A 56513-nucleotide genomic window follows, 5' to 3' on the forward strand; every position below is an offset into this window, starting at 1 on the left:
GGGCCCGCCACAACCAGCGGGCCGAGGTCGAGATCCTCGAGGCGCTGGAGGCGTTCCCGTCGACGCTGCCCGCCAAGCGGGAGTCGGCGTACGCGGGCTGGGTGTCCATCTCGGTGGGATGCAACAACACCTGCACGTTCTGCATCGTGCCCGCGCTGCGCGGCAAGGAGGTCGACCGGCGCCCCGGCGACATCCTGGCCGAGGTGCAGGCCCTGGTGAACGAGGGCGTCGTCGAGGTCACCCTGCTCGGGCAGAACGTCAACGCGTACGGCGTCTCCTTCGCGGATCCGGACCAGCCCCGCGACCGCGGCGCGTTCGCCGCGCTGCTGCGAGCATGCGGACAGATCGACGGGCTCGAGCGGGTGCGCTTCACGTCGCCGCACCCGGCCGAATTCACCGACGACGTCATCGAGGCGATGGCCGAGACCCCCAACGTGTGTCCCCAGCTGCACATGCCGCTGCAATCCGGCTCGGACCGCGTGCTGAAGGCGATGCGCCGCTCCTACCGGAAGTCGCGGTTCCTGGGGATCATCGACAAGGTGCGCACCGCGATGCCGCACGCGGCGATCACCACCGACATCATCGTGGGCTTCCCGGGCGAGACCGAGGAAGACTTCCAGGACACACTCGACGTCGTCCGGCAGGCGCGCTTCACCAGCGCCTACACGTTCCAGTACTCCAAGCGTCCCGGCACCCCGGCAGCGGAGATGGACGAGCAACTGCCCAAGGCCGTCGTGCAGGAACGGTACGAACGTCTCATCGCGTTGCAGGAACAGATCACGCTCGAGGAGAACCAGAAGCTCGTCGGCGCCGAGGTGGAACTGCTCGTCGCCGCCGGGGAGGGCCGCAAGAACGCGGAGACCGCCCGGATGAGCGGGCGCGCCCGCGACGGCAGGCTCGTCCACTTCCGGCCCGAGGGCAATCTCGACGGGACCGTCCGGCCCGGCGACGTCGTCACCGTCGTCGTCAGTGCCGCCGCCCCGCACCACCTCGTCGCCGACACCCCGGTCCTGACCCACCGCCGCACCCGCGCGGGAGACTCCTTCGAGAAGGGCGTGACCCCGAAGACCCCGCCGATCGGCGTGGGACTCGGACTGCCGCAGATCGGTGCGCCCGCACCACTACCCGTCCAGATGGGATGCAACGCATGACCTCCCCGTTCGACGACAAGCGGCACGACGGAAACCGGTCCGGTGACAACGGTTCGGGTGCCGAGAGCGAGCCGATCGAGAGTTACCTGAAGGATTTCGACGCCGCCGAGAAGAAGGTGGCCGGCGAGATCGATCCCGGCGCGCGTGCGCTCGTCGTCGCGGTCGCGGTGGTCGTGCTGCTCGGCTCGCTGACGTTGCCGCACTCCGGCATCGCCAACGGCTGGGAGGTGCTGGTGTACGGGGACGACGCCCGCGCGGAGACGATCGCGCTGCCGTCACGGCTGTTCGTGTGGTTCGAGGTGGTGTTCGGGGTCGTCGTGTCGATGCTGGCGCTCGTCACCCGCCGCTGGGCCCTCGCCTGGGTGGCCCTCGCCGGGACCGCCGTGTCGATCGTGTTCGGCATGCTCGCCATCTGGTCGCGGCAGACACCGGCGCCCGGGGTCGAGGCGGCCGGACCGGGGATCGGCCTGATCATCGGCTGGCTCACCGTCATCGTGCTCACGTTCCACTGGTTGAAGGTGGTCTGGAGCCGGACCGCCCTGCAACTGGCCGCGGAAGAGGAACGCCGCGCCGCTGCCGCCGAAGCGGAGCGACGCGGCGACTGGAACGTCGGCTGATCGGACCTACTGGCCGCTGACGGCGCCCTCGGCCGCCTCGGCCCATTCGCGCCACTGCTGGGCCTGAGCGAGGGCGCTCTCGGCGTCCTTCGTCTTGCCCGCCGCGGTGGCCTTGGCGGCCTGCTCCTCGAACTGCGTGACCCGCTCACGGAACTGCGCGGCCCGGGCGAGGGCCTCCGGATCGGTGCGGCGCCATTCCTCGTCGGCGGCGTCGCGGACACGCTTCTCGATGGCCCGCAGCTTGCCCTCGAGGTCGTGCATCCGCTCACGCGGCACCTTCCCGATGGCGTCCCACTTCTCCTGCAGGTCGCGGAGTGCGGCCCTCGCCGCGTCGATGTCCTTGGCCGGATCGATGTGGCCGGCGTTCTTCAGCAACTCTTCCTTGGCGACCGCGTTCTCCTCGAACTCGGCGTCGCGTTCGGAGGACGCGGCGTTGCGGGCGGCGAAGAACACGTCCTGAGCGCCCTTGAAGCGCTTCCACAGGTTGTCGTCGGCTTCCCGCGGTGCGCGGCCGGCGGCCTTCCACTCGGCGAGCAGGTCACGGAAAGCTCCGGCCGTGGGGCCCCAGTCGGTGGAGTCGGACAGCGCCTCGGCCCGGGTGACGAGCTCTTCCTTCTTGGTCTTGGCGGCGGCGCGCTCGCGATCGAGTTCGGCGAAATGGGCGCCGCGGCGACGGTTGAACGCCTCCCGCGCCTTCGAGTACCGCTTCCACAGGGCGTCGTCGACCTTCCGGTCGATCCCGCGGATCGTCTTCCACTCGTCCAGGATCTCGCGCAACCGGTCACCGGCGGCCTTCCACTGCGTGGATTCGGCACCGATCTGTTCCGCCTCGGCGGCCAGTGCTTCCTTGCGTTCGGTGTGAGCCTGCCGCGACAGTTCCTTCTCGTGCTTGGCTTGGGCCGCAGCCTCGTCGGATCCGGCGATGATGACGTCGAGCCGCGCCGCGAGTGAATCGATGTCACCGATCACCGCCGCGGTCGGGAGGGATTCGGCGAGCGCGAGCGCTGCCGCCTTGGTCTTCTTCGCGTCGCCCGCGCCGGAGCTGAGCCGGGCCTCGAGGAGTGCCACTTCCGTTGCCAGATCGTCGAAGCGCCGACCGAAGTGCGCCAGACCTTCCGCCGCGTCTCCGGCCTGCCACGACCCGATCTGCCGTTCGCCGTCCGCGGTCTTCACCCAGGCGGTGCCGTCGTCGTCCACGCGGCCGAACTTGCTCGGGTCGCTGTGGGCGGGGGCGGCAACGGCGGGGGCGGAGAGGGCGTGTGTCGGTGTCGGATGGGGCTTGGGTGCACCCGGTTTCGCGGCGGCACCGGGCTTCGGGACGCTGGACTTCGGTGTGTTCTGCTGCTGAGCGGCAGGCTCCACGGCGGGCTTCGCGTCGCTGCTGTCGGTCATCGTTTCCTCATCTCTGCCGCGCGTCACGGCTGCCTGAACGCAATACTGGCTCCATACGACCCGGGACGGGTGCTGGCTCCATTCAACCCGGTACGGGCCCTGTGGACTATTGAATCAGGTCGGACGGTCCGCGTTGATACCGATTGACGGCAGCACCCGAATCGGATGTCGGGTCCGCTCGGACGGTCGACTAGCGTGACTGTGTGTTCACCGCCGCAATCCTCGTGCCGTCCCCACCGCTACTGGTACCCGAACTGACCGGGGCGGCCGCTGCGGAGACGGCGCCGTTGCGGGACGCGGTCCAGACAGCGGCGAAGGCGTTGTCCGCGCTCGCCATCGAGTGGGTGGCGGTCGGAGCGGCACCCGCCGCGGTGGAGGTGCGGCCCGACGCCCAGGGCACTTACCGTGGCTACGGCGTCGACGTGCGGATCGCGCTGCGGCCCGGTCCGGCAGGCGATCCCGACCCCGACCTGCCGCTCGCGGCGCTGACGGCCGGGTGGATCCGGGGGACGTGCGCGCCGGACGCCGTCGTCGACGCGCGGATCCTCGCCGCCGACCTGTCCCCGGAGCAGTGCGCCGCCTACGGCGCGGAACTGCGCACGCTTCTCGACCGGGACCCGGAGCCGCGGGGGCTGGTGATCGTCGCGGACGGGGCGAACACCCTCACGGCGAAGGCGCCGGGCGCGTTCGACCCGCGCGCGGAAGGCGTGCAGGCCAGGATCGACGCGGCGCTCGACACCGGCGACCGCGACGCGCTGCTGGCCCTCGAACCCACGGAGTGCGAGTCCCTCGGCATCTGCGGGCGCGTCCCGTGGCAGGTGCTCGCCGGCGTGTTCGACGCGCCGCCCGCATCCTGCCGGACGCTGTACAGCGCAGCACCCTACGGAGTCGGCTACCACGTGGGGGAGTGGCGTCCGTGACGTCACCCGTGCCGATCGCCGTCGTCGGACCGACCGCCACCGGAAAGTCGGATCTCGCACTGGACCTGGCCGAACGTCTCGGCGGCGAAATCGTCAACATCGACGCGATGCAGCTGTACCGGGGCATGGACATCGGCACCGCCAAACTCGCCCCGGCCGAGCGCCGCGGAATCCCGCACCACCAGCTCGACGTGCTCGACGTGACGGAGACGGCCACCGTCGCGAACTATCAGCAGGCGGCGGTCCGCGATGTGGAGGGGATCGCCGCGCGCGGCGCCGTGCCGGTCATCGTCGGCGGATCGATGATGTACGTGCAGTCGCTGCTCGACGAGTGGAGTTTCCCCGCCACCGATGCGTCGGTGCGGGCGCGCTGGGAAGCCGTCCTCGCCGAGAAGGGCGTCGCGGCCGTCCACGCCGAACTCGGCCGGGTGGACCCCGAGGCCGCGGCGTCGATCCTCCCCACCGACGGCAGACGCCTGGTCCGTGCTCTCGAAGTCGTCGAGATCACCGGGAAGCCGTTCGCGGCGTCGGCCCCTCGCATCGGCGAACCGCGCTGGGGCACACACATCGTCGGTGTCGACCGGGACACCGCCGAACTCGACGACCGGATCCGGCTCCGCACCCGACTCATGTTCGAACGCGGGCTCGTCGACGAGGTGCGCGGGCTCATCGACGTGGGACTGCGCGAGGGCGTCACCGCCCCCCGGGCCATCGGCTACGCGCAGGTCCTCGCGTGGCTCGACGGCGAATACGACCTCGACGAGGCGCAGGAACGCACGTTCATCGGCACCCGGCGCTACGTGCGCAGGCAACGGTCGTGGTTCCGCCGCGACACCCGCATCCACTGGGTCGACGGAAGTGACCCCGACCTCGCGGACACCACGATCCGCACCCTCGGCGAGACCCGAAGAATGGGAGAACGATGAGCCGCGCACCGTCCGGACGCAACCGTCCGGCCCCGTCCCTGCTGGTGACCACCCGCAACGCCCGCTTTCAGCAGTGGCAGTCCTACCTCACCAACCGCGCCAAGCGAACGAAGGCGGGACGCTTCCTGATCCAGGGCGTCCGCCCCCTCAACCTGGCGCTGGAACACGACTGGCCGATCGAATCGCTGCTGCACCGCATCGACGGCCCGCCATTGTCCGACTGGGCGCGGGAACTGCTCGAGACCCGGTCCGTCGAACAGATCGGTGTCAGTGCCGAACTGATGGCCGAACTGGGCGAGAAGACCACCACCACCGCGCCGGAACTGATCGCCATTGCGAAGACACGAACCCCGCGACTGAAGGACCTGCGACTGCAGTCCGTCCCCCTGATCGTCGTGTTCGACCGGCCAGCCTCACCCGGAAATCTGGGCACCCTCGTCCGTTCCGCCAACGCGTTCGGCGCCGACGCGGTCGTCGTCGTCGGCCACGGCGCAGATCCGTTCGACCCCCGTAGTGTCCGCGCCTCCACCGGATCCCTCTTCGCGATGCCCGTCGTCACGGTCTCGTCCGTCGACGAGATCCTCGCCTTCCGCGACGCCCGGCGTGCGTCCGGAACCGACCTGCACATCGTCGGCACCGACGAGACCGGCTCCGTCACCATCGACGCCCACGACTTCGGCGGCGGCACCGTGCTCGTGATCGGCAACGAGACCCGCGGGATGAGCGCCGCGTGGCGCGACGGCTGCGACACGGTGGTCAACATCCCGATCGGGGGTGCCGCGAGTTCCCTCGGCGCCCCCTCCGCCGGCGCCGTCGCCCTCTACGAAATCGCCCGGCAGCGTAAATGAACCGCACCGCGGCAGCGTAGATGAACCGCACCGCGGCAGTGAAGATGAACAGCACCCGCTCGACCGTTGGTTAGAGTGGTGCGCATGGATTTCAGCAAGGGACACGGCACCGAGAACGACTTCGTGGTCCTCCCGGATCCCGATGTCCGCATCGACCTGTCCGCTCCGCGGGTGGCGGCGCTGTGCGATCGCAGGCGTGGGCTCGGCGCCGACGGAATCCTGCGCGTCGCGAAGGCCGGTGCGCTGGCCGGCGCCGGTGTGCTCGCCGAACTCCCCGACGGCACGTCGGAGGACGACTGGTTCATGGACTACCGCAACGCCGACGGATCGATCGCGGAGATGTGCGGCAACGGCGTCCGCGTCTTCGCCCACTACCTCCGGGCGGCAGGGCTCGAGTCCCGCGACGAGTTCGTGGTCGGCAGCCGGGCCGGTGGCAAACCGGTAATCGTGCACTCGGCCGACGGCGCCTTCGGTGAGGTCACCGTCGACATGGGTGTGGTGCGGGATCTGGGAACCAGTGCCGCGACCATCGACGGCAAGGTCTTCAACGGGATTGGCATCGACGTCGGCAACCCGCACCTGGCGTGTGTCGATGCGCACCTCACGGCGGCGTCCCTGTCGGCCCTCGACCTGACGGCCGCACCCGGGTTCGACCCCGGCTTCTTCCCGCACGGCGTCAACGTGGAGATCCTCACCCGCATCGATTCCGGTGCCGTGGACATGCGGGTGCACGAGCGCGGGGTCGGCGAAACCCGGTCGTGCGGCACCGGCACGGTGGCCGCGGCCACCGCCGCGCTGCGCTTCGACGGTGCCGACTCCGGTGAGGTGAACGTCCGTATTCCTGGTGGTCAGGTCACTGTGGCGGTGTCCGGCGGCCGGGCGACGTTGCGCGGACCGTCCGTCCTGGTGGCGTCCGGAACCCTCGACGACGGCTGGTGGAACGGCCTCGCCTGATCGCCCTGCGCGAAATGCACGTGCGCTCCCTCGACATTCCGTGGGATCATGAGGGTGTATGACGAAAACACATCGCACAGAAGAATCGCCGATCTCCGACTCCACTGAGTTCGCCTACGACGACGGGCGCCCTTCGGTCGGCGAGATGCAACTCGAGGACCGCAGCGCGCTGCGCCGAGTTGCCGGGCTCTCCACCGAGCTCACAGACGTCACCGAGGTCGAATACCGACAGCTGCGCCTCGAACGCGTGGTGCTCGTCGGTGTCTGGACGCAGGGTACCGCGGCACAAGCCGAATCCAGCATGGCCGAGCTCGCGGCTCTGGCCGAGACCGCCGGGTCCGAGGTCCTCGAGGGCCTCGTCCAGCGGCGGGACAAACCCGACGCTGCCACCTACATCGGTTCCGGTAAGGCCGAGGAACTCCGTGAGGTCGTCCTCTCGACCGGCGCCGACACCGTCATCTGTGACGGTGAACTGACTCCCGCCCAGCTGACCGCGCTGGAGAAGGTCGTCAAGGTCAAGGTCATCGACCGGACGGCCCTCATCCTCGACATCTTCGCTCAGCATGCGACGTCCAGGGAAGGCAAGGCGCAGGTGGCGCTGGCCCAGATGGAATACATGCTGCCCCGACTGCGTGGCTGGGGTGAATCGATGTCCCGGCAGGCGGGTGGTCGCGCCGGCAGCAACGGCGGCGTGGGTCTGCGTGGTCCCGGTGAGACCAAGATCGAGACGGACCGCCGGCGAATCCGGGAGCGGATGGCGAAGCTGCGCCGCGAGATCAAGGGCATGAAGGCCGCCCGCGACACCAAACGCACCAGGCGACTGCGCAGCGAGACCCCGTCCATCGCGATCGTCGGCTACACCAACGCCGGCAAGTCGAGCCTGCTCAACGCGCTGACCGGGTCCGGGGTGCTGGTGCAGAACGCGCTGTTCGCCACCTTGGATCCCACCACCCGGCGGGCGGCGCTGGACGACGGCCGCGAGTACGTCCTCACCGACACCGTCGGGTTCGTGCGGCACCTGCCGACGCAGCTGATCGAGGCGTTCCGCTCGACGCTGGAGGAAGTCACGGACGCGGATCTGCTGCTGCACGTCGTCGACGGCTCCGATCCGCTGCCCACGGATCAGATCAGGGCCGTCCACGAGGTGATCACCGAGGTTATCCGGGAGAACGACGCCGCAGCGCCGCCGGAGCTCATCGTGGTGAACAAGATCGACGCGGCCGACCCGGTCACGTTGACCCAGTTGCGCGGCCTGCTGCCCGGCGCGTCATTCGTCTCCGCCCGGACCGGGGAAGGCATCGCCGAGTTGCGCGCGCATCTCAGCGACGTCCTGATCCGCCCGGAGATCGAGGTCAGCGTGCTCCTCCCGTACAACCGGGGAGATCTGATGGCGCGGATCCACTCGGACGGACAGATCCTCGACTCGTCCCACGAGGAGGACGGCACGCGCGTCCACGCGCGGGTGCCCGAGGCGCTGGCGTCGGCACTGGTTCAGTACAACGGCAGTGCCTGACCGCTCACGGTGGTCGCTCCGTGTCGCGGTTACAGTCCTCGCTGCGTGCACACCGCTCGCGGCGGCGGGCGCCGGATCGGCCGAGCCGTTCTTCCGCGATCAGACGGCAGTCGACGCGTCGGAGTTCGGTCCGCTCTGCACTCCCGACGATTCGGCCGCCGGAACCCCCGACGAGGCCTCGCTGGAAGAGCTGTCGGGGCTCGTGTCGGCGGGGGGACTGCTCTACGCGGTCGGTGACAGCGGTTCCGATCGCGCGGTCGCGGTGATGGACGGGAACTGCGCCGTGCAGCGGTGGCTTCCGCTGCCGGTCGATCCGTACGACGTCGAGGACATGGCGTCCGGCCCCGACGGCCGGCTGTGGCTCGCTGACACCGGCGACAACGGACGCCGCCGCGACACGGTGGCACTGATCGCGATGGACCGCGACACCGGTGCGGGAGAACTGCATCGGCTGACGTATCCGGACGGCCCGCACGACGCGGAGACCGTTCTCGTCCAGCGCGACGGCACCCCGCTGATCGTCACGAAGGAAGTGGTCGGGGCGGGCGGCGTGTACCGGCCTGCGGGGGGTGCCGTCGTGGGTGACCTCGCGAGCCCCGGCCCGACCCCGCTCGAGAAGGTGGGGACGCTGGACGTCGCGGAGACGAACGGCGCCGACGACGCCACCACCGGGAGCGGCACCACGGCCCCGGCCCTGCACTCGACGATGTTCACCGGCGGCGCCGTGTCCGCCGACGGAACCGTGGCCGCCGTCCGCAGCTACTCCGACGTGTTCCTGTTCTCGGCCCCGGACGGCGACCTGGCCGCCGCGTTCGCCGCGGGGCCCGTGGGGCGCGCACACGTGCCGCAGCAGCCGCAGGGGGAGTCGATCGCGTTCACCGAGAACGGCGACCTGCTGATCGCCTCCGAGGCGCGGGAGGGGCCCGTTCCGCCGATTCAGACGTTGCCCGGGGCGGTGTCGAGGGTGCAGGAGCAGGCCCGCGCGCAGACAGCCGTCGACGAGGCGTCGGCGCAGTCGCCGGGAACGGTGTGGGGGCTCGGCATCGCCGGCGGCGCGGTCGTGCTCGTGGTCGTCGCCGGATTCCTGATCCGCCGCCGTGCCCGATAGGTCTGTTTTGCGGGAAATGTTGCGAGCCTGATTCTTTCGGTGGCCGACGCGTTGTGAATACTGGCGGGGTGCACGCCCACGAGTTGTTGTCGCGTATCGCCCACCTGTCGCTCGAGCACGGTCGCGCCCAGATCGTATCGACCGTCGCCGTGGTGGCGGGCGTCGTCGTGATGCTCGCGGCGTCGCGTTCCGCCCGGGCACCCATCCTCCGCGCCGCCGCGGTCGCGGTGCCCGTGACCGCGGTGATCGGGGCAGCCGTGTGGGCGCGGTACCGGCCGCTTCCCAATCAGATACCGCCGGCGGGCTACGCGCGGATCTGGCTCGCCGTCGGCACCCTCGTACTCGCAGCCACCATCCTGCTCCGCAAACCCGGTGTCCGGCTCGCCGCGGCGGTCGGGACGGCAGGTGCCGTGGTCGCGGCCGCGGCGGTGGGGCAGGTCAATGCGGAGGTCGGCGTCTTCCCGACCGTCGGTTCGCTGGTGGGACACCGCGCGCCGACGGTCGTCGAGCCGGTGTCGTTCGGTGACGTCCCCGGGTTCGAGAGCGCCGTGCAGGCAGGGACCCCGATGGACTCGGTGTGGACGCGTCCGGTGCGCACACCCGGCTCCGGTGTGGTGACGGAAGTGGAGATCCCGGGCACCGAATCCGGATTCCCCGCCCGGCCGGCGGTGCTGTATCTGCCGCCGGCATACCTGACGTCACCCCGCGCCGTGCTCCCCGTCATGGTCATGATCGCGGGACAGCCCGGGCGCCCGCAGGACTGGTTCAGCAGCGGACGACTGGGGTCCACGGTGGATGCGTATGCCGCGCGGCACGACGGCCTCGCGCCGGTCGTCGTGGTGGTCGACGCACTGGGGGCGCAGGACGCGAATCCGCTCTGCCTGGATTCGGCGCTGGGCAACGCCGCCACCTACGTGGCCCGTGACGTCCCCGCGTGGATCGAGAACTCTCTGCAGGTGTCGCATGATCCTGCGCAGTGGGCGATCGGCGGATTCTCCTACGGGGGAACCTGTTCGATCCAGCTGGCTGTGAACTATCCGGCGATCTACCCGACGTTTCTCGACTTCCTCGGTCAGGACGAGCCCTCGCTGGGCGATCACGCGGGGACGGTCGCGGCGACGTTCGCCGGCGACGAGCGTGCGTTCGCGGCGGTCAATCCGGTCGACGTGCTGAGGACGCGGCAGTTCCCGGAATTGACCGGGGTGTTCGTCGCCGGGGCGGCGGACGACGAATACCGCCCGCAGCAGCAGCGGATGTTCGCTGCCGCGCGGGCGGCCGGTCTGAACGTGCGGTACTACGAACTCCCCGGTGGCCACGAGGGCGCCACCTGGGGTGCGGCGCTCGAAGGGGAGATGGACTGGACCGGCCGTCAGCTGGGCCTCACCGGCTGACGGCCGGAAACCGGTCAGGCGTCGAGGTCGGCCGCCACCAGCTGGGCCACCTTCTCGACGGCGTCGGCGTCGTCGCTGGTGACCGTGACGTCGGTGCCCTTGGTGGCGCCGAGCGTCATGATGAGCAGTGCGGAACCGGCGTCCACGGGTTCGCCGTCCGCCACGGCCAGCGTGACGGGCACACCGGCGGCGGCAACCGCTTCGGCGATGACGGCGGCGGGACGGGCGTGCAGGCCGATGGACGAACCGACGGCGACTGTGGTGCTGGGCATGGACTCTCTCCTCTGTCGGTGGGGTTGATGCGGGTCGAGCGGGTCGATCTGTTTCTCTTACGCTGCGACTGTCGCAACGTCGGGGTCGAGTTCGGCGTCGGACGCGCCGGGCTTGATGAATTCTTTGGCGCCGACGACACACAGTGCGGCGACGACGACACCGGCGGCCAGCGCCACCAGGAACCACAGCAGGTTGCCGATGGCGAAGAAGACGAAGATTCCGCCGTGCGGTGCGCTGAGGGTGACGTCGAACGCCATGATCAGGGCGCCGGTGACGGCGCCGCCGGCCATCATCGAGGGAATGACGCGCAGCGGGTCGGCGGCGGCGAACGGAATGGCACCTTCGGAGATGAACGCCGAGCCGAGCAGCCAGGCCGCCTTGCCGTTCTCGCGTTCCGCCTCGCTGAACAGGCTGGGACGCAGGACGGTCGACGCGAGAGCCATCGCCAGCGGCGGGACCATGCCCGCCGCCATCACGGCCGCCATGATCCGCAGCGAGGCGGGATCGTTGACGTTGAGACCGGCCACCGCGAACGCGTACGCTGCCTTGTTCACCGGGCCACCGAGGTCGAAGCACATCATCAGGCCGAGGATGATGCCGAGGAAGATGACGGAGCTGCCGGACAGACCGTTGAGCCAGTTCGTCAGGCCCGACGTGATCGAGGCGAGCGGACGGCCCAGGACCAGGAACATGAGGGCGCCGACAATCAGGGTCGCGAACAGCGGAATGATCACCACCGGCATCAGGCCGCGCAACCACTGGGGAACCGGGATCCGGCTGATCCACAGCGCGACGACACCGGCGATCAGACCACCGACGAGGCCTCCGATGAATCCGGCGCCGACGAAGACTGCCACGGCACCCGCGGTGAAGCCCGGCGCCAGACCGGGCCGGTCGGCGATGGCGAAGGCGATATAGCCGGCCAGAGCGGGCACGAGGAAGCTGAACGCCAGCGAACCCAGTTGGAACAGCACCGCGCCCAGGTACGTCGCCAGGCCACCCTCGGGGAGTTGGCCGAGGGAGTTGCTGAGGACGATGTCCTCCGCGGGACCGGAGATCTCGTACCCGCCGAGCAGGAAGCCGAGGGCGATCAGCAGACCGCCGGCGGCGACGAACGGGATCATGTAACTGACACCGGTGAGCAGCACCTGACGCAGGTGGGTGCCCCAGCCGATCGATCCGGCCGGCTCGTCCGCCGCGCTGCCGGCACTACCCGCGTCCACGATGGCCGCGGACGGGTTCATGCCCGCGCGCAGTGCCTCGGTGATCATGGTGTCGGGCTCGTTGATGGCACGCTTGACGCCCGACGCCACCACCGGCTTGCCTGCGAAGCGTTCCTTGCCCTTCACCCCGACATCGGTGGCGAAGATGACGGCGGATGCGCCAGCGATCACACCGGGTGCCAGCGGTGTGCTTCCGCTCGAACCCTGCGTCTCCACGTGGACGACGACCCCCGCGCGTTCGCCGGCGGCGACGAGGGAGTCGGCCGCCATGTACGTGTGGGCGATGCCGGTCGGGCAGGCCGTGACCGCGACGATGTGCTTCGGTCCCACTTCGGGCTCGGGTTCCTTCTCCGGGGCGACCGGTTCGGGCTTCGGAGCCGGGACCGCGGCGGCCGCCGCGGGGGCTGCCGCAGCCGCGGCGGCGGGGGCCGCGGCAGCCGGTGTGGCGGCGGGTGCGGGTGCCAGGACGTCGTTCACCAGGGTGACGATCTCGGCGGGGGTCTTCGCATCACGCAACGCGCCGACGAAGGCGGGGCGCACCAGTGCCCGCGCGAGTGAGGAGAGCAGCTTCATGTGCTCCGCGCCCGCACCTTCGGGTGCGGCGATGAGGAACACCAGATCTGCGGGTCCGTCGGGGGCGCCGAAGTCGACCTTCGGGGCGAGCCGAGCGAATCCGAGGGACGCCGCCACAACGGCTTCCGAACGGCAGTGGGGGATCGCGATCCCACCGGGAAGTCCTGTCGCCGATTGTGATTCACGCGCCAGAGCGGCGTCGCGGAGAGCGTCCGCCTCGGTGGCGCGACCGGCGTCGGCCAGACGCCGGGAGAGCGCGGAGATCACGTCCTCCTTGGAGGCTCCGAGGTCGGTGTCCAGGGAGATCAGATCTTCGCTGATGATCTGCGGCCCCGAATCGCGGTCGGGTGTCGAGTGAGACATGGTGTTTCCTTCTTGTTCAGGCCGGATCGGGGGCGGGGGAGCTGAGAGCGGTGACAGTGACGGCGTCGATGTCGACGTGTTCGGGGGTCGGCAGGGTGGTGCCGGGGAGGGCTGCCGCCGCGCTGCCGTAGGCGACGGCGGATCGGAGGCAGTCGGCGGGCGTTGCACCGGACATGTGTGCTGCCAGGTAGCCCGCCAGCGACGAGTCGCCGGCGCCGACCGTGCTGCGGGCGACGATCGGTGGTGGCGTGGCCCACCACGCGCCGGCCTCGGTCACGAGAACCGCACCCGCGGCGCCGAGCGTCGCGAGGACGGCTTCGACCCCGCGGTCCACGAGTTGCCTGCCGGCATGGGCGGTGGCCGTCGGGTCCCCGCGCAGCGCGGACTCCTCGAGCAACTGCCCGTCGGCGCCCGTGAGCTGCGCGAGCTCCTCGCTGTTCGGTTTCACGAGGTCGGGAGCGGCCGCGGGGAACCGGTCCGCGAGCGCGAGCAGTGGAGCGTCCGACGTGTCGACGGCGACCCTGCACGGCGCCGAGCGCAAAGCCTCGACGAGCGTGGCGTACCAGTCGGTGGGAATGCCCGGGGGAAGCGACCCGGACAGCACCACCCATTCGGCCCTGGACCCGCGCTCGATGATCTCCGACTGCAGATCGGCGAGGGATTCGGCCGACATCGCGACGCCGGGTTCGTTGACCTTGGTGGTGGTGCCGTCCGGTTCGGTGATGGTGATGTTGGTGCGCGCCGGACCGGACGTTGCCACGGTCACGTGTTCGATCCCGTGCTCGGACAGGGCGGTGAGCAGGGGATCGCCCTCGTTGCCGGGGAGTACGGCGACAGCGGCGACACCGGCCGAGGTGAGCGCGCGGGCGACGTTGACCCCCTTGCCGCCGGGGTCGCTGTGGGTGGCGGCCGCGCGCAGGACGGTTCCTCGTTCGAGGCGCCCCACCAGGTTGACGGTGCGGTCGATGCTCGGATTGGCGGTCAGCGTGACGATCATGCGATCACCACCTCGATTCCCTGGTCGTGGAAGTGGGCTCGGTCTGCGGAACTGATGTCGGCGTCGGTGACGAGGATGTCGACGCTGTGGATGGGGGCGAAGCTCACGAGGTGCTCGCGGCCGACCTTCGACGAGTCGGCGACCACGACGACGTGGTTGGCGCACCGGACCATCGCGCGCTTGACCGCAGCCTCCTCGGTGTCCGGTGTGGACAGGCCGTGGCCGACGCTGAGCGCGTTGGTGCCGATGAACGCGACGTCGACGCGGAGGACGTCGAGGATCCGCAGCGCTTCCTCGCCGACGGCGGCCTGCGTGATGCCGCGCACCCGGCCGCCCAGCATGTGGAGCGTCACCGAATTGAGCCCCGCGAGCCGGGCGGCGATCGGCACGGAGTTGGTGATCACGGTGAGGTCCAGATCGGACGGGAGTTCCGGGATGATGCGCCCCGTCGTGGTTCCCGCGTCGAACAGCACGCTGCCACCGGACGGCGGCAGGTAGGTGGCGGCGCGCTTGGCGATCCGGTCCTTCTGCTCGGCGCGGGTGTGGTCGCGCTCCGTCATGCCGGGCTCGGTGACGGTGAGGGACCCCGCAGGTACCGCGCCGCCGTGCACGCGGCGGATGTGGCCGAGACGCTCGAGTAGAGCGAGGTCACGGCGCACGGTCTCGGTGGTGACGCCGAACGTGTCGGAGAGGTCCGCGACCGACATGCGACCCCGCTGCGAGATCAGCGTGGTGACCGCTTGCTGGCGTTCTTCCGGATACACCGTGACCTCGTTCCTGTTCTCGTCGATGAAGTGTTCGATGATGTGATCCGTTATGGTCTGCATCACACGAAATGTTGTGTCATGTTGTTTTACGCCCGAGTGTGTTGACATGTCAAGAGTTGAGAGTAATCTCCGTCACATAGTCGATTCGCATTTCCGACTGTGCGAAGACAGAACGAACCGGCCAGGAGGACCCGATGACCGAAAACCGTGAAATCGTGCGAGGTACGCCGGTGGTACCGGGCATTGCCTACGCGCCGGTGATCTGGCCGGCTCCGCGGCCGGAGGTCGCATCCGGATCGGCCCGGATCGACGAGGTGTCGCGCGACGCGGAGAAGGTCCGCTTCGAGGAAGCGGCCGCCGTGGTGTCGCAACGACTCCGCGACCGCGCGGCGAGCGTCTCCGGCGCCGCGGCGGAGGTGCTGCAGGCGAACGCGGCGATGGCGGCCGACCGCGGCTGGCTCGGTGCCGCGCAGAAGCTGATCGCCGGTGGAACCCCGGCGGAGGAGGCGGCAGCCGAGGCCACCGAGCAGTTCGCCACCCTGTTCACCAAGATGGGCGGGCTGATGGCCGAACGCGTGACCGACCTGCGCGACATCCGTGACCGCGTGGTGTCCGAACTCCTCGGTCTGTCCGAACCAGGTATCCCCGTGCCCTCGACGCCGTCGATCCTGTGCGCCCAGGACCTCGCGCCCGCCGACACCGCCGGCCTCGATCCCGAGCTGATCGTCGGACTCGTGACCGTCCTCGGTGGCCCCACCAGCCACACCGCGATCATCTCTCGGCAGCTGGGCATTCCGTGTGTGGTCGCGGTGCGTGACCTCGAATCCGTCGTCGCGGGCACCCCCGTCCTCCTCGACGGCTCGGCGGGCGAACTCGTCGTCGAACCGGACCCCGTGGAGGCCCGCGCCGCCGTGGAACACGGCCGCGCCGAACGGATCCGCATCCAGTCGTGGGAGGGGCCCGGCCGCACGAGCGACGGACATTCCGTGTCGATTCTGGCCAATGTTCAGGACGGGGCCGGTGCGCGGTCGGCAGCCACGACCGCCGCCGAGGGCGTCGGACTGTTCCGCACCGAGTTGTGCTTCCTGGACCGCGATTCCGAGCCGGGTGTCGACGAGCAGGCCGAGATCTACGGCGAGGTGCTCGACGCGTTCGCCGGCCGGAAAGTGGTGATCCGGACGCTCGACGCGGGTTCGGACAAGCCGCTGCGCTTCGCCAACCACGCCGAAGAGGCGAACCCGGCGCTCGGGGTCCGTGGAATCCGGATCGCCGAACAGAATCCGGGCATCCTCAGCAGGCAACTCGACGCCGTCGCCGCCGCGGCGAAGCAGACGCAGTCGCAGCCGTGGGTGATGGCACCGATGATCTCGACGCCCGCCGAGGCCGAATCCTTCGCGGCGGAGGTCCGCGCTCGCGGACTCGTGCCCGGCGTGATGGTCGAGGTACCGGCCGCCGCGCTTCTGGCCGACCGTCTTCTGCGCCACGTCGACTTCCTGTCCATCGGCACGAACGACCTCGCGCAGTACACGATGGCCGCCGACCGGATGTCCTCCGACCTGGCATCGCTCACCGACCCCTGGCAACCGGCGGTCCTCGCGCTCGTCGCCCGCACGGCCGAGGCGGGCATCGCGGCGGGCAAACCGGTCGGCGTCTGCGGCGAGGCGGCCGCCGACCCGCTGCTCGCCTGCGTGCTGATCGGACTCGGGGTCACGTCGCTGTCCTGCGCAGGTGCCGCTGTATCCGGTGTGGGTGCGAAGGTGGGATCGGTCTCGCTGGACGACTGCCGTCGTGCCGCCGAGGACGTGCTCGCCACGAGCGATCCCGCGGAGGCGCGCGCCGCGGCGGTCCGGGTACTGGGCGCGTAGCCCCGGGTGTGCTGCGGGATCCGGTCCCGAGGGCGCGAAACTCCCAGATCGTGCCTACTATTGGCGAACTGTGACGAAAAGAGAAACCGACGCCCCCGACGGTCCGGCCGGTGGCTCAGCAGGCCCGTCCACCCCCACGCGGGCGTTCGGGTGGGCGCTGCACGGTGACGGCAGGCGGATCGGTGAGGGCGAGGTGGTCGCTCCCGGCGAGCGCCTCACCTGGCCGCGCACGGTCGGAATTGGGATGCAGCACGTCATCGCGATGTTCGGCGCCACCCTCCTGGTGCCGACCATCACCGGGTTCCCGGTCACGACGACACTGCTGTTCTCGGGTATCGGGACGGCCCTGTTCCTGCTCATCACCCGCGGCCGCATCCCCAGCTATCTCGGATCGTCGTTCGCATTCATCGCGCCGCTGACGGCGTCGCAGAGTTCGGGTCCCGCCGCGCAACTCGGCGGTGTCGCCGCTGCGGGTCTGTTGCTGCTCGTGGTGGGCATCGCGGTGAAGCTGGCCGGATCGCGGGTCATCGACGCCGTCATGCCGCCGGTCGTCACGGGCGCCGTGGTCGCGTTGATCGGGCTCAATCTCGCACCCACCGCGGTGGATTCGTTCGAATCGCAACCGCTGATCGCCGGGGTGACCCTGCTGGCGATCCTGCTCGTGACCGTGCTCGGTCCGGGACTGCTGGGCCGTCTCGGCATCCTCGTCGGGGTCGTCGTCGGCTGGGTGTTCGCAGCCGTGATCGGCGGACTCGCCGAGGAGCGGGTGACGGCGCTGCGGGAGGCGGCCTGGTTCGGCGTGCCCGAATTGCGGGGACCGACGTTCGAGTGGTCCGTGATCGCGCTGACCCTGCCCGTGGTCATCGTCCTGGTCGCCGAGAACGTCGGCCACGTCAAGGCGGTGTCGGCCATGACCGGTCGGTCGCTCGACGACGTCGCCGGCGACGCCCTCGTCGCGGACGGATTGGCCACCACCCTTGCCGGATTCGGCGGCGGCTCCGGGACCACCACGTACGCCGAGAACATCGGAGTCATGGCCGCGACGCGGGTCTACTCCACCGCCGCCTACTGGGTCGCGGCCGCCACCGCCGTGGTTCTCGCGTTCTCACCGAAGTTCGGTGCCCTCGTGTTCACCGTGCCCAACGGTGTCATCGGCGGCGCCACCCTCGTGCTGTACGGCCTGATCGGCGTCCTCGGTGTGCGCATCTGGATGGACGCCGAGGTGGACTTCACCGACCCCGTGAACCTCACCGTGGTCGCTGCGGCGCTCGTCGCCGGCATCGGCGACCTGACGCTGACGATCGGGTCCGTGGAACTCGGTGGCATCGCGTGGGGTTCGGTCGGCATCCTCGTCGCCTACCCGGTGATGCGCTCGCTCGCGCGGTTCCGCAAGCCCTGACACGGTGACCGAATGGGTCACGAATCCCGATCACCTGGGTCATTCACCACGTAGTTCCTCGCCTCTACCGTCGAACGAGACGGACCCAGATAGTTGATACGAGGAGTCGGCGTGGAGCGCACCCTGTTCGAACCGGAGCACGAACTGTTCCGGGAGTCGTACCGCAAGTTTCTCGCACAGCATGCCGAGCCGAACCACGCCAAGTGGGAAGAGCAGAACATCGTCGACCGCAGCCTGTGGGTCGAGGCCGGCAAGCAGGGCTTCCTCGGCATGGCCGTCCCGGAGGAATTCGGCGGCGGCGGTGTGCGCGACTTCCGGTACAACGCGATAATCACCGAGGAGACCACCCGCGGCGGGTACAGCGGGATCGGCTTCACCCTGCACAATGACGTCGTCGCGCCGTACTTGCTCGAACTGAGCAACGAGGAGCAGAAGCAGCGCTGGCTGCCCGGCTTCGCGTCGGGCGAGCTGATCACGGCCATCGCGATGACCGAACCGGGCACCGGCAGCGATCTGCAGGGCATCAAGACGCGCGCCGTGCGCGACGGCGACGACTGGGTCCTCAACGGTTCCAAGACCTTCATCACCAACGGCATCAACGCCGACCTCGTGATCGTCGTCGCGTGCACCGATCCCGACAAGGGGGCGCAGGGATTCAGCCTCCTGGTCGTCGAACGGGACATGCCGGGCTTCGAACGCGGCCGCAACCTCGACAAGATCGGGATGAAGGCGCAGGACACCGCGGAGCTCAGCTTCACCGACGTCCGCGTTCCCGCCGCCAACCTTCTCGGTGAGGAGGGGATGGGCTTCCTCTACCTGATGAAGAACCTTCCCCAGGAGCGGCTGTCGATCGCCGTGGTAGCCGCGGCCGCAATGGAATCGGCACTCGACATGACGATCCAGTACTGCCGCGACCGGAAGGCGTTCGGCAAGTCGATCGGCAGCTTCCAGAACACCCGCTTCGTGCTCGCGGAACTCGCCACCGAGGCAACGGCCGTCCGAGTGCTCGTCGACAAGTTCATCGAACTGCTCAACGACGAGAAGCTGTCGGTGCAGGAAGCGGCGATGGCCAAGTGGTGGACCACCGAGGCGCAGGTCCGGCTGATCGACCGGTGCCTGCAGCTGCACGGCGGCTACGGATACATGAAGGAGTACCCGATTGCCAAGGCGTACATGGATTCCCGTGTCCAGACCATCTACGGCGGTACCACCGAGATCATGAAGGAAATCATCGGTCGCGGCCTCAATCTCTGACGAGGCGCGACCTGCGTATCCGGGGTGGATGCGAGGAGGCCCCACGGCAGTCGCCGTGGGGCCTCCTCGTGTCTCCACGCGGCAGTGACTAGATCTTGCGCATGACCGTGACGACCTTGCCCAGAATGACCGCATCGTTGCCGGGGATCGGATCGAACAGGGGGTTGTGCGGCATCAGCCACACCTCGTTCTCGGTGCGCTTGAACGTCTTGACGGTGGCTTCGCCGTCGATCATCGCTGCCACGATGTCTCCGTTCTCCGCCACATTCTGCTGACGGACCACCACCCAGTCGCCGTCGCAGATCGCGGCATCGATCATCGATTCGCCGACGACCTTGAGCAGGAACAGCGAGCCCTGGCCCACCAGTTCACGGGGGAGCGGGAAGACGTCCTCGACTGCTTCCTCGGCGAGGATCGGGCCACCGGCGGCGATCCGGCCGAGGACCGGGACGAACGTGGGTTCCGGCAGAGGTGCGCCGTCGGCACCGGACTTGACCGCGGCCAGTCCGACGGCGGCGCTCGCGTTCGCCGCGGCTCCCGCCGCCACCTCGTCGAGGCCGCGTACGTCCACCGCGCGCGGACGATTGGGATCCCTGCGGAGGAAGCCCTTGCGCTCCAGCGTGCGCAGCTGATGAGCGACGGAGGACGTGGAGGTGAGCCCCACGGCGTCGCCGATCTCGCGGATGCTCGGCGGATAACCGCGCTCGTTCACGGACGTGCGAATCACCTCGAGGACACGGCGCTGCCGGTCGGTCAACCCGGCGGCGGAGCCACCGCTCACACGTGGAGTCGAACCGTCGGTCGAGCTGTCGTCCTTCATGGCGAGGTGCCTCCGTCTGTATGTGGATGTTCTCGGTATGGGTCGCATGTGACTGCTGTGCCGCGTGACACGAATCTATCCCGCTTTCCTCGGAGTTTCAAACATCTGTTCGACACGTGTCGCGAGAAGTAGAGACATTGTCGGACTGCCGTGGTAGAAATCGAACATGTGTTCTTTCGAACGCGTGATCGAACGCCCGGAGGGGTCGGACGCCGACCGGGTCGGCAGCGGATACGACAACGGATTTGACGACAACGGATACGAGCAGCGGAGGTACCGATGAGCAACGCAGTTCTCCATCGGCAGGCAGTGCTGAACCGGCAGGCACTCGAACGAGGTGTGGTCCGTTCCGGGGCCGCACGGTCGTACCGGACCGAGCCGCGCCGCCGTCGCACCGACGGTGAGCTGCGGCGGCCGTCGTCCGGCGCCGTCGCGTACCGGCCCACTCACACCGGGGTCTCCCGCGCCGATCATTCGCGCGGGTCGAACGATGTCGGCTGGCGGATGGTGCTCGCGAGTGTCGTGATCACCGCGGGTGTGTTGTGCGGGCTCGTCGGGGTGGCTCAGCTGGCCACCACCGACGGTGTGAGCAACTCGGCGGCCACGGAGGTCGTGCAGGTGCAGCAGGGGGAGAGCCTGGCCGCGCTCGCGGCGCGGATCTCCCCGGAATTGCCGGTGGCACAGGTGGTCGAGCAAATCATGGAGCTGAACGCCATGTCCAATTCGGCGCTCCACCCGGGCCAGAGTCTGATCGTCCCGTCGTCCTCTGACCGGTGACGGGGGTGGCTCTGCATGACTGTCCCCTCGGGCGGCCGAGTAGTCTCGGATGCTGTCAGTCCCACCACTTCGTGTGGTCGCGTCGAGATCGTGCATCCGCTGCGTGAATCCGTTTTCGTCGGTTCGCCATCGGGGGAGGCGAACAGTTGCGGCCACGACGGCTACGACGAAGGAATCGCCATGCACTGCCCGTTCTGCCGGCACCCCGATTCACGTGTGGTCGATTCGCGAGAAGCCGACGAAGGACAGGCCATCCGTCGCCGCCGTTCGTGCCCCGAGTGCGGTCGCCGGTTCACCACCGTCGAGACCGCTGTGCTGTCGGTGGTCAAGCGCAGTGGTGTCACCGAACCGTTCAGCCGGGAGAAGGTGGTGCGGGGTGTGCGCCGCGCCTGCCAGGGCCGGCAGGTAGACAACGACGCCCTGAATCTTCTTGCCCAGCAGGTCGAGGACGCGGTCCGGGCGTCGGGTTCCGCGGAGATCCCGAGCAACGAGGTGGGCCTCGCCATTCTCGGTCCGCTTCGTGATCTCGACGAGGTGGCGTACCTGCGTTTCGCGTCCGTGTACCGGTCGTTCAGCTCCGCCGAGGACTTCGCTCGCGAGATCAAAGAGCTACGCGAACACCGCGAATCCCGCGACGACGCCTGAGCCGAGGCGTCAGCGCACCTTCTCCATTGCACTGCGCGTCAGCGCACCTTCTCCATTGCACTGATCACGCGCTTCTCCGAGACGGGGATCGGTGTTCCGAGTGTTTGAGCGAACAGGCTGACCCGCAGTTCCTCGATCATCCAGTGGATGGCGTCGACCTCGGGTGTGTGCTGTCGTTCTTCCGGCAGGCCCGCGAGCATGCGTTCGTATCCGGCGTACACCCGGTCGAGGACGTCCATTCCCTTCTGGTCGCGCGGTGCGCTCCCGGGAAGAGCGTCGAGACGGGCCGCCGCAGCGGCGAGGTAGCGGGGCAGTTCACGGAGGCGAGTGGCACCGATGTCGGCGACGAATCCGGGAAACAGCAGCGACTGCCGCTGTTCGCGCACGTCGTCGGCGGCCTCACCGGTCGCGCGTTCCAGCACCACGGTGAGCCGGTGGTCCGCTTCGAGCACCGGCGACACCAGTCGCAGGAGCACCGCCACGTTCCGGGCCATCTCGGCGCGCGCCGTCGCTACGAGGGCGTCGAACTCCTGCGGGGTGCGCACCGGCGTGCCGTGCGCGGCGATCACCTGGTTCGCGGCCGCGTTGCGGCAGTCGTCGATCAGTGCGTCGAGGCTGCCGTCGGGGTTCTGTCCGAGCGCCAGTCGCTGTGCGTTGCTCAGCCCCGACGTGACCGTCTTCGCCTGGGTGGGAACGGCGGCGAGCAGCAGCCGCCGCGTTCCGGCGCGCATAGCGGATCGTTGCGCCGCCGCGGTGCTGAGCACGCGGACGGCGACACCGTCACCCTCCGGGACCAGGGCGGGGTAGCCGGTGACCTTCTGGCCGCCGAGTTCGCGTGTCACGGTGGCTTCGAGTGAACCGAGGGTGGCGGGGGTCCACGTGAGTGCGGGCGGCCGTTCCGAATTCGAGGCCGCCTTCGCCACCTCCACCTCGACGCGGGGAGCGAGCGACTTGCGCAGCGACACGAGGTCCTTGTCCCGGCCGAGGACGGCACCTTTCTCGTCCACGGCGGCGAACGTCATGCGCAGATGGTCGGGGAGCGCGGTGACGTCGAAGTCCTTGGGATCGATGCGACAGGCGCCGAGTCGCGACAATTCGCGGGCCATCGCCATGGTGAGCGGTTCGGAGCGGGGTTTCACGGCGGCCAGTGCGGCGGCCGCGAAGTCCGGTGCCGGAACCACCTGTCGGCGAAGGGTCTTCGGGAGCGTCTTGATCAGGGCGGTGACCAGTTCGACGCGCATGCCGGGGACCAGCCAGTCGAAGCCGACCGGGCGCAGGCCCGCCAGCAGCGCGATCGGGATGCGGGCGGTGACGCCGTCGTCCTCGGTGCCGGGCTCGAACTGGTAGGTGAGGGGGAACTGCATGTCGCCCTGGCGCCAGGCGTCGGGGTACTCGCCGCCGAGTACTGCGGCGGACTCGGCGTTGACGACCGTTGCCTGGGTGAACGTGAGTAGGTCGGGGTTCTTGCGGCGGGCGACCTTCCACCAGGAGTCGAAATGCCGGGCGGAGACCGCTTCCGGGCCGACGCGCTGGTCGTAGAAGTCGTAGAGGGTGTCGTCGTCCACGAGGATGTCGCGCCTGCGGGCGCGGTGCTCGAGTTCCTCGACGTCTTCGAGGAGGGCGCGGTTGGCGTGGAAGAACTTGTGCTGCGTCTGCCATTCGCCCTGCACCAGAGCGTGGCGGATGAACAGGTCCCGGGACGTCTCGGGATCGATGGTGCTGTAGGTGACCGCACGCCGGGCGACGAGCGGGATCCCGTACAGCGTCACGCGTTCGTAGGCCATGGCGGCGCCGCGCTTCGACGACCAGTGCGGCTCGGAGTAGGTGCGTTTCACGAGGTGCGGCGCCAGCTTCTCCGCCCACTCGGGTTCGATCCTGGCCGACATCCGCGCCCACAGCCGGGACGTCTCGACCAGTTCGGCGGCCATGACCCATCGCGGGGGCTTCTTGAACAGGCTCGAGCCGGGGAAGACCGCGAATCGGCTTCCGCGGGCCCCGAGGAAGTCTCGTTTGTCACCCTCTCGGAGTCCGATGTGCGACAGCAGTCCCGCGAGGAGGGACTGGTGGATCGCAGCCTCGCCGGCCGGGGTATCGGTGGTGTCCCAGCCGAGCCCGCGGGTGATCTGCCGGAGCTGGCCGTGCAGGTCCTGCCATTCGCGGATGCGCAGCCAGTGCAGGAACTCGTTTCGGCACATCTTGCGGAACTGGTTGGACGACAACTCGTTCCGCTGCTCGCGCAGGTACTTCCACAGTTCGAGGAAGGCGAGGAAGTCAGAGTTCTCCACGGTGAACCGGGCGTGCTTCTCGTCCGCTGCCTGCTGGAATTCGGCGGGACGTTCCCGCACGTCCTGGATCGAGAGGGCCGAGACGATGACCAGCACCTCGGCCAGGCAGCCGTTCCGGTGTGCCTCGACGAGCATCCGGGCCATGCGCGGATCGACGGGGATCTGCGCGAGTTCGCGTCCGACAGCGGTGAGGACGGGTTGCTCGTTCTGGGCTTTCCGTTCGATCGCCCCGAGTTCCTCGAGCAGGCCGATGCCGTCGCGGACGGCCCGCGGGTCGGGCGGCTGGACGAACGGGAACGCGGCGATGTCGCCGAGGCCGAGCGCCGTCATCTGCAGGATGACGGATGCGAGGTTGGTGCGCAGGATCTCCGGTTCGGTGAACGCGGGCCGCGCCTCGAAGTCCTCTTCCGAGTAGAGGCGGATGCAGATGCCCTCGGCCACACGGCCGCAACGCCCGGAACGCTGGCGGGCGGACGCCTGCGAGATCGGTTCGATGGGCAGGCGCTGCACCTTGGTGCGCACCGAGTAGCGGGAGATGCGGGCGGTTCCCGGGTCCACGACGTACCGGATGCCGGGCACGGTGAGGGAGGTTTCCGCGACGTTCGTCGACAGCACGACCCTCCGCCCGGTGTGGGGCGTGAACACCTTGTGCTGTTCGGCCGCCGACAGCCGGGCGTACAGGGGCACGATCTCGGTGCCGCGCAGTCTGCGGTCGCGGAGCGCGTCGGCGGTGTCGCGGATCTCCCGTTCGCCGGAGAGGAAGACCAGGATGTCGCCGTCGCCCTCGCCGGACAGTTCCTCGACCGCCTCGCACACCGCGTCGACGGGGTCGCGGTCGAAGGTCTGGTCGCCCACGTCCACCGTGAGTGGGCGGTAACGCATCTCGACGGGGAAGGTGCGTCCGGACACCTCGACGATCGGCGCGGGCACCCCGTCGTCGGTCGCGAAGTGCTGCGCGAAGCGTTCCGGATCGATCGTGGCCGAGGTGATGATCACTTTCAGATCGGGCCGGCGCGGGAGTAGCTGTCGCAGGTATCCGAGGATGAAGTCGATGTTGAGGCTGCGTTCGTGGGCCTCGTCGATGATGAGCGTGTCGTACCGGCGCAGCATCCGGTCGCGCTGGATCTCGGCGAGCAGGATTCCGTCGGTCATCAGTTTCACCAGCGTGCCGTCCGACACCTGGTCGGTGAATCGCACGGTGTAGCCGACGGTCTCACCGAGTTCGCTGCGGAGTTCCTCGGCGATGCGTTCGGCAACCGTCCGCGCCGCGAGACGGCGGGGCTGGGTGTGTCCGATGAGGCCGCGGACGCCGCGGCCGAGTTCGAGGCAGATCTTCGGGATCTGCGTCGTCTTGCCCGAGCCTGTCTCGCCGGCGACGATGACGACCTGGTTCTCCGCGATCGCCTTCGCGATGTCGTCGCGGCGCTGGCTGACGGGCAGCGAGTCAGGGTACTCGATGACGGGGACGCTGTCGAGTCTTCGTGCGATGCGTCCGCGGGCGGCGGCGATCTCGTCGGACAGGGACGCGAGTGCGTCGGGTGTGCGCGCACGGTCGAGTCGCCGGCGGAGCCGGTGTTCGTCGCGCAGAGTGAGTTCGCCGAGGCTGTTCTTCAGTTCCCGCCGGCTGGGTGCTGTGGTGGACATGCTGCACCCCAGCCTAGCCAACCCGGTGGATCGCCCTGTGCCGCGCCCGCCCGTGTGCGAATATCGGCGGATGGACGCTGCCGTCGTCACGGACCTGAGGGGTCAGAGGATCGTTCGGGTTCTGCGGGCGGTCTTCGCCGTCTACGGGCTGATCGCGGTGCTGTGGATTCCGCTCCGCAGCGCGGGCAGCGACGACTTCTCCCTGGCCAACTACCTCAGCTACTTCACCATCGAGAGCAACATCCTCGCGGCCGTCGTCCTGCTCGTCGGCGCGGTCCGGGATCCGCAGTCGCGGGGCTGGCAGCTGTTCCGGGGCGCGACCACGCTGTACATGGTCATCACCGGAATCGTGTACGCGGTGCTGCTGGCGAACATCGACGTCATGCTGCAGGACGCCTGGATCAACACGGCCCTGCACCGTATGCTGCCGCTCGTCCTGCTGGTCGACTGGGTGGTGGCCCCGTCCCGGGTGCGGATCTCCGAGGCACAGAGCCTCAGCTGGCTGGTCTTCCCGGCCGTGTACGGCGCCTATTCCCTGATCCGGGGTCCGATCGTCGACTGGTACCCGTATCCGTTCCTGGACCCCCGACAGCAGGGGTACCTCCAGCTGGCCGTCACGGCGGTCGTGTTGTTGCCGGCGATGGCGTTGATGGCGCTCGCCGTCAACGCGGTGGGACGTCTCGGTGCGCGCCGGCGGTACGGCGAAGACCGGTAGGGCGAAGCTGCGCGCAGACGATTCGCGCACCGCGCTATCCTCCACACGACAGGCGTCCGCGCGATCATCCGTGACTTCGGCAACGGCTGGGAGACTATGTTCGACGAGTTCGCAGGCGAGAACTTCGACCTGCTCGGCCGCGACCGCGGCAGTGTCGTCGCCGCCGACGACGGTGTGCCCCTCGCGGTGCGCGAGGTGGGTCCGGCGTTCGCGCCCTTGACGGTGGTGTTCGTCCACGGCTTCTGCAATCGGATGACCGGGTGGCACTTCCAGCGGGTTCAGCTCGAGGAGGCGTGGGGCTCGACGATCCGCATGGTGTTCTTCGACCTGCGGGGGCACGGCGACTCCGGGGTCCCGCGTCGCGACACCTGCACAATCCCGCATCTCGCGCGGGACGTCGACGCCGTGATCCGTGCGCTCGTCCCCGAGGGTCCGATCGTGCTGGTCGGCCACTCGATGGGCGGCATGGCGGTCCTGTCGTACGTCGGACAGCATCCCGATCTGATCGGCTCCCGCGTCGTCGGGGTGGGTCTGATCGCCACCGCGGCGGAGAAGCTGGGTGACGTGGGGCTCGCGCGGACCCTCAACACGCCGGTCGTTGCCGGATTCAGCACCGCGGCCCGGCATCTGCCGCGGGTGGTGCAGACCGGTCGCGGCGCGAGCAAGAGGGTGCTGGCGCCGATCCTGAGGTCGGCGTCGTTCGGTGACCGCAGGATCAGTCCGGCGATCATGTGGCACTCCGAGCAGATGATCAACGACACGTCCCTCAAGACCCTCGTCGACTTCCTGCCGTCGTTCAAGAATCACGACGAGACGGCGGCGGTGCCATTGCTCGCACCCATCGAGACGCTGGTGGTCTGCGGCGATCGCGACCTCCTGACCCCGTTCCGGTATTCGAAGGCGATCGCCGGGCATCTGCCGGACGCGGAGCTGGTGAAGGTTCCGGGTGCGGGGCACATGGTGCAGTTGGAACGCGCCGAGCTCGTCTCGGACGCGATCGATCGCCTCCTGACCCGTTCCGTCGAAACCCTTCCCACGCCGAGTGCCTGGAGCGAGTGGGTCCGGGTGGCGGCGGACTACGTGGACCACGTACGGCACTGGGTCGCCCACGGCGGGCCCGCGGCCTGGTGGCGCGGGCTACGTGGGCGTCCCGTCGTCGGCTCCACGTTCCGGTAGCACGCAGAATTCGTGCCCTCGGGGTCTGCGAGGACCGCCCAGGGAACGTTCGGGTCGTCGACGGGCTGAAACACGAGTGACGGGGACCCGGGCGCGTTCGATTCGACGTACTCGAGCCCGTACGCGTCCTTCCATCGGCGGGTCGACGGGTAGTCCGGTGCGGCGCACCAGAATCGTGCCAGTGATTCCGCGTCGCGGCAGTCGACGGCGATGGCGATGATTCGGCTGGTCATGGGGTGCGGGTACCCGTGTGACGGTGGCCGCCCACCGTCACCGAGACGGTGTCGGTGGGCCTCCGTGCCACGTCCGCAAAGGGCAAAGCCGCGACAACACGTGCCACTCGGGCCACAATGAGTGAACGCGAAACCGACCCGAGGAGGCGGGATCACATGGCATTTGCGAGTTCTTCAGCCGAGCAGGAAACCCTCCCACCAGGTGTTCTCCGTCGCGCGATCGCGGCGTCGGCAATGGGCAACGCCACCGAATGGTTCGACTACGGTGTCTACGCGTTCACCGTGTCGTACATCTCGGCAGCGTTCTTTCCCGGTGACACCGGTTCGGCCACCCTCTACGCCCTGCTCGTGTTCGCGGTGTCGTTCGTCGTGCGACCGCTCGGCGGCCTCGTGTGGGGTCCGCTGGGTGACCGGCTCGGACGCCGCCAGGTTCTGGCGCTGACGATCATCCTGATGGCGGGTGCGACGTTCTGCGTGGGCCTCGTGCCCGGATACGACGTCATCGGTTTCTGGGCGCCCCTGCTGCTGGTGCTGCTGCGCATGATCCAGGGCTTTTCGACCGGCGGCGAATACGGCGGCGCGGCAACGTTCATGGCCGAGTACTCGCCGGACCGCAAACGCGGTTTCTGCGGAAGCTTCCTCGAGTTCGGCACCCTCGGCGGATACGCGCTCGGCGCGATCGTGGTCCTGGTGGTGGAGTTGCTCTCCACCGACCCGTTCATGTCCACCTGGGGCTGGCGTATTCCGTTCCTGATCGCCGGACCGATGGGTCTCATCGGCCTCTACCTGCGCACCAAGCTCGAGGAGACACCCGTGTTCCGGGAGCTGGATGCGGAGGGCGAGGTCGAGTCGACGCCGACCCACGAGTTCAAGGACCTGGTGACCGAATACTGGAAGCCGTTGCTGCTGCTCGGCGGCCTCGTCATCGCATTGAACGTCACCAATTACACCCTGCTCAGTTACATGCCGACATACCTGGAGACGCAGATCGGCCTGACGTCGACCGCGTCGCTGACCCTGTTCATCGTCGGGCAGCTAGTGATGATGGCGGTCATTCCGTTCGCCGGCGGGTTGTCGGACCGGGTCGGCCGCAAACCGCTGTGGTACGGCTCGCTCGTGGGATTGATCGTGCTCGCCGTCCCGATGTACCTGCTGATGCGTCAGGGGTTCGGATGGGCGATCCTCGCGTTCGCGGTGCTCGGGTTGCTGTACGTCCTGCAGCTGTCCACGATTTCGGCGACGTTCCCGGCGATGTTCCCGACCCACGTGCGGTTCGCGGGATTCGCCATCGCCTACAACGTGTCGACGTCTGTGTTCGGTGGCACGGCCCCTGCGGTCAACGAACTGCTCATCGAATGGACCGGCAACTCACTCATGCCGGCGTTCTACATGATGGCCGCGTGCGCGATCGGCCTCGTCGCGCTGTACTTCGTGGCCGAGACGGCGGGCGCGTCCATCCGCGGTCGCGGGATTCCGGGAGTCGACACCGAGCCACACCCCACCGCCCTGGCGGAGAAGTGACGCGGCACGATCCTCTGCGGGGCGTCGTGGCATAGTCGCCTTCGGGCGGGGATTCACGAAGGGATGAGCATGGCGTCGGCACTGTGGCACGGATTCGCGGACATGGGCGCGGTGGAACAGAAGGGCGCCTTCGTGGTGTCCCGCGGCGAGGGCGCCTACATCTGGGACGATCGCGGCAACCGTTACCTGGATGCGACAGCAGGTCTGTGGTTCACCAACGTGGGGCACGGCCGCGCGGAGATCGCGGACGCTGTCGCGCAGCAGTTGCGGACCGTGGCCCATTTCTCGAACTTCGGTGACTTCGTCCCCGAGACGACGGCGGCCCTGGCCGATCGCCTCGCGACCATTGCGCCGGTGCCCGGCAGCAAGATCTTCTTCACGTCCGGTGGTTCGGATTCCGTGGACACGGCGGCCAAGCTTGCCCGCCGCTACTGGCACGAGTTGGGCAAGCCGTCCAAGACGATCGTGGTCGGCCGCCAGAAGGCCTATCACGGGATGCACGTGGCGGGCACCGCGCTGGCGGGCATCCCCGCCAACCGCGAGGGTTACGGCGAGTTGATGGCCGACGCCGCCACGGTCGCCTGGAACGACGCCAAGAGCCTGCTCGAACTGATCGAGAAGATCGGCGCCGACACGATCGCCGCGTTCTTCTGCGAGCCCGTCATCGGTGCGGGCGGCGTCTACCTGCCGCCGGAGGGCTATCTCGCGGAGGTCCGCGACATCTGCCGCGAACACGACATCCTGTTCGTCGTCGACGAAGTGGTCACGGGATTCGGCCGTATCGGCGGCGAGTGGTTCGCATCGACGCGATTCGACCTGCAGCCCGACATGATGACGACGGCGAAGGGCCTCACCTCCGGGTACGTCCCGATGGGTGCGGTGTTCATCGCCCCGCGCGTGGCCGAGCCGTTCTTCGCCGGCGGGGTCTGGTGGCGGCACGGCTACACCTACGGTGGGCATGCGGGTGCCGCCGCGGCGGCACTCGCCAACCTCGACATCATCGAGCGCGAGAATCTGCTGGCGGAGTCGAAGCGGCTCGAGTCGTCACTGCACGAGCACCTCGCGCCTCTCGCCGACCATCCGCGGGTCGAGGAAGTGCGCAGCGGTCTCGGTGCGGTCGCGGCGGTGCAGCTGGCCGATCCGGCGGAAGCGCTCCCGTTCGTGAACACGTTGCGCGAACACGGGATCTCGGGGCGCGCGGCCGGTCAGGGTGCCATGCAGATCTCGCCGGCGTTCGTGATGACGGACGAGCAGGTCGCTCAGCTCGCGGACGGAATCCGCCGGGCACTGGGCTGATCGGTCCCGGTGCCCCGCCTGCGAAAGCGGCGCAGGGCACCGGTGACACGGTCCCGCCAGGTGGGCGGGGTGAGGTCGATTTCCGTCTGCCCGTCGTGGGCCGCGTACGCACGGGTGTAGCGCTCGTGCAGACGCGCGCGGACCTCGTCGGGCGTGTACGCCTTGCGGTGCCGATCCGCGCGCACCGCGACGACCCCGGTCGCGGCGACACCCACCACACCGGCGAGTCCGAGAAGTTTCCACCATTGCCTGCCACGCGGTCGCATCCTTCTAGGCTAGGGCCCATGGACGCGCCACGGCACACGGACGCACGACGACACAGCTCCACCATCGACCTCGACAGCGCTGTCGAGGTCACGCGCACCGGCGATATCTGGATCTTCCGCGGAGAGTCTCCGGCCGACAGGGCCATTCAGACGCTGACGAACAGTCCGGTCAACCACGTCGGCATGTCGGTGGTCCTCGAGGACCTGCCGCCGCTGATGTGGCACGCCGAGCTCGGACATTCGCTGCAGGACATGTGGACGGGACGCTTTCAGCGCGGTGTGCAACTCCATGACCTGCGCGCCGCGGTCCAGGTGTGGGGTGCGCGCTATGGGCAACGGGGATGGCTGCGCCAGCTCGCCGAACCCGCAACGCCGCAGCAGGAGGACGCGTTGCTGCGGACGATCGCACGGCTCGACGGAACCCCGTTCCCGTCCACCGCGAAACTCGCATCACGGTGGTTCGGCGGGCGCCTGCCCGGGACGGGACGCAGGCAGGAGAAGTCGGGCAGCCTCGAAAGTGCCTATTGTGCCGAGGTGGTCGCGCAGACGTACGAGGAGATGGGGCTGATCAGCGCGCGCAGGCGCACCAACTGGTACGACCCCGGCAAGTTCTGGAGCGGCGACAGGCTGCCCCTCGCTCCCGGGGTGACGCTCGGCCGGGAGATCGAGGTGACCCTGAGCGAAGCCGACCTCAGCGCGGGGCGAGGCCGGCGGCCGTCGTCAGAGGGTGCGTGACTTCTCGGGGTGGACTCGTCCACCGACCTCGATCCACCCGGCGGGATCGTAGGTGGTGCGCAGTTCGGATCCTTTGCCCTGCGTGATCAGGAGAGCGTGCCGGAGGTGTGCGGTGATCCGGACGGCCGCGGCTCCGGTGGCCTCGTCCTCGGTGATGCCCATGTCCGGGGCGAACATTCGCGACCGGATCGAGTGCTCGACCTTGTCCGTCCAGGCCCACAGATAGTGGTGTCCGGCACCGAACTTCTTCGGGTCCGCAGACTGAACCTCGCGCACACTGTTCATGGGGTACAGCGAGAACTCGGGCGCCCACTCCGGCCGGGCCCGCACCCAGGTGATGGCGCCGGAACGGCGGGTGGCGACGGGGCCCGCGGGCACGTCGAGTGTGGTGACCGCGGCGCCGCGCTCGTGCAGCCACCAGGACAGCCCGACCGTGGGATGTCCGGCGAAGGGCAGTTCGGTGACGGGGGTGAAGATCTGGGCGCGTGCGTGCTCGTCGCCGGGTTCGGGCATGTCGACGAAGATAGTCTCGCTGTATCCGAGTGCGGCGGCGACGGACTGCCGGTCCTCGGACGGGACGGCCGAGGAGTCGACGATGCCGAGCGGGTTGCCGTGGCGTCCTTTGTCGTCGGTGAACACCCGGACGACATCTACGTGGATGGGCATTGATGCACCTTATCGCTCGTCGACCTCGACGCAGTGCCTCGACGGTGGGAGGGGTCGGCACCGGCCTCGGGTCGAAAGGCGGGGGTGATGGATGGCGCTAGACTGATAGGTATGGCCGATCAGAATTATCAACCCACACTGTCGCAGCTGCGAGCGTTCGTAGCCGTCGCGGAGTACCGCCATTTCGGCACGGCGGCAGCACGATTGAGTGTGAGCCAACCCACGTTGTCGCAGTCGCTCGCCGCCCTGGAGAACGGACTCGGTGTGCAGCTCATCGAGCGCAGCACCCGTCGCGTCCTCGTCACCGCGGCGGGGGAGCGACTCCTCGGTCAGGCCAAGGTCATCCTCGAGGCCGCGGACGGTTTCGTCGCGACCGCCGCGGGTGTCGGCGACCGGTTGGCCGGACCGCTGCGCATCGGACTGATCCCCACCGTGGCCCCGTACGTGCTGCCCGCCCTGTTGCCGGCGCTGCGCGAGGAGATGCCCGCCCTGGAGCCGCAGGTCATCGAGGACCAGACGGCACGACTGCTCGAGGCGTTGCGAGTGGGCGCGCTCGACGTCGCGGTGCTGGCGTTGCCGAGCGGCGTCAGCGGTCTCGTCGACATTCCCTTGTACACAGAAGATTTCGTGATGGTCGTCCCACAGGGACACGCACTGGCGGGACGCACCGACGTCTCGCCGCAGATGCTGGACGCGCTTCCCCTCCTGCTGCTCGACGAGGGGCACTGCCTACGCGATCAGACCCTCGATCTGTGCCGATCGGTCGACGCGCACCCGGTCGCGGGCGACACCCGCGCCACGTCGCTGTCCACGGTGGTGCAGTGCGTCGCCGGCGGACTCGGCGTGACCCTGGTGCCGGAATCCGCCGTTCAGGTGGAGACCGGACGGGGACCGCTCGCGACCGCCCGCTTCGCGGCTCCCGCGCCCGGCCGCACGATCGGCCTCGTGTTCCGCTCGTCCAGTGCCCGTGCGGACGGCTACGGGCAACTCGCTGCCCTGCTCACGAAGACGGCGTCGGTCGCCGCGCCCGCCTGACGGTCCGAGCTACGACCGCCGCCGCGGTTTGCCCTTCTTGCCGCCCTTCGTTCCGGAGCCCGACCGGGACGTCCTGGCCCCCGCGGCCGGTTTCTGGCGTGCCGCCGCCGCGGCGGGACGCTTCTTCTTCGGCTGAGCCGGCGTCGGGGTGCGACCCCGGGAGCTGTTGACGGTGCGGCCCCGGACGATGCCGATGAACTCCTCCACCAGCTCGGTGGTCTCGGCCTCGGGCCACGACAGCGCGATCTGCGACTCCGGGCCGTCCGACACCGTCCGGTACACGAGGTCCTTGCGGTGGTGGAGCCGGGCGAGCGACTGCGGGACGACGAGCAGCCCGATCCCGGCGGCGACCAGTTCGATCGCGTCGGCCGTCGTGGCGGGGCGGTCCTGGGCGGGCAGTCCCGGCACGCTGTCCCAGACGAGGATGTCGTCGAGCGGGTGCAGCACGATCTCGTCGGCCAGATCCGCGATCGACACCTCGTCCACCGCCGCCACCACGTGGTCCTTCGGCGCCACGACCACGGGGATCTCGGTGTACAGGGGGATGGCGCTGAGACCGGTCCGGTCGATCGGCAGCCGCACCAGGCCCGCGTCCGCCCTGCCGCCGCGCAACTGGTCGGGTGCGTCCGCGGCCGCCACCGGGACGAGGGTGAGCGGGACGTCGGGCAGCCGTTCGTTCCAGATCCGCACCCACTTGGTGGGGGTCGCGCCCGGGACATACGCGAGCCGGAATGAAGGGGATGCATCCGCGTCTGTCACCCCGTCAGGCTACCGGCCTTGGTCAACGGCACCGCACACGCTCGTTACTCTTGACACCATGACGTCGCACAAGAGCCCTCAGACTATGAAACCCGCCACCGCGGCGAAGAAGCTGGGTGTGTACCTCGAGGCCACCCCCGCGGAGTTCCAGGAGGGTCTCGTCTCCCGCGACGAGCTGAGTGCACTGCAGAGCGATCCGCCGGAGTGGCTGCTCGAGCTGCGCCGCAACGGCCCGCACCCGCGGCCGGTGGTCGCGGCGAAGCTGGGGGTGTCCATCGCGGGTCTCGCCCGGGGCGGCGTCACCGATGCGCTCACCACCGAGCAGATCGACGCGCTGATGGCGGATCGTCCCGAATGGCTGCAGCAGGAACGCGCCACCCAGGCCGAGGTCCGCAAGGAGACGGTCCGCATCAAGGAGAAGAACGCGGCGCGGCGTGATCAGCCCCGCCGGCCGCGTTCCTGACCGCTACCCTTCGACGATGCTGAGTTCGTCGAAGATCACTTCGCCGGCCGCGTCGGACTCGGGAAGGTCGACGACCGCCGTCAACGCCCACCCGTGATCGCCCTGCGGGTCCTCGAGGACCTGCCGCACCCGCCACAGCTCGGGCGCGGTCTCCACCTGGAACAGCTGGGGACCGCGTGCCGAGGGGCCGGTGCCGAGGGAGTCGTATTCGTCGAAGTACGGCTGGAGCTGGTCCTCCCACTCGTCGGCGTCGATGCCGTCGTCGAGTCCCTCCAGTTCGGCCCACCGCCGCCGCGACGCGAGTTCGATACGCCGGAACATGGCGTTGCGCACCATCACCCGGAATGCTCGCGTGTTCGCCGAGATCGGGCGCGGCACATCGGCGCCGAACGCGACCTGCTGGTCGTCTCCCTCGGCGCCGGGGTCGGTGAGGGATTCCCATTCGTCGAGAAGGCTGGAATCGACCTGGCGGATCAGCTCGCCCAGCCACTCGATGAGGTCGTCCAGCTCCTCCGTCCGGGCCTCGGTCGGAACGGTCTGGCGCAGGGCTCGATACGCGTCAGCGAGATACCGCAGTACGAGCCCCTCCGAACGGGCCAGACCGTAGTGGCTGACCATTTCGGCGAACGTCATGGCCCGCTCGACCATGTCGCGCACGACCGACTTCGGCGACAGCGCGAACTCCGTGATCCACGGGTGCCCACCGCGATACATCTCGAACGCCGGGAACAGCAGGTCCGCGAGAGGCTTGGGCCAGGTGACCTCCTCGAGCAGTTCCATGCGTTCCTCGTACTCGATCCCGTCGGCCTTCATCTGCGCGACCGCCTCACCGCGGGCGAAGTGCTGCTGCGCCATGAGGACCTGCCGCGGGTCGTCGAGGGTCGACTCGATCACGGACACCACATCCAGTGCATACGAATCGGATTCGACGTCGAGCAGTTCGAGGGCGGCCAGGGCGAACGGGGACAGTGGCTGATTGAGCGCGAAGTCCCGCTGGAGTTCCATCGTCAGCCGGGCCATGCGGCCGTCGGCGTCGGGTTCGTCGAGTCTCTGCACCACGCCGGCGTCGATCAGCCCGCGGTACAACGACAACGCCTTGAGGATGTGCTTGCGCTGCGCGGGCCGCGACTCGTGGTTGTCCTCGAGGAGGTGCCGCATGGACGCGAAGCAGTTGCCCGGTCGCGCGATCACGTTGAGCAGCATGGAGTTCGACACGGAGAACCGGGAGACGAGCGGTTCGGGTGACGCGGCGACGAGGCGATCGAATGTGGCCTCGCTCCACGACACGAAGCCGTCCGGCGCCTTCTTGCGCTGCACCTTCCGGCGCTTCTTCGGGTCGTCGCCCGCCTTGGCGAGTGCACGCAGATTCTCGACCTCGTGTTCGGGGGCCTGCACGACCACGGTGCCCAGCGTGTCGTAGCCGGCGCGTCCCGCGCGTCCCGCGATCTGGTGGAACTCGCGGGCACGGAGGTGCCGCGTGCGGGTGCCGTCGAACTTGGTCAGCCCGGTGAGGAGCACGGTGCGGATGGGCACGTTGATCCCCACACCGAGGGTGTCGGTGCCGCAGATGACCTTCAGCAGACCGTCCTGCGCCAGCTTCTCGATGAGACGGCGGTACTTCGGCAGCATGCCCGCATGGTGGACGCCGATGCCGTGCCGGACGAGGCGCGAGAGCGTCTTGCCGAATCCGGTGGTGAACCGGAAGCCACCCAGCGCTTCGGCGATGGCGTCCTTCTCCTCGCGCGAACAAAAGTTGACGCTGGTCAGGGCCTGCGCGCGTTCCAGGGCGGCCGCCTGAGTGAAGTGGACCACGTAGACCGGGGCCTGATTGGTGGTCACCAGTTCCTCGATCGTCTCGCTCACGGGTGTCGTGGCGTACGAGAACATGAGGGGAACGGGACGCTCGGTGCCCGCCACCACGGTGGTGGGCCGGCCGGTCCGGCGGGTGAGGTCGGACGAGAAGAAGTCGACCTCACCGAGGGTGGCCGACATGAGAAGAAACTGGGCGTGGGGGAGTTCGACGAGAGGGACCTGCCACGCCCAGCCCCGGTCGGGCTCGGAGTAGAAGTGGAACTCGTCCATCACGACCTGACCGATGTCGGAGTCGGGGCCCTCGCGCAGTGCGAGGTTCGCGACGATCTCGGCGGTCGCGCAGATGATCGGCGCCCGTGAGTTGACGGCGGCGTCGCCGGTCATCATGCCGACGTTCTCCGCGCCGAACACCTCGCACAGGGCGAAGAACTTCTCGCTGACAAGGGCTTTGATCGGGGCCGTGTAGAAGGTGCGCTTGCCGGTGGCCATGGCGTAGAAGTGGGCGCCGACCGCCACCATCGACTTGCCGGATCCGGTGGGCGTCGCCAGGATCACGTTGGCCCCGGACACCAGCTCCATCACGGATTCTTCCTGGGCGGGGTAGAGCGTCAGACCCCGTTCTTCGGTCCAGGAGGTGAAGGCGTCGAAAACGGAATCGGAATCCGCGTTCTCGGGGAGCAGGTCGGAGAGAAGCACTGCTACAGGCTAGCCGGAACGCGGTGCGCCGCCGCCGGGCCTATGTTGCGCTGCGTTCGTCCGATCCCATCGCGTCCAGGACCGCCATGCGGGTGGACGCGCTGCCGGTGATGGTGCTCTCACCGACGCCGGTGACGAGCATCTGCCGCCACTTCGCTTCGTCGAACTGCAGGGGATGGGTTACGGACAGGAACTTCTCGATGGTGCGCAAGAACCGCATCGGGTCGTCGCGGAACGGGAAATGGCCTGCGCCGCGGAAGATCTCGAGGTGTGAGCCGGGCATCGCCGCGTGTGCGAGGTGGGCGTGGCTCACCGGGATGACGGCGTCCTGATCGCCCCAGATGAGCTGCACCGGGAGGTTCTCGGTCAGATAACATCGGTCGAGCATGGTGACGACCTGGCCGCGCCAGTCGACGACCGCGCGCAGGGTGCGCAGATACGCCTCGTAGGCGGTGGGGTCGTACAGCTCCGCGAGCACCCGTACCAGGTCGGGTGTGTCGTGCAGCATCGCACCGGGACGCAACCGCGTTCCGTTCAGTTGGCTCAACACGTTGCCCACCAGACGCACGGTGGGCATGGCGCCGGGAATGCGCAGCAGTTTCAGTGCCTCGTTGACCACCGGAACCGACGCGAGCCGCAGCAGCGGGTGAACGTCCTTGGTGACGCCGCCGGCCGAGACCAGGACGAGCCGGTCGACCATCTGCGGGAACTGGTAGGAGAACTGCATCGCGACACCGCCGCCGAGGGAGTGACCGACGACGGTGACCTTGTCGATGCCCAGGGTGGAGAGCAGGTCGCGCATACCGTTGGCGTACGCGGCGACCGAGTAGTCGGCCCGCGGCTTGTCGGAGCGCCCGTGGCCCAGCAGATCGGGGGCGATGACGGTGTAGTTCTTGGCGAGGTGCGGGATGATCTCGGTCCAGGTGGACGAGTTGTCGCCGATGCCGTGGATCAGCAGAAGCGCGGGACCCTCGCCTGCCATGCGGAACGCGCGGCGGTAGCCGTGGATCGTGCGGAACATCATGCGGGTTTCGGCGTTCGGAACGGGCCTGAGCTTACGAATGCGAGTGTCGCTCATGTCGCCTCCTGAACTAGGTGCACTCCCGAATGTTGACAGCTCAATCATCCGCTTCATCTCGACGCTATTGCACCGCTCTCGGCCGAACAACTGGACCGTGCGGTCGCACAGTGTCCGAGTGGCGACCGCACAACCGCTCCTCGGTCACGCCCCGCCCGGTGATCCCCCCTCGTCGTCGGAGTCGCCGCCCTCGCCGTCCTGCAGGGCCTGTTCGGCGAGGAAACGCTCGAATTCTGCACCGAGTTCGTCACCACTCGGCAGGTCTTCTTCGCTGGCCAGGAGCGTGGACTGCTGTTCTTGAGCCGTTACGTAGGCATCGTACTGGCGTTCCAGGGCGTGGACGACGGTTTGTACCTCCTCGTTACCCGCGATGTGCTCGTCGACCTGTTCGCGGACGCGTGCGGCGGCCTCGCCGAGCGCCGCCAGCGGCAGGTCCAGGTCGGTGACGTCACTCACATTCTCGAGGAGGGTCTCGGCGGCACCCGGGTAGTCCGTCTGAGCCAGGTAATGGGGGACGTGAACCGAGAACCCGACGGACTCGTGCCCGTGCTGCGCCATCCGCAACTCGATCAGCGAGGACGCGCTGCCGGGAACCTGCAGTTCGCCGGACCAGCGCTGATGATCCTTGATCAGGTCCTTGTTGGTGGAATGCGCGGTCACCCCGAGCGGACGGGTGTGCGGGATGGCCATCGGAATGGCGTTGATGCCCACGGTCCGGCGCACACCGAGCTGCTCGGCCAGCAGGCGCACCGCCGTGGTGAACCGCTCCCAGCGCAGGTCGGGCTCCATGCCGGCCAGCAGCAGGAACGGGGTGCCCGCCGTGTCCTTCAGCGCATACAGGTTCAGCTCGGGCTGGTCGTAGTCCGAGAAGTGATCGGCCTTGAACGTCATGGTGGGGCGACGTGAGCGGTAATCGACGAGTTCGTCGACCGCGAAGGAGGCGACCAGCTCACTCTCCAGGCTCTCGCGGAGATGCGTCGTGGCGAGTTTGACGGCGTGGCCTGCGTCGGAGAAGCCCTCGAGTCCGTGGATCAGTACAGGTCCCTGGCCATCCGCGGAAGACAGCTGCGGTGCCGGGAACTCCAGCTCGTACATCTTCGACTGTTCGTCCATTACAGACCTCTTCTCCTTCGTGCCTGGCCTCCAGTGTCCCCTATCGTCTCCGGCATCGATACGTCGGACTTTGCTCTCGGAGGTCCTGCTCTGGGGGAACACGGCGCGGGCAACCGATAATTCCCGTCCGCGGCGTTCCGGTGTTCGCCCACAGCGAGATCCCGCGCACGGTCTGTGGCAATGTGAGGAACGGCACGGTCCCAGACGGACGAGATCCTGGAGGTGCGCGATGTCGGCACGGGTAGGAAGATGTGCGGGCCGGGTTCGACGATCGGCGGTCGCGTCGTGAGCGTGCGCATCGACCGGGTGGTCACGTCCGGCACCTTCAGTCTCGACGGGGGCACCTGGGACGTCGACAACAATGTGTGGATCGTCGGCGACGACTCCGAGGTGGTGGTGATCGACGCCGCCCACACCGCCGCCCCGATCGTCGAGGCAGTCGGCGGCAGGCACGTGAGGGCCATCGTCTGCACACACGGCCACAACGACCACGTCACCGTGGCGCCCGAGCTGTCCACGGCACTGGACGCCCCGATCTACCTCCATGCGGCCGACGACGTGTTGTGGCGGCAGACCCACCCCGCTGTCGCCTACACGCCGATCGAGGACGGGCAGGAGATCGCCGTGGCCGGGACCGACGTCCGCGTGCTCCACACGCCCGGACATTCGCCCGGCTCCTGCTGCCTGTACCTGCCGGAGGCGGGGGAGTTGTTCAGTGGTGACACCCTGTTCTCGGGCGGTCCGGGAGCCACCGGGCGCTCCTACTCGGACTTCCCGACGATCATCGGGTCCATCCGTGACCGTCTGTTCGCGTTGCCGCCGTCGACGACGGTCCGCACCGGGCACGGCGACGGAACCACCATCGGGACCGAATCCCCGCACCTGGAGGAGTGGATCGCCCGCGGCAGCTGAGCCGCAGCCTCCCCGCTGTCGGCGCGCCGGCGTGGCAGAGTGGCGGAAAAGGCTCCCCGGGGTGGGAGCACCACACATCCGACACGGGAGGTCGACGGTGAGGTCTCGGCGCACAGCGGTACGGACGGCCCTGGTTGTCCCGGTGGTCTCGCTGGCCGCGGTGACGATTCTCTCCGGATGTTCTTCGACGGTCTCCGGTGTCGCGCAGCCGAGCACGACCATCGCGGCGGGGTCGCCGTCGGGCAAGGGACTGTCGAAGCTTCTGGTGGATCCGGCCGACTTCCCGGCCCGGTACGAGGCGATCGTGCTGCCCGCCCAGGCCGTGTCGATGGCGGCACCCGACCTGACGGGAGTACCGCAGGGCGCGGTGGTCGACCCCGCGGACTGTGCGCCGCCCGCGCAGGACTACGGACCGACCGGCACCGTCATGGCGGTGGGCACGGACAACGCGAGCCGTTCGACGATCTCGGTCGAGCTCACCAGAACCGATACGCCCCTCGACGAACTGGCGGCGCAGACGAAGAAGTGCGGCGAGGTCACCGTGACGGACAGTGGGGCCGAGTCCACCGTCACCACCGAGGTCACGCCTGCCCCTCCGGTCCGGGCCGACGACACCCTCGCGCTCCGGCGGACCGTCAAGTCCGGCAACGGGAGCGACAAGGTCACCCAGTCGATGGTCACGTTGATCGCGCAGGTGGGCGACGTGCGGGTGTCCGCGACCTTCATGTCGTTCGGCGACGCGAAGGCCGATACCGTCGCGCTCGACGAGTTGTTCACCGCCGCGGTGCAGAAGGTGCAGAACAGCTGAGCGGGCCCTAGCACAGGGTTCCGACGACTTCGCGGCCTCACGGCGCGTCCGCGCGGCGCGGCGACCCGGTTGTCCACAACCGACGGCCCATCCACAGCCCTCTGTGTTTCGCCAGTTCGCCCGCCGGGCGCAGGCGCGTCGACCCGTCAGAGTCTGATGCATGACGACACCCGCATTCCCGCACGGTTCCGGATTCTCCGACGATCCCGGCGGGGGACCGCCCCCGCACCAGCACACCGTCACGTTGTCCGCCCCGGGCGACCTTCTCGCCTCGGTGCCCGCACTGCTCGGATTCCGGCCTGCCCGGTCGATCGTGGCGGTGTGCCTGTCCGGGGAGCGCAACCCGTCGGTCGGAGCCGTCATGAGACACGACCTGGTCCTCAGCGGCGGCGACGTGCCGACCCCGCCGATGTACGCGGCGTTGGGTCAGTTCGCGACCGTCTGCGAGAGGGAGCAGGCCACCGGGGTGCTCCTGGTGCTCGTCGACGACCGCTTCACCGACCCGGCCGCGATCTCCCTGGACGAGCTGTCCGCGATCGTCGAAGAATTCGAGGAGCTCCTCGAATTCACGCCGGCCGAACTTCTCGACGTGTTCGTCACGGCGGAAATCGCGGCCGGCCGCGAATGGTTCAGCCTCCTCGGCGGCGGTGGGTGCGGAGCCCAGTCCGATCCGACGTCGTCGCGGGTCGCGCTCGCGCGGGTCGTCGAGGGCAGGGCCATCCGCTCTTCGCGCGAGGAGCTGGAAGCCACGATCGAGGCGGGCCCGGTGCTCGAACGGATGCAGATCGCCGCTCTCATCGAACGTGGTCGTCAATCATCGCTTCTGCGACGGGAATTGGCCGGCCGGTCGGCCACGCCGGAGCGCGGTCACCGTCTCGAGCTCGAACTGGTGCTGACGCACGTCGCGCGGGTGTCGTCCGGGGAGCGGCTCCTCGCGCCGGAGTACGCGGAACTCGCGCTCGCACTGGACAATGTCACCGTCCGGGACAGCGCGCTCGCTCTGGCCGTCGGCCCGTACGCCGACGACGCGGAGCAACTGTGGATTCTCCTCGCCCGCAACCTCCCGGACCCGGAACGCGCGAACGCGGCGGCGCTGCTCGGATACAGCGCCTATCTTCGTGGTGACGGTCCGTTCGCCGGCATCGCGCTGGCCGCCGCACTGGACTCGGAGCCGGGGCACGTACTGGCCACCCTGCTCGACGGTGCACTGCACTCGGGACTCCGGCCGACCGAGGTGCGGGGCTTGGCCGACGTCGGTTACGAGCGAGCCGAGGCGATCGGTGTCGTGCTGCCCCGCTAGAGCCCGGACCGGGCCGGCGTCACCGGCGTGCCGCGTGCGACCGGTCTCCCAGCTCCTGCAGGTAGGCCCAGGCGTCGGCGACGATCTCGTCGAGGTCGGTGTGCTCCGGCCGCCATCCGAGTTCCGCGATCGCCCGATCACTCGACGCCACCAGCACGGCGGGATCGCCTGCCCGGCGCGGTGCGTCCTCGACCGCGATGGGGAGCCCGGTGACCCGCGCGCACGCCGAGATGACTTCGCGCACACTGAAACCCGCACCGCTGCCGAGATTGTAGATGCGGTGCCTGCCCTCGATCGACGACTCCAGTGCCAGCACGTGCGCCTCGGCGAGGTCGAGCACATGGATGTAGTCGCGGATCGCCGTGCCGTCCGGAGTCGGCCAGTCGGTTCCGAAGATCGAGATCTTCTCCCGCTGACCGAGCGCCACCTGGAGCACGAGAGGAATCAAATGCGTTTCGACGACCCGGTTCTCGCCGGCCGACTTGTACGCTCCCGCCACGTTGAAGTACCGCAGGCTGGTCGCCGCGAGCGAATGAGCCACCGAATACGACGTGATGGCATGGTCGATCGCGAGTTTCGTCGCCCCGTACGGATTGGTCGGACGGGTCGGATCGGCCTCCGTGATCGGCGAGTGCTCGGGCTCGCCGTACGTCGCGGCGGTCGACGAGAATACGAGTTTCCGCGTCCCCGAATGCCGCATGGCCTCCAGGAGCTCGAGCGTGGTGACGACGTTGCCGCGCCAGTACTTCTCCGGGTACTGGACGGACTCGCCGACGAGCGACTGCGCCGCGAAGTGCAGGACGCCGTCGAAGCGGGGGGTGCCGCTCGTGCCGAGCACGTCCGACACCACCTCCGCGACGTCGCCCTCGACGAACTCGGCACCGAGCGGCACCGCGTCGGCGTTACCCGTGGACAGGTCGTCGATGATGACGACCTCGTGTCCACGTTCGAGCAGGACCGTGCTGCAGACGCTGCCGACATAGCCGGCGCCGCCGGTGACCAGAAGTTTCATCGACTATCCCTGAACCTGCTTCACCTGGACGGCATGTGCCATCTCCTCGGACAGATCGAACCCGCTGTGGCCGGGCACCGTGATGGTGACCGAACCGGGCTTGGTCTCGACGGTCACGCGCGCGTCCGGGACGACACCCGCCTCGCGCAGCTGCCCGATGACGTCCGGATCCGACTGCACGTGCTCCGCGAGACGCCGGACGACGACAGCGGTCGGCTTGCCGGGCGGCACGTCCGTGAGCCGGATGAGCGTCTCGGGCGCATCGACCGGGCGGTCCAGCCCGAGCAGCGCGAGCCCCGGAATCGGGTTGCCGTACGGCGAAGTAGTGGGGTTGTTGAGCACCTCCACCAGGCGCCGCTCGACCTCCTCGCTCATGACGTGCTCCCACCGGCACGCCTCCGCATGGACCTCTTCCCACTTGAGGCCGATGACGTCGACCAGCAGTCGTTCGGCGAGGCGGTGCTTCCGCATCACCGACACCGCGAGTTCGCGGCCCTTCTCCGTCAGTTCCAGGTGGCGGTCACCGGCGACCAGGAGGAGACCGTCACGCTCCATCCGGGCGACGGTCTGGCTGACGGTCGGACCGCTCTGCTCGAGTCGTTCGGCAATACGTGCTCGAAGTGGGACGACGCCCTCTTCTTCCAAGTCATAGATCGTCCGGAGGTACATCTCCGTGGTGTCGACCAGATCCTTCACACTCACACCCCTTCGTCTCGGTTGATTCTACCGGTGATTGCCCGCCACCGGCGCCGTCCGTCCCCGCAGCGCGTCGGTGCCGGTCGTGCCGGGGTCTGCTCGCACCCTCCGCGGGGGACCAGTAGCGTGAGTTCATGACCGCGTCGTTCAGTTCCGGGGAGGATTCGGCTGCACTGGTATCGCACCGTGCAGTCGTGTGGAGTCCGGACTATCTCAGTTATCGGTGGAGTGCGGACCACCCGATGAATCCCACCCGGCTCGAGCTGACCATGTCGCTCGCCCGCAGCCTCGGGATTCTGGAGGGCGTCGAACTGTTGCGGCCCGCCGCCGCCTCGGACGCAGATCTGTTGCGGATCCACACTCCCGCGTACGTCGAAGCAGTCAAACAGGCCGGGCACTCGGCGACGTCGGGTGTGCTCGGTGCGGACGCCCCGCACGGGCTCGGCACCGAGGACAATCCCGTCTTCCCCCAGATGCACGAGGCGAGCGCGATCCTCGCGGGCGGTTCCCTCGCCGCGGCGCAGGAGATCGCAGCGGGACGCACACGCCGTGCCGTGAGCATCGGCGGCGGCATGCATCACGCGATGCCCGACTGGGCCTCCGGCTTCTGTGTGTACAACGATGTCGCCATTGCGATCTCCTGGCTGCTGGACCACGGGTTCGACCGGATCGCCTACATCGACGTCGACGCGCACCACGGTGACGGGGTGCAGCACGCGTTCGCGCACGACCCCCGCGTCCTCACGATCTCGCTCCACCAGCATCCGGCGACGCTCTGGCCCAACACGGGGTGGTCGAGCGAGGTCGGCGAGGGATCGGGGGAGGGCACCGCCGTCAACCTCCCCGTGCTGCCCGGCACCGTCGATGCGTTGTGGCTGCGCGGTTTCCACGCCGTCGTCCCGGGCGCCCTCGCGTCGTTCCGGCCCCAGATCGTGATCAGCCAGTGCGGTGTCGACAGCCACCGCGAGGATCCGCTGGCCGACCTCGCGCTGACGGTCGACGGCCAGCGGGCCGCGTTCCTCGCGATGCGCGATCTCGCCGACCGCTACGCCGAAGGACGTTGGCTCGCCGTCGGCGGCGGCGGGTACGGCCTCGTCCGGGTGGTCCCGCGCGCGTGGACCCACCTCATCGCCGCGGCGCTCGACCGCGAGATCGACACGGGCCGTGCCGTACCCGAGGCCTGGCAGGAACGGGCGCACGCGCTCGCACCCAGCGTGGACCTGCCGGACACGATGGGCGACGGCGGCGAGGTCGACTACCGGCCCTGGGACGGTCCCGGTGGCACACCCGAAACCGGGATCCCCTCGGTCGACCGCGCCCTGACGCGGATCGACTCGGCCGTCATCGCTACTCGCCGCGCCTGCTTCCCCCTACTCGGACTCGACCCGGAGGATCCCCGTGACTGAGCCGACCGACGGCAGCGAGACCACCGGTGGCACCGAGGCGTCGGACAGCGCCGAGACGTCGGGTAGCACCGGGGCGGCGGTCACGACCGTGGCGAAGGGGGAACCCGACGCCGCGCACAACTACCCGCGGCACTGGGTCGCCGACGTGCTCGCGGCGGACGGCGGGGCGGTGGCGTTGCGGCCGATCGTCCCCGAGGACGCGGACAAACTCGTCGCGTTCCACTCGAAGCTGTCCGAACGCACCCGCTATCTGCGGTATTTCGGCCCCTACCCGACCATGTCGAAACGGGACATCGTTCACTTCACCACGGTCGATCACCACGACCGGGTGGCGTTCGTGGTGCTGCTCGGGGACGAGATCATCGCCGTCGGCCGGTACGAGCGACTCATCGGCGAGGGGGACGGCAAGTCCGCGGAGGTGGCGTTCGTCGTCGCCGACGCGCATCAGGGCCGCGGACTCGGGCCGATTCTGCTCGAGCATCTCGCCGCGGCGGCCGCGGAGAACGGCCTGACGATGTTCGTCGCCGAGGTCCTCGCGGAGAACCGGAACATGGTGACGGTCTTCCGTGAGGCGGGCTATCAGGTGAGCCGCAGCTTCGAGGGTGGAGTGCTCAAGCTCGAGTTCGCGATCGACCCCACCGAAGCGATGGTGTCCGTGCGCAATTCCCGCGAGCGGGCCGCCGAGGCGCGCAGCATGCGGAACGTGCTCAGTCCGCGGTCGGTCGCGGTGATCGGTGCGTCCACCGACCGCGCGAAGGTCGGCAACGCGGTGCTGACCAACCTGCTGCGGGCGGGATTCACCGGCCCGGTGTATCCGGTCAACGCCGAGCACCGTTCGGTCCACGGTGTGCGGGCGTACCCGTCGGTCCGCGACATCCCCGACGAGGTGGATCTCGCCGTCGTCGCGGTACCCGCTGAATCGATCAACGCCGTCCTCGACGACTGCCTGGTCAAGGGGGTCAAGGCCCTCGTCGTCGTGTCTTCCGGATTCAGTGAAACCGGAATGGACGGACGGCAGTCCGAACGTCGCCTCGTCCACGCCGCCCGCGCGCACGGGATGCGGCTGATCGGGCCCAACGCGCTCGGCGTGGCCAACAACGACAGCGAGGTCTCGTTGAACGCCACCCTCGCGCCGGTGCTGCCGAGCCCCGGCAACGTCGGATTCTTCTGCCAGTCCGGCGCACTCGGCATCGCCATCCTCGACGAGGCCGCACGGAGCCGAATCGGATTGTCCGCCTTCGTCTCCGCGGGCAACCGCGCCGACGTCTCCGGCAACGACCTCCTGCAGTACTGGGATTCGGATCCGGCCACCGAGGTGGTGCTGCTGTATCTGGAGAGCTTCGGCAATCCCCGCAAGTTCTCGCGCATCGCGCGCCGGGTGGCCCGGAACAAGCCGATCGTCGCGGTCAAGAGCGGCAGGCACGCCGTCCCGCCCGCACTGGCGGCCAGCGGTGGCGAGATGGACGATTCGATCGTCCGCGCCCTCTTCGAACAGGCCGGTGTGGTGCAGGTCGGGTCGATCTCCCAGCTGTTCGACTGTGCGCTGCTGTTCGGGTATCAGCCGCTGCCTGCGGGCCCCCGCCTCGCCGTGGTCGGAAACTCCACCGCGCTCGGTGTGCTCGCCGCGGATGCGGCGCGCAGTGAGGGTCTGCAGGTCGGCGACCCCGTCGACCTCGGTCCGCAGGCCGGTCCCGAGGAGTTCGCGGCGGCCGTGCGGACGGCGCTCACATCCTTCGACGTCGATTCGGTGATCGCCGTGTTCGTCCCGCCGGTCGCCATTCCGGTCGAACCCTATGCCCAGGCGCTGCGGGAGGCGGTGCGGGAAGCCGACAAACCCGTCCTCACGACGTTCCTCGCGGCGGAGGGTGTGCCCGACGTCCTGGCGGTCCGGGGTGAGGACGGGCACCCGACACGCGGTTCGGTTCCCTCCTACCCCGGTCCGGAACGCGCGGCGCTGGCCCTGGCTCGCGCGTGGCGGTACTCGGCGTGGAAGAGCAAACCGTCGTCGAAAGTGGTACGCCCTAACGGGATCGATCCGGAGCGTGCGAAAGCGATGGTCGACGGCTGGCTCGGGGCGTCGTCCGGACGCTGGCTGTCGGACTTCGAGGCATCGCAACTCCTCGCGTGCTACGGCGTGAACGTCGTGGAATTCCGTTCCGCCACCACCGAAGACGAGGCTGTGCAGGCCGCCGAGGAATTGGGGTACCCGGTCGCGGTGAAGGCGACGGGGGAACAGTGGCGGCACCGGCCGGATCTCGGTGGCGTCCGCCTCGATCTGGTCGGGCCCGATTCGGTGCGCTGGGCCTACCGGGACCTCGCCGCCGCGTCCGGTGAACCACTACTTCACGTGCAGCGGATGGCCACCAAGGGAATTGGCTGTGTGGTGGGCGTGCAGGACGACCCGTCGTTCGGTTCGCTCATCTCGTTCGGACTCGCCGGCGTGATCTCCGACCTCCTCGGCGACCGCGCCTACCGGGTGCTGCCCCTCACCGAGGACGCCGCAACGGAACTGATCGACGCACCGAAAGCAGCGCCGCTGCTGTCCGGCTATCGGAGCGCGGTACCGGTGAACAAATCGGCTCTCGTCGACCTCGTGCAGCGGATCTCCGCCCTCGCCGACGACCTCCCGGAGGTGCGGGAACTGGCCTGCGAACCCGTGCTCGCGTCGGCGGAGGGCGCGCAGATCACCGATTCGCGCGTGCGGATAGGCCCGGAGCCCAGCGTCGCCGACCTCGGCCCCCGCCGCCTGCGCTGACCGGTCACCCGGCCCCGCAGACAGCGCAACGCCGGTGCCGGTCGCGTACGACCGGCACCGGCGCTGATACCGGTGGGAGACTCTCGTCAGCTGGCGTAGGAGCGGAGCCGCTCGGCGCGGTCGCCCTGGCGCAGCTTGCCCATCACTTCGCGCTCGATCTGACGGACACGCTCGCGGGAGAGTCCGAAGAGCTTGCCGATCTGGTCGAGAGTGCGCGGCTGACCGTCGTCCAGACCGTAACGGAGGCGGATGACCTGCTGCTCACGCTCGTCGAGGGTGGCCAGCACGCTGCGCACGTCGCTGTGCAGGAGACCCGCGATCACGGCGTTCTCCGCCGACGTGGCCTCGGAATCCTCGATGAAGTCGCCCAGGGGAGCTTCCTCGTCGTTGCCGACCGGCATGTCGAGGCTCACCGGGTCGCGGCTGTGGTCGAGGAGATCCGCGATCTTGTGCGCCGGGATTCCCGACTCCTCGGCCAGCTCGTCGTCGGTCGCCTCACGCCCGAGCTGCTGGTGCAGCTCGCGCTTGATGCGGGCCAGCTTGTTGACCTGCTCGACGAGGTGCACGGGGAGCCGGATCGTCCGGCTCTGGTCGGCCATGCCGCGGGTGATCGCCTGACGAATCCACCAGGTGGCATACGTCGAGAACTTGAACCCCTTCGCGTAGTCGAACTTCTCCATCGCGCGGATCAGACCCAGGTTGCCCTCCTGGATGAGGTCCAGCAGGGGCATGCCGCGTCCGGTGTACCGCTTCGCGAGCGAGACGACGAGCCGCAAGTTGGCCTCGAGGAGGTGTGCGCGGGCGGACTGTCCTTCACGGACGACCGTCGCGAGGTCGCGCTTCTTGGCGGGGGAGAGTCGCTTCCCGGTCTCCAGGATGTGCGCGGCGTACAGCCCAGCCTCGATTCGCTTGGACAGTTCTACCTCGTCTGCTGCCGTCAGCAGAGCCGTGCGGCCGATGCCGTTCAGGTAGACCCGGACCAGGTCGGCAGCGGGGCTCTGGGCGTCCAGATCGGCAGCGCTGGGGCGAATGCGAGTAGTGGTGCTGGGGCTTGTCATGACTTGCCTCCTCATCGGTGGTGTCTCATATGCATCAACGCACCGAAGGCCTGGGAAAGTTCCCGGCCGGTAATTTGCGAAGAGCCCGTGACCTGCGGGTTCCTCGATTCGGTCCTGAGAAGTTGCTGAGAACACGTATAAGGGGGACGGATCGGGAACCCGGCGGCTACGCGGGAAGCACGAGTCCGTGCCGGACGAGGGCGTGCACGAGCGGCACGGCCGACTGCGCGAGGTCCTCGGCGTCGACGCCGTGTGCCGCTGCGAGAAGCTCGATCAGTTCGCCCAGCACGAGGCCGTCGGCGCGCATGCCCGCAACGAGCGAAGCGACGAGATCGTCGATCTCGTGCTGCCAGGCCGGACCGTTCCCGCGGTGCAACCGGGCGACCACCTGGGTCCATCCCTCGTCGCCGGGCAGGAACACCCGCTCCAGGGCGGTGCTCTCCTCCACGCGGAAACACGCGGTGAGCACGTCGTGCTCGCGGAGCCACGCCACCCGCTCGAAGTACGCGAGCGCTTCCGCGCCCAAGGGGTCGCTGAAGCCGTGCGTGAGATCCTCCGCCATCAGATCGGTGGGAGCGTCGGTCCGGCGAAGGTAGACGAACCCGAAGCCGACCCCCTCGACGTTCGCGCTCGCGAGGTGATCCAGCCAGTCCTCGGCGACCGTCGCGGTGGAGGGGTCCCGGGTGTCGAGTCCGCCGTCCCGCATCCAGGTGCCGACGTACAGGGCCGGGTCCGCGACATCCCGCTGCACCACCCACGCGTCCACCCCGTGGGCGGGAAGCCAGGAGGCCACCCGGGCCCGCCAGTCCTCGCCCTCGACGTGGATCCACGACGCCAGCAGCGCCGCCGTGCCGCCGGGCGCGAGGTAGTCCGCCACGCGGGAGATCATCAGCTCACTCGCGCCGTCGAGGTCGAGTCCGGAGTCGCGGTAGGTGTGACCCACTCGGGCGCGACTGACGACGAACGGCGGATTGGCCACCACCTGATCGAACGTGCGGCCCTCGACCGGCTCGAACCACGACCCGGCGAGCAGTTCCACCCGTTCCTCGTTGAGCGCCGCCGTGACGGCCGCCAGATCGACGGCACGGACATTCAGGTCCGTGGCCGTGACCGAGTCGGCGTAGGACGCGCCGTGCAGGGCCTGGATGCCGCAGCCGGTCCCGACGTCGAGCAGCGTCCCGACCGGCGCGGTCGGGGTGGCCTGCAGCAGCGACAGCGACGCGTGCCCGACGCCGATGACGTGGTCGACGGGGGTCTCGCGGGGGCGGAGTGAGCCGTCGAGGTCGGAGAGCACCCAGCGATTGCCCCCGCCGATGTCCATCGGACGGAGGTCGAGGGCCGCCCGGACGACGTCGCCGTCGGATTCGAGCAGGCCTGCCGCCACGGCGTCCTCGACCGGGAGCGGGGACAGCGCCGCGGCCACCTCGCCGACGGGACAGTCGTCGGTGAGGAGGAACAGGCGGATCAGGGTGCCGAGTTGGCCGCAGCCGGCGCTGGCCCGGCGCACCGGGACCGGTTCGTTGCGGCTCAACGCCGCATGGACCTCGGGGCCCAGCGCGTCGAGGAGGGTGTCCGTGTCGTACCGGTTGCGGCGGAGCGCCTCACGCAGAGAGGGGCAGATCGACAGCAGTTCGTCACGGTTCACCCGTGCATTGTTGCAGCACGCCCGACTGCGTCAGCCCTCGATCGTGTGGTGCGGCGGTGCGGGCAGGGCGGTGGACGGAGACTCGCGGTGGTCGTACCGGCTGGGCTCGTCCTTGCTGCGAGGCGGACGGTCGTTGGCGATGAGGACCGCGATCCACGGCAGCGGGATCGACACGCCGATGATCGCCATCGAAATCCACGGGTTCTCCCAGATCCCGTACGCCACCGCCGCGAAGATCAGGGCGGGGAACCGGAAGGACATGATGAGCAGGTACTTGCGGACACGGGCACGATGCTGATCCTCGATGGATCGCGCTGCCTCGGTGATGAGAACCGGATTGCTCGGGGAGCCGGCGTCGTGGGACCCGCCGAACCCTGCACTTCGTGCCATGCCTCCACTGTTCCACTGTCGGGCGGCAAATGCACACAGGGGGTGGGATAGTCGGCCGGTTGCGGCATTATTGAGGGGTGAGCACTCAAACCAAGGAACGGCCCGACGTCACCACCGACGAGTCGACCGATGACGACACTCCCAAATTCTTCCACTACGTCAAGAAGAACAAGATCGCGGAGAGCGCCGTCATGGGCACTCACGTCGTCGCGTTGTGCGGCGAAGTGTTTCCGGTGACGAAATCGGCGAAGCCGGGATCGCCGGTCTGCCCCGACTGCAAGAAGATCTACGAAGGATTGCGCAAAGGCGACTGAGGCTTCGCCGGCGCTCGTCGCACACCCGGTGGCTCGGGGGATTCTCGTACCGGGCCGTCGGGCTCGTCGTCGTTCCCGGACTCCGGCTCGGCCGCATCCGGGCGGGCCCGGTCGCCGACGACCTTGATCGGACCGGTGGCGATGCGACGCGTGAGGCTGGTCACCGGACCCGCGGACGGCGAACTCTCGGCCTGCGCGGCGATCCAATCCCGCATCTGGTCGATGCGGGTGGCACGGGCGGGCCAGAATTCCTGGACGGTGGCGTTGAACTCGGCGCCGAGCACCACCGCGAACCCCAGGAAGAACGTGAACAGCAGGAACGCGATCGGCGTGGCCAGCGCCCCGTACGTGTACCCGGTTCCGGCCACCCAGGAGAGGTAGCGGCGCAGGCAGGTGCTCGCGCCGAGGAAGAACACCCCCGCGACGAGCGCGCCGCCGAGCAGCCGGTGCCAGGGCAGCGACCGGGGGAGCGCCACCTTGTACAGCGTGGTCAGGCCCACGATGAGCAGCAGTCCCACGCCGGGGTAGTAGAACGTGTCGACGATCTCCGTCCCGATCGTGCGCCACGCCTCCGGGAGCACCCTGCCGACGAGCGTCGGCCCCAGCGCGACCAGCGGCAGGGTGAACACCGCGAGGATCAGGAACATCACGTAGAGCAGCAACGCGAACACGCGCTGCCACACCGGGTGCCGCGCCTCCTGCTGGCCATGGGCCTCGACGATCGAGTCCACGAACGTGGAAATGGCGGACGAGCCGGCCCACAGGGACAGCAGGAAGCTCAGTGACACGATCTCGGGACGTCCACGTTCGAGTACGTCGCCGACCGTCGGGCGGATGATCTGTTCGACGACGCTGTCGCTGAACACCGTCCCGCTGAAGTTGATGATCTTCGACTGGATGATGTCGACGGTGTCGGGTCCGAACCATCCGCCGACGTAGCCGAGCATTCCGAGGAGCCCCAGCAGGAGCGGAGGCAGCGACAGTGTCTGCCAGAACGCTGCCGTGGCCGCCTTTCCGAAGATCGAATCGTCCCAGGCCTTGCTCGCTGTGCGACCGATCACGCTCAGTGCGCGACGTAGCGGATGCCACCCGGGCCGGGGTGGGTCACCGCCACTCTGCGGCGTTGTCGGGGGTGTTTCGGTCATGATGTTTCCAGCATCCCTGACGACACGCCCGGTTGCCCACCGCTGCTGTCCTCGTGTCGCGACAAATCTGTCACTATCGGAACTCGCGAATGCGGTTCGCGTCGGATCCGGGCGCTAGGCTCCTTGACGGACAGCGCCTTCGGGTCTGGACCCGGACATGTCGATCGAATACCGAGGAGTGCGAGCAAACAGTGCCATGCCAGCGGAGGGCAGCCCGTGAGTGCTGAGACAGTGGGCTCCCAGTCGGCGCCGAGAATGGAAACCGAGGCAGCGCAGATCGTGGGCACCGAGGCCTACCTCGCACAAACCGAACCTGCCAGACCCGCAGGATCACTGCGCGCCTGGCAGCGTCGTGCGCTGACGAAGTATCTGTCCACCGGACCGCAGGACTTCCTCGCGGTCGCGACACCGGGCGCCGGTAAGACCACGTTCGCGCTGCGGGTCGCGTCGGAGTTGCTGCGCGACCGCACCGTCGATCAGGTGACCGTGGTCGCACCGACCGAGCACCTCAAGCACCAGTGGGCTGAGTCCGCCGCGCGCAACGGCATCGCGCTGGACTCGTACTTCTCGAACTCGACCGGGCAGACGTCCAGCGACTACCAGGGTGTCGTGGTGACGTACGCGCAAGTCGCCTCGCACCCGTTCAAGCACCGGGTCCGGACCGAGAGCCGGCGCACGCTGGTCATCCTCGACGAGATCCACCACGGTGGCGACGCGAAGAGCTGGGGTGACGCCATCCGGGAGGCGTTCGGTGACGCCACCCGCCGGCTCGCGCTGACCGGTACGCCGTTCCGCAGCGACGACAGCGCGATCCCGTTCGTGACGTACGAACCCGATCGCGAGGGTCTGATGCGCTCGAAGGCGGATCACTCCTACGGGTACTCGGACGCCCTCGCGGACGGCGTCGTCCGGCCCGTCGTGTTCCTCGCGTACTCCGGCGAGGCACGGTGGCGGAACAACGCGGGCGAGGAGTTCTCCGCGCGACTCGGCGAGCCCCTCAGCGCCGAACAGACGGCCCGGGCGTGGCGAACGGCCCTGGACCCGTCGGGCGACTGGATTCCCGCGGTCTTGCACGCCGCAGACACCCGGCTCGGCCAGCTGCGCACGGGCGGCATGCCCGACGCCGGCGGTCTGGTCATCGCCACCGACCAGACCGTGGCCCGTGCGTACGCGCAGACCCTGAAGGCGGTCACCGGGGAAGACCCGGTCGTGGTGCTCTCCGACGACCCGACGGCGTCCAAGCGGATCGCCGAGTTCGGGGCGAGCACCCAGAAGTGGATGGTCGCCGTCCGCATGGTGTCGGAAGGCGTCGACGTTCCCCGCCTGGCCGTCGGTGTGTACGCCACCAGCGCGTCCACCCCGCTCTATTTCGCGCAGGCGATCGGGCGTTTCGTGCGGTCCCGCCGCAAGGGCGAGACCGCGAGCGTGTTCCTCCCGTCGGTTCCGGTGCTGCTCGACCTGGCCAGCCAGCTCGAGGCGCAGCGCGACCACGTGCTCGGCAAGCCGCATCGGGAGAAGGACGGCTTCGATGACGATCTTCTCGCCGACGCGAACAAGCAGAAGGACGAGCTCGGCGAGGAGGAGAAGGCGTTCACCTCGCTCGGCGCGGACGCCGAGCTCGATCAGGTGATCTACGACGGTTCGTCCTTCGGGACGGCCACGTTCTCGGGCTCCGACGAGGAGGCCGACTACCTGGGTCTGCCCGGGCTGCTCGACGCCGATCAGATGCGCGCGCTGCTGCGTCAGCGTCAGTCGGAGCAGCTGGACAAGGCGGAACCGGCGCAAGCGCCCGTGCACACGCCCGTGCCGCAGGTCGCGGACCGGGTGGCTGCCGCCGGACAGCTCGCGCAGCTGCGCCGGGAACTGAACAGTCTCGTCGCGATGCATCACCACAGGACGGGCAAGCCGCACGGCACCATCCACGGCGAATTGCGTCGTGTCTGCGGGGGACCGCCCACGGCGATCGCCACCGTCGAGCAGCTCACCGAGCGGATCTCCACCCTGCGGCAGTGGTGACCGGCGTCATCCGGTGACTCGAACACAAAGAGACCGGCGAGTGCATCGCACTCGCCGGTCTCTTTGTTGAAGAGGTGAGCCTGGGACGGGTCACCCGGGCTGACGTATCAGATTGCAGCTTCGGCTTCGGACACGATCGTGGCGTTCATCTCGCGAAGACGGTCTGCGTGCTCGTTGGCGTGGTGACCGCAGAAGAGCAACTCTCCTCCGGTCGGAAGAACCGCGCGAACGCGGGCTCCCGCACCGCACCGGTCGCACCGGTCGGCTGCGGTCAACGGGGGGCTGGTCAGTGTTCCGGGCATGACTCCTCCGTACTGGCTTCGACTGATGCCGAGTGCCTGGGGCCTTGGTCCGCCGCGTCGGGGGTGGCGCGGTGGATCTACTCTGTCAGACGTTTGGGGTTTACGCGTTGTTCCCGTCGGCGTTTCTCAGTGTTGCATCACACACGAAACCCGCCCGAAACGCGCCGTCAGGGACGTGACGAGCGCAGATGTGAACAGACCGCGCGGTCCGAGTTCGCTGACAGCTGATTCGTTTTCGGGCGTGACGCTAGTCTCACCTTGTGAAATCCGAAGACCAGCTGGTCCACATCTGCAGCCGCGAGGAATGGCGCACCGCCGAACGTGAAGGCAGCCGAGTGCCCGCGACGTTCAGGGCGGACGGTTTCGTGCACCTCTCGACGCCGGCCCAGGTGCACCTGCCCGCCAACAGGTTGTTCGCCGGCCGTACGGACCTCGTCCTGCTGAGACTCGACCCCACTGCGCTCGGTGCGCCGGTGAAGTGGGAGCCGGGTGTGCCGGCCGATCCGGCGTCGATGCTGTTCCCACACCTGTACGGGCCGCTGCCCGTCGCGGCGGTCACCGGGGTCGAGGAGTATCGCCCCGACGCCGACGGAACGTTCCCGGCCCGGCGCTGATGCGAGCCTTCCGCGGTTGGTCACACCGATCGGTCTACCGTGGAGGCATGAACGTTGAAGTGACGCCACTACCGGGTATCGGGGTGCGTAAGGACTTCGAACTCGCCGCCGGCCGCCGCATCGGTGTCATCACCCATCGCGACGGTCGCACCGATCTGATCGTCTCGAAGGCCGACGATCCCGATGCGTGCGCTGCGTCGGTGCCGCTCACCACCGAGGAGGCGGCAGTCCTCAGCAACCTGCTGGGGGCACCGCAACTGGTGGCGCAGCTGGAGGAGGAGCACCGGGACCTGCCCGGAATCCGCACCAAGCAGCTGTACATCAAGGAAGACTCCCGGTTCGACGGCCGCCCGCTCGGCGACACGGCGATGCGCACCCGCACCGGGGTCTCGATCGTCGCGGTCATGCGGGCCGGGCAGGTGTACCCGTCACCGAAGCCTGACTTCCTGCTCACCTCGGGCGACCTCCTGGTCGCCGTCGGAACCACAGACGGACTGGACGCGTCAGCCAAGCTCCTGGCCAACGGCTGACAGACCCGTGAACACCACCACGCTCGCGCTCATCGAACTGGGCGCGGTGTTCTTCGCGCTCGGATTGCTGGGCCGCCTGGCAGCTCAGTTCGGCATGTCGCCGATCCCGTTCTATCTCCTCGGCGGACTCTGCTTCGGCAGCGGCGGATTCGTCAACCTGGGCGACATCAGCGAGTTCAGTCACTTGGCGAGCGAGATCGGGGTGGTCCTCCTCCTGCTGTTGCTGGGGCTGGAATACACCGCGTCGGAACTCGTCACCGGGCTGCGACGGTCGTGGATGGCCGGGGTCGTGGACGCAGTTCTCAATGCCGCGCCCGGAGCGGTCGTCGCCCTGATGCTGG

At 68.8% G+C, this 56513-nt stretch carries 52 protein-coding genes (2 of these 52 running past the window's edge); 31 read left to right on the plus strand and 21 right to left on the minus strand.

Annotated elements, in window-relative coordinates; translation table 11 throughout:
* Together miaB and RHA1_RS33095 are read left to right on the plus strand one after the other, a co-directional pair.
* Positions 1 to 1151, plus strand: the 3' portion of a protein-coding gene (miaB, locus tag RHA1_RS33090; protein WP_009480026.1) for a tRNA (N6-isopentenyl adenosine(37)-C2)-methylthiotransferase MiaB. Its footprint begins 367 nt before the window's first position; 1151 of the gene's 1518 nt are visible here — the last part of the coding sequence; its start codon lies beyond the left edge, outside the window; it ends in the stop codon at positions 1149 to 1151.
* Positions 1148 to 1768 (plus strand): Rv2732c family membrane protein, encoded by a 621-nt coding sequence (locus tag RHA1_RS33095; protein WP_009480027.1) that lies wholly within the window; start codon positions 1148 to 1150, stop codon positions 1766 to 1768. The genes miaB and RHA1_RS33095 overlap by 4 nt, the downstream gene beginning before the upstream one ends.
* A gap of 6 nt (positions 1769 to 1774) precedes the next feature.
* Here the strand turns inward: RHA1_RS33095 and RHA1_RS33100 are convergent, their stop codons facing one another.
* Positions 1775 to 3160, minus strand: a complete 1386-nt coding sequence (locus RHA1_RS33100) for a DUF349 domain-containing protein (RefSeq protein WP_011598566.1) — start codon at positions 3158 to 3160, stop codon at positions 1775 to 1777.
* A gap of 203 nt (positions 3161 to 3363) precedes the next feature.
* Here RHA1_RS33100 and RHA1_RS33105 point away from each other — a divergent pair, with 203 nt between their 5' ends.
* From RHA1_RS33105 to RHA1_RS33135, 7 genes are all read left to right on the plus strand, one after another.
* On the plus strand, positions 3364 to 4080 hold the full coding sequence (locus RHA1_RS33105) for a class III extradiol dioxygenase subunit B-like domain-containing protein (RefSeq protein WP_011598567.1): 717 nt from the start codon (positions 3364 to 3366) through the stop codon (positions 4078 to 4080).
* On the plus strand, positions 4077 to 5006 hold the full coding sequence (gene miaA, locus RHA1_RS33110) for a tRNA (adenosine(37)-N6)-dimethylallyltransferase MiaA (protein WP_011598568.1): 930 nt from the start codon (positions 4077 to 4079) through the stop codon (positions 5004 to 5006). The genes RHA1_RS33105 and miaA overlap by 4 nt, the downstream gene beginning before the upstream one ends.
* Positions 5003 to 5854 (plus strand): TrmH family RNA methyltransferase, encoded by an 852-nt coding sequence (locus RHA1_RS33115; RefSeq protein WP_011598569.1) that lies wholly within the window; start codon positions 5003 to 5005, stop codon positions 5852 to 5854. Before miaA ends, RHA1_RS33115 begins: the two co-directional genes overlap by 4 nt.
* Positions 5855 to 5938: 84 nt before the next feature.
* The gene (dapF, locus tag RHA1_RS33120; RefSeq protein WP_009480032.1) at positions 5939 to 6808 is read left to right on the plus strand and encodes a diaminopimelate epimerase; all 870 of its coding nucleotides are present in this window, start codon (positions 5939 to 5941) and stop codon (positions 6806 to 6808) included.
* A gap of 58 nt (positions 6809 to 6866) precedes the next feature.
* A complete protein-coding gene (hflX, locus tag RHA1_RS33125; protein WP_011598570.1) occupies positions 6867 to 8321 on the plus strand; it encodes a GTPase HflX in 1455 nt (484 codons plus the stop codon).
* A complete protein-coding gene (locus RHA1_RS33130) occupies positions 8314 to 9429 on the plus strand; it encodes a hypothetical protein (protein WP_011598571.1) in 1116 nt (371 codons plus the stop codon). Before hflX ends, RHA1_RS33130 begins: the two co-directional genes overlap by 8 nt.
* Positions 9430 to 9497: 68 nt before the next feature.
* The gene (locus RHA1_RS33135; protein WP_041812235.1) at positions 9498 to 10820 is read left to right on the plus strand and encodes an alpha/beta hydrolase; all 1323 of its coding nucleotides are present in this window, start codon (positions 9498 to 9500) and stop codon (positions 10818 to 10820) included.
* Positions 10821 to 10834: 14 nt separating this feature from the next.
* Here RHA1_RS33135 and RHA1_RS33140 read toward each other — a convergent pair whose 3' ends face one another.
* From RHA1_RS33140 to RHA1_RS33155, 4 genes are read right to left on the minus strand one after another with little or no spacing between them, the layout of a single operon-like run.
* Positions 10835 to 11092: an HPr family phosphocarrier protein gene (locus RHA1_RS33140; protein ID WP_005261132.1), complete on the minus strand. Its 258-nt coding sequence runs from the start codon at positions 11090 to 11092 to the stop codon at positions 10835 to 10837.
* Between the two features lie 57 nt (positions 11093 to 11149).
* Positions 11150 to 13252: a PTS fructose transporter subunit IIABC gene (locus RHA1_RS33145; protein WP_011598573.1), complete on the minus strand. Its 2103-nt coding sequence runs from the start codon at positions 13250 to 13252 to the stop codon at positions 11150 to 11152.
* Positions 13253 to 13268: 16 nt separating this feature from the next.
* Entirely contained in the window at positions 13269 to 14249 is a 981-nt protein-coding gene (gene pfkB / locus RHA1_RS33150) for a 1-phosphofructokinase (RefSeq protein WP_011598574.1), read from the minus strand.
* Entirely contained in the window at positions 14246 to 15013 is a 768-nt protein-coding gene (locus RHA1_RS33155; protein ID WP_029537508.1) for a DeoR/GlpR family DNA-binding transcription regulator, read from the minus strand. The genes pfkB and RHA1_RS33155 overlap by 4 nt, the downstream gene beginning before the upstream one ends.
* Positions 15014 to 15210: 197 nt before the next feature.
* On the opposite strand from RHA1_RS33155, the gene ptsP reads away from it, so the two are divergent.
* The 3 genes from ptsP (at position 15211) to RHA1_RS33170 (ending at position 19534) form a co-directional block, all read left to right on the plus strand.
* Positions 15211 to 16881, plus strand: coding sequence for a phosphoenolpyruvate--protein phosphotransferase (gene ptsP, locus RHA1_RS33160; protein ID WP_011598576.1), 1671 nt, complete (start codon positions 15211 to 15213; stop codon positions 16879 to 16881).
* Between the two features lie 70 nt (positions 16882 to 16951).
* The gene (locus tag RHA1_RS33165; RefSeq protein WP_009480041.1) at positions 16952 to 18280 is read left to right on the plus strand and encodes a uracil-xanthine permease family protein; all 1329 of its coding nucleotides are present in this window, start codon (positions 16952 to 16954) and stop codon (positions 18278 to 18280) included.
* A gap of 111 nt (positions 18281 to 18391) precedes the next feature.
* A complete protein-coding gene (locus RHA1_RS33170; protein ID WP_011598578.1) occupies positions 18392 to 19534 on the plus strand; it encodes an acyl-CoA dehydrogenase family protein in 1143 nt (380 codons plus the stop codon).
* A gap of 88 nt (positions 19535 to 19622) precedes the next feature.
* Here RHA1_RS33170 and lexA read toward each other — a convergent pair whose 3' ends face one another.
* Complete coding sequence (gene lexA / locus RHA1_RS33175) at positions 19623 to 20354, minus strand: transcriptional repressor LexA (protein ID WP_009480043.1); 732 nt, start codon at positions 20352 to 20354, stop codon at positions 19623 to 19625.
* A 279-nt stretch (positions 20355 to 20633) separates the two neighbouring features.
* Here lexA and RHA1_RS33180 point away from each other — a divergent pair, with 279 nt between their 5' ends.
* Positions 20634 to 21131 carry a LysM peptidoglycan-binding domain-containing protein gene (locus tag RHA1_RS33180; RefSeq protein WP_011598579.1) on the plus strand — a complete coding sequence of 166 codons (498 nt, stop codon included), beginning with the start codon at positions 20634 to 20636 and terminating at the stop codon, positions 21129 to 21131.
* A 180-nt stretch (positions 21132 to 21311) separates the two neighbouring features.
* On the plus strand, positions 21312 to 21776 hold the full coding sequence (gene nrdR, locus RHA1_RS33185) for a transcriptional regulator NrdR (RefSeq protein ID WP_015890458.1): 465 nt from the start codon (positions 21312 to 21314) through the stop codon (positions 21774 to 21776).
* A 38-nt stretch (positions 21777 to 21814) separates the two neighbouring features.
* On the opposite strand, the gene hrpA is transcribed toward nrdR, so the two are convergent.
* Positions 21815 to 25705, minus strand: coding sequence for an ATP-dependent RNA helicase HrpA (gene hrpA, locus RHA1_RS33190; RefSeq protein ID WP_011598581.1), 3891 nt, complete (start codon positions 25703 to 25705; stop codon positions 21815 to 21817).
* 70 nt (positions 25706 to 25775) lie between these two features.
* Here hrpA and RHA1_RS33195 point away from each other — a divergent pair, with 70 nt between their 5' ends.
* The gene (locus RHA1_RS33195) at positions 25776 to 26420 is read left to right on the plus strand and encodes a Pr6Pr family membrane protein (protein WP_009480048.1); all 645 of its coding nucleotides are present in this window, start codon (positions 25776 to 25778) and stop codon (positions 26418 to 26420) included.
* A 96-nt stretch (positions 26421 to 26516) separates the two neighbouring features.
* Positions 26517 to 27596, plus strand: a complete 1080-nt coding sequence (locus RHA1_RS33200) for an alpha/beta fold hydrolase (RefSeq protein WP_011598583.1) — start codon at positions 26517 to 26519, stop codon at positions 27594 to 27596.
* Here the strand turns inward: RHA1_RS33200 and RHA1_RS46600 are convergent.
* Positions 27497 to 27829 (minus strand): VOC family protein, encoded by a 333-nt coding sequence (locus tag RHA1_RS46600; protein WP_237723765.1) that lies wholly within the window; start codon positions 27827 to 27829, stop codon positions 27497 to 27499. The two genes, RHA1_RS33200 and RHA1_RS46600, sit on opposite strands and share 100 nt — an antisense overlap.
* A gap of 156 nt (positions 27830 to 27985) precedes the next feature.
* Here RHA1_RS46600 and RHA1_RS33205 point away from each other — a divergent pair, with 156 nt between their 5' ends.
* Both RHA1_RS33205 and RHA1_RS33210 read left to right on the plus strand, forming a co-directional pair.
* On the plus strand, positions 27986 to 29350 hold the full coding sequence (locus RHA1_RS33205; protein WP_009480050.1) for an MFS transporter: 1365 nt from the start codon (positions 27986 to 27988) through the stop codon (positions 29348 to 29350).
* A gap of 63 nt (positions 29351 to 29413) precedes the next feature.
* Positions 29414 to 30646 (plus strand): aminotransferase family protein, encoded by a 1233-nt coding sequence (locus tag RHA1_RS33210; protein WP_011598585.1) that lies wholly within the window; start codon positions 29414 to 29416, stop codon positions 30644 to 30646.
* On the opposite strand, the gene RHA1_RS33215 is transcribed toward RHA1_RS33210, so the two are convergent.
* On the minus strand, positions 30610 to 30912 hold the full coding sequence (locus tag RHA1_RS33215; RefSeq protein WP_009480052.1) for a hypothetical protein: 303 nt from the start codon (positions 30910 to 30912) through the stop codon (positions 30610 to 30612). The two genes, RHA1_RS33210 and RHA1_RS33215, sit on opposite strands and share 37 nt — an antisense overlap.
* Positions 30913 to 30930: 18 nt before the next feature.
* On the opposite strand from RHA1_RS33215, the gene RHA1_RS33220 reads away from it, so the two are divergent.
* Positions 30931 to 31647, plus strand: a complete 717-nt coding sequence (locus RHA1_RS33220; protein ID WP_009480053.1) for a C40 family peptidase — start codon at positions 30931 to 30933, stop codon at positions 31645 to 31647.
* On the opposite strand, the gene RHA1_RS33225 is transcribed toward RHA1_RS33220, so the two are convergent.
* Complete coding sequence (locus RHA1_RS33225) at positions 31633 to 32313, minus strand: PhzF family protein (protein WP_011598587.1); 681 nt, start codon at positions 32311 to 32313, stop codon at positions 31633 to 31635. The two genes, RHA1_RS33220 and RHA1_RS33225, sit on opposite strands and share 15 nt — an antisense overlap.
* A 111-nt stretch (positions 32314 to 32424) precedes the next feature.
* Between RHA1_RS33225 and RHA1_RS33230 the strand changes: the two genes are divergently transcribed.
* Entirely contained in the window at positions 32425 to 33348 is a 924-nt protein-coding gene (locus RHA1_RS33230; RefSeq protein WP_011598588.1) for a hydrogen peroxide-inducible genes activator, read from the plus strand.
* Between the two features lie 9 nt (positions 33349 to 33357).
* Here RHA1_RS33230 and RHA1_RS33235 read toward each other — a convergent pair whose 3' ends face one another.
* Positions 33358 to 34107 carry a LysR family substrate-binding domain-containing protein gene (locus RHA1_RS33235; protein ID WP_011598589.1) on the minus strand — a complete coding sequence of 250 codons (750 nt, stop codon included), beginning with the start codon at positions 34105 to 34107 and terminating at the stop codon, positions 33358 to 33360.
* 58 nt (positions 34108 to 34165) lie between these two features.
* On the opposite strand from RHA1_RS33235, the gene RHA1_RS33240 reads away from it, so the two are divergent.
* A complete protein-coding gene (locus tag RHA1_RS33240; protein WP_011598590.1) occupies positions 34166 to 34570 on the plus strand; it encodes a DUF5997 family protein in 405 nt (134 codons plus the stop codon).
* A 3-nt stretch (positions 34571 to 34573) separates the two neighbouring features.
* Here RHA1_RS33240 and RHA1_RS33245 read toward each other — a convergent pair whose 3' ends face one another.
* From RHA1_RS33245 to RHA1_RS33255, 3 genes are all read right to left on the minus strand, one after another.
* Entirely contained in the window at positions 34574 to 37078 is a 2505-nt protein-coding gene (locus tag RHA1_RS33245) for a DEAD/DEAH box helicase (RefSeq protein WP_009480058.1), read from the minus strand.
* A 40-nt stretch (positions 37079 to 37118) separates the two neighbouring features.
* Positions 37119 to 38156 carry an alpha/beta fold hydrolase gene (locus tag RHA1_RS33250; protein ID WP_005240793.1) on the minus strand — a complete coding sequence of 346 codons (1038 nt, stop codon included), beginning with the start codon at positions 38154 to 38156 and terminating at the stop codon, positions 37119 to 37121.
* Between the two features lie 144 nt (positions 38157 to 38300).
* Positions 38301 to 39269, minus strand: a complete 969-nt coding sequence (locus RHA1_RS33255) for a proteasome assembly chaperone family protein (protein ID WP_009480059.1) — start codon at positions 39267 to 39269, stop codon at positions 38301 to 38303.
* 285 nt (positions 39270 to 39554) lie between these two features.
* Here RHA1_RS33255 and RHA1_RS33260 point away from each other — a divergent pair, with 285 nt between their 5' ends.
* The 3 genes from RHA1_RS33260 (at position 39555) to RHA1_RS33270 (ending at position 42289) form a co-directional block, all read left to right on the plus strand.
* Positions 39555 to 40181, plus strand: coding sequence for an MBL fold metallo-hydrolase (locus RHA1_RS33260; protein WP_029537522.1), 627 nt, complete (start codon positions 39555 to 39557; stop codon positions 40179 to 40181).
* Between the two features lie 142 nt (positions 40182 to 40323).
* The gene (locus RHA1_RS33265; RefSeq protein ID WP_009480061.1) at positions 40324 to 40989 is read left to right on the plus strand and encodes a DUF5642 family protein; all 666 of its coding nucleotides are present in this window, start codon (positions 40324 to 40326) and stop codon (positions 40987 to 40989) included.
* 160 nt (positions 40990 to 41149) lie between these two features.
* Entirely contained in the window at positions 41150 to 42289 is a 1140-nt protein-coding gene (locus RHA1_RS33270) for a DUF4192 domain-containing protein (RefSeq protein WP_009480064.1), read from the plus strand.
* 19 nt (positions 42290 to 42308) lie between these two features.
* On the opposite strand, the gene galE is transcribed toward RHA1_RS33270, so the two are convergent.
* Together galE and RHA1_RS33280 are read right to left on the minus strand one after the other, a co-directional pair.
* Entirely contained in the window at positions 42309 to 43301 is a 993-nt protein-coding gene (galE, locus tag RHA1_RS33275; RefSeq protein ID WP_005261105.1) for a UDP-glucose 4-epimerase GalE, read from the minus strand.
* A 3-nt stretch (positions 43302 to 43304) separates the two neighbouring features.
* Positions 43305 to 43997 carry an iron-dependent transcriptional repressor DtxR gene (locus RHA1_RS33280; RefSeq protein WP_005240804.1) on the minus strand — a complete coding sequence of 231 codons (693 nt, stop codon included), beginning with the start codon at positions 43995 to 43997 and terminating at the stop codon, positions 43305 to 43307.
* Positions 43998 to 44131: 134 nt separating this feature from the next.
* On the opposite strand from RHA1_RS33280, the gene RHA1_RS33285 reads away from it, so the two are divergent.
* A complete protein-coding gene (locus RHA1_RS33285) occupies positions 44132 to 45403 on the plus strand; it encodes an acetoin utilization protein AcuC (RefSeq protein ID WP_009480066.1) in 1272 nt (423 codons plus the stop codon).
* On the plus strand, positions 45396 to 48158 hold the full coding sequence (locus tag RHA1_RS33290; RefSeq protein WP_011598593.1) for a bifunctional acetate--CoA ligase family protein/GNAT family N-acetyltransferase: 2763 nt from the start codon (positions 45396 to 45398) through the stop codon (positions 48156 to 48158). The genes RHA1_RS33285 and RHA1_RS33290 overlap by 8 nt, the downstream gene beginning before the upstream one ends.
* Positions 48159 to 48244: 86 nt before the next feature.
* On the opposite strand, the gene RHA1_RS33295 is transcribed toward RHA1_RS33290, so the two are convergent.
* From RHA1_RS33295 to RHA1_RS33305, 3 genes are all read right to left on the minus strand, one after another.
* Positions 48245 to 49216 carry a sigma-70 family RNA polymerase sigma factor gene (locus tag RHA1_RS33295; RefSeq protein WP_005261102.1) on the minus strand — a complete coding sequence of 324 codons (972 nt, stop codon included), beginning with the start codon at positions 49214 to 49216 and terminating at the stop codon, positions 48245 to 48247.
* Positions 49217 to 49382: 166 nt separating this feature from the next.
* On the minus strand, positions 49383 to 50861 hold the full coding sequence (locus RHA1_RS33300; protein WP_011598594.1) for a DUF7782 domain-containing protein: 1479 nt from the start codon (positions 50859 to 50861) through the stop codon (positions 49383 to 49385).
* 30 nt (positions 50862 to 50891) lie between these two features.
* Entirely contained in the window at positions 50892 to 51251 is a 360-nt protein-coding gene (locus tag RHA1_RS33305; protein ID WP_009480070.1) for a DUF3099 domain-containing protein, read from the minus strand.
* A gap of 77 nt (positions 51252 to 51328) precedes the next feature.
* Here RHA1_RS33305 and RHA1_RS33310 point away from each other — a divergent pair, with 77 nt between their 5' ends.
* Entirely contained in the window at positions 51329 to 51565 is a 237-nt protein-coding gene (locus RHA1_RS33310; RefSeq protein ID WP_005240826.1) for a DUF3039 domain-containing protein, read from the plus strand.
* On the opposite strand, the gene RHA1_RS33315 is transcribed toward RHA1_RS33310, so the two are convergent.
* Positions 51538 to 52710 carry a YihY/virulence factor BrkB family protein gene (locus RHA1_RS33315; RefSeq protein WP_011598595.1) on the minus strand — a complete coding sequence of 391 codons (1173 nt, stop codon included), beginning with the start codon at positions 52708 to 52710 and terminating at the stop codon, positions 51538 to 51540. The two genes, RHA1_RS33310 and RHA1_RS33315, sit on opposite strands and share 28 nt — an antisense overlap.
* A 255-nt stretch (positions 52711 to 52965) precedes the next feature.
* Here RHA1_RS33315 and RHA1_RS33320 point away from each other — a divergent pair, with 255 nt between their 5' ends.
* A complete protein-coding gene (locus RHA1_RS33320) occupies positions 52966 to 54726 on the plus strand; it encodes a DEAD/DEAH box helicase (protein WP_050787436.1) in 1761 nt (586 codons plus the stop codon).
* A gap of 107 nt (positions 54727 to 54833) precedes the next feature.
* On the opposite strand, the gene RHA1_RS33325 is transcribed toward RHA1_RS33320, so the two are convergent.
* Entirely contained in the window at positions 54834 to 55028 is a 195-nt protein-coding gene (locus RHA1_RS33325) for a DUF7455 domain-containing protein (protein ID WP_005240831.1), read from the minus strand.
* A gap of 260 nt (positions 55029 to 55288) precedes the next feature.
* On the opposite strand from RHA1_RS33325, the gene RHA1_RS33330 reads away from it, so the two are divergent.
* The 3 genes in view from RHA1_RS33330 to RHA1_RS33340 are tightly spaced (at most 47 nt apart) and all read left to right on the plus strand, a layout consistent with a single transcriptional unit that may run on beyond the window.
* Positions 55289 to 55642 (plus strand): DUF952 domain-containing protein, encoded by a 354-nt coding sequence (locus tag RHA1_RS33330; RefSeq protein ID WP_011598597.1) that lies wholly within the window; start codon positions 55289 to 55291, stop codon positions 55640 to 55642.
* Between the two features lie 47 nt (positions 55643 to 55689).
* On the plus strand, positions 55690 to 56172 hold the full coding sequence (locus RHA1_RS33335; protein ID WP_005240833.1) for a cation:proton antiporter regulatory subunit: 483 nt from the start codon (positions 55690 to 55692) through the stop codon (positions 56170 to 56172).
* 7 nt (positions 56173 to 56179) lie between these two features.
* Positions 56180 to 56513, plus strand: the 5' end (the start) of a protein-coding gene (locus RHA1_RS33340) for a cation:proton antiporter (RefSeq protein ID WP_009480074.1). 839 nt of this gene lie beyond the right edge of the window; the window shows 334 of its 1173 coding nt (coding positions 1-334); its start codon is at positions 56180 to 56182; the stop codon falls past the right edge of the window.

Origin of the sequence: Rhodococcus jostii RHA1, from assembly GCF_000014565.1 — a bacterium.
Classification (GTDB): Bacteria; Actinomycetota; Actinomycetes; order Mycobacteriales; family Mycobacteriaceae; genus Rhodococcus_F; species Rhodococcus_F jostii_A.

Excerpts from the sequence above, each read along its gene's own strand:
- RHA1_RS33095 (WP_009480027.1), top strand. The coding sequence starts at position 1,148 with ATGACCTCCCCGTTCGACGACAAGCGGCACGACGGAAACCGGTCCGGT.
- RHA1_RS33100 (WP_011598566.1), bottom strand. The coding sequence starts at position 3,160 with ATGACCGACAGCAGCGACGCGAAGCCCGCCGTGGAGCCTGCCGCTCAG.
- RHA1_RS33115 (WP_011598569.1), top strand. The coding sequence starts at position 5,003 with ATGAGCCGCGCACCGTCCGGACGCAACCGTCCGGCCCCGTCCCTGCTG.
- dapF (WP_009480032.1), top strand. The coding sequence starts at position 5,939 with ATGGATTTCAGCAAGGGACACGGCACCGAGAACGACTTCGTGGTCCTC.
- hflX (WP_011598570.1), top strand. The coding sequence starts at position 6,867 with ATGACGAAAACACATCGCACAGAAGAATCGCCGATCTCCGACTCCACT.
- RHA1_RS33140 (WP_005261132.1), bottom strand. The coding sequence starts at position 11,092 with ATGCCCAGCACCACAGTCGCCGTCGGTTCGTCCATCGGCCTGCACGCC.
- RHA1_RS33145 (WP_011598573.1), bottom strand. The coding sequence starts at position 13,252 with ATGTCTCACTCGACACCCGACCGCGATTCGGGGCCGCAGATCATCAGC.
- pfkB (WP_011598574.1), bottom strand. The coding sequence starts at position 14,249 with ATGATCGTCACGCTGACCGCCAATCCGAGCATCGACCGCACCGTCAAC.
- ptsP (WP_011598576.1), top strand. The coding sequence starts at position 15,211 with ATGACCGAAAACCGTGAAATCGTGCGAGGTACGCCGGTGGTACCGGGC.
- lexA (WP_009480043.1), bottom strand. The coding sequence starts at position 20,354 with ATGAAGGACGACAGCTCGACCGACGGTTCGACTCCACGTGTGAGCGGT.
- RHA1_RS33180 (WP_011598579.1), top strand. The coding sequence starts at position 20,634 with ATGAGCAACGCAGTTCTCCATCGGCAGGCAGTGCTGAACCGGCAGGCA.
- nrdR (WP_015890458.1), top strand. The coding sequence starts at position 21,312 with ATGCACTGCCCGTTCTGCCGGCACCCCGATTCACGTGTGGTCGATTCG.
- hrpA (WP_011598581.1), bottom strand. The coding sequence starts at position 25,705 with ATGTCCACCACAGCACCCAGCCGGCGGGAACTGAAGAACAGCCTCGGC.
- RHA1_RS33195 (WP_009480048.1), top strand. The coding sequence starts at position 25,776 with ATGGACGCTGCCGTCGTCACGGACCTGAGGGGTCAGAGGATCGTTCGG.
- RHA1_RS33200 (WP_011598583.1), top strand. The coding sequence starts at position 26,517 with ATGTTCGACGAGTTCGCAGGCGAGAACTTCGACCTGCTCGGCCGCGAC.
- RHA1_RS46600 (WP_237723765.1), bottom strand. The coding sequence starts at position 27,829 with ATGACCAGCCGAATCATCGCCATCGCCGTCGACTGCCGCGACGCGGAA.
- RHA1_RS33205 (WP_009480050.1), top strand. The coding sequence starts at position 27,986 with ATGGCATTTGCGAGTTCTTCAGCCGAGCAGGAAACCCTCCCACCAGGT.
- RHA1_RS33210 (WP_011598585.1), top strand. The coding sequence starts at position 29,414 with ATGAGCATGGCGTCGGCACTGTGGCACGGATTCGCGGACATGGGCGCG.
- RHA1_RS33215 (WP_009480052.1), bottom strand. The coding sequence starts at position 30,912 with ATGCGACCGCGTGGCAGGCAATGGTGGAAACTTCTCGGACTCGCCGGT.
- RHA1_RS33220 (WP_009480053.1), top strand. The coding sequence starts at position 30,931 with ATGGACGCGCCACGGCACACGGACGCACGACGACACAGCTCCACCATC.
- RHA1_RS33225 (WP_011598587.1), bottom strand. The coding sequence starts at position 32,313 with ATGCCCATCCACGTAGATGTCGTCCGGGTGTTCACCGACGACAAAGGA.
- RHA1_RS33230 (WP_011598588.1), top strand. The coding sequence starts at position 32,425 with ATGGCCGATCAGAATTATCAACCCACACTGTCGCAGCTGCGAGCGTTC.
- RHA1_RS33240 (WP_011598590.1), top strand. The coding sequence starts at position 34,166 with ATGACGTCGCACAAGAGCCCTCAGACTATGAAACCCGCCACCGCGGCG.
- RHA1_RS33250 (WP_005240793.1), bottom strand. The coding sequence starts at position 38,156 with ATGAGCGACACTCGCATTCGTAAGCTCAGGCCCGTTCCGAACGCCGAA.
- RHA1_RS33255 (WP_009480059.1), bottom strand. The coding sequence starts at position 39,269 with ATGGACGAACAGTCGAAGATGTACGAGCTGGAGTTCCCGGCACCGCAG.
- RHA1_RS33270 (WP_009480064.1), top strand. The coding sequence starts at position 41,150 with ATGACGACACCCGCATTCCCGCACGGTTCCGGATTCTCCGACGATCCC.
- galE (WP_005261105.1), bottom strand. The coding sequence starts at position 43,301 with ATGAAACTTCTGGTCACCGGCGGCGCCGGCTATGTCGGCAGCGTCTGC.
- RHA1_RS33285 (WP_009480066.1), top strand. The coding sequence starts at position 44,132 with ATGACCGCGTCGTTCAGTTCCGGGGAGGATTCGGCTGCACTGGTATCG.
- RHA1_RS33295 (WP_005261102.1), bottom strand. The coding sequence starts at position 49,216 with ATGACAAGCCCCAGCACCACTACTCGCATTCGCCCCAGCGCTGCCGAT.
- RHA1_RS33305 (WP_009480070.1), bottom strand. The coding sequence starts at position 51,251 with ATGGCACGAAGTGCAGGGTTCGGCGGGTCCCACGACGCCGGCTCCCCG.
- RHA1_RS33315 (WP_011598595.1), bottom strand. The coding sequence starts at position 52,710 with ATGACCGAAACACCCCCGACAACGCCGCAGAGTGGCGGTGACCCACCC.
- RHA1_RS33320 (WP_050787436.1), top strand. The coding sequence starts at position 52,966 with ATGGAAACCGAGGCAGCGCAGATCGTGGGCACCGAGGCCTACCTCGCA.
- RHA1_RS33325 (WP_005240831.1), bottom strand. The coding sequence starts at position 55,028 with ATGCCCGGAACACTGACCAGCCCCCCGTTGACCGCAGCCGACCGGTGC.
- RHA1_RS33335 (WP_005240833.1), top strand. The coding sequence starts at position 55,690 with ATGAACGTTGAAGTGACGCCACTACCGGGTATCGGGGTGCGTAAGGAC.